The sequence below is a fragment of the Nonomuraea sp. NPDC050404 genome, assembly GCF_040655495.1.
In the GTDB taxonomy this organism is placed as follows: Bacteria; Actinomycetota; Actinomycetes; order Streptosporangiales; family Streptosporangiaceae; genus Nonomuraea.
In genome coordinates this window covers 1-57671 of record NZ_JBFAKB010000028.1, presented here as the reverse complement: position 1 = coordinate 57671, position 57671 = coordinate 1, and the positions used below count along the sequence as shown (strand labels likewise).

Below are 57671 nucleotides of genomic sequence, written 5' to 3'. Positions count from 1 at the left end.
GCCGGTGCGGTGCGTGGTCCTGGAGGACTCCCCGAACGGCGTGGCCGCCGCGACGGCGGCGGGCTGCGCCGTCGTGGCCGTGCCGAGCCTGCTGCCCATCGAGTCGGCCCCCGGCCGCCTGGTGGTCTCCTCGCTGACCGAGGTCGGTGTCGGGGATCTCAGGGATCTTTTGCGGTCCTGACGCGTTGTATCCCCTAAGGGAAATGTGGTTCTCGCGGAGGAGGCGGACAAGCCTCCGCGTGTCAGGATGGAGGGCACGAGCGATGATGAGGGGGCGGCGGAATGGGTGACTTCGGGGCCATAGCCTGGCTGCCACTGTGCGCCGGAGCGAGCATCGTCGGGTTGGTGCTGGCCTTCCTGGCGTTCAGGCGCAGGGGCGCGGCGGCCGGGATGCGGGTGACGGCGTGGGCGCTGCTGCCGATCGCGGCCTATCTGACCGGGGCGTTGCAGGCCCTGTGGAACATCGTCGGCACCGTGGTCGGTTTCGTGACCAGCCTGGTGTTCAACCCGATGGTGTGGGCCGGGGTGGCCGTGGCGGGGCTGTCGGTCGTGCTGTTCGTGGTGTCGGGCTTCATGCGCGGCAGGAAGTTGTCCGCGGGCCGGATCGGCAGGAAGAAGGGCGCGGCGCAGGAGCAGCAGCCGGTGCAGGGCGGGACGGGCAAGCCGGCCGTCGCGGGCAAGGCGGCGGGGCAGCCGCAGCCGGCGCCCGCCGAGCGGGGTCAGCAGGCGGCTCAGAAAGCGGCACCACCGCAGCCGGCCAGGAGCCAGAAGCCGGCCGCCAAGAGCGACGACGACTTCTCTGACATCGAGGAACTTCTCAAACGCCGCGGCATCAGCTGATGCCCGCCAATGTCACAGTTCCGAGACGCAACCGGGACGACTTGTAGACATTCGGTTCAAGATCGATACGAATGAGTTTCGCGTCAATCACAGTTGAGCCACAGGGAGCTGGAAAGAGCTTGTAATACCAGCTCAGCGCATACATCCTGCGTCCTGGGGCCGTGACATGCGGTCCCTTGAGCACGGGCGTCACACCCAGACCGGGCAGCCGTCCGGCTGGCAGACGTCGTCTGGAATCCAGGGGGCCTGGAAAGTATGCGCAGTACCTTGGTCGCGCGATCGCATGGGCTGATGCGGTCGTGGCGGGTGGCACGGGTGGAGGCGGTCGCGTGACCGCCCCGCTGGACGTTCCCGAGTCGGCCTCGACCGCGCCGTCGGACGGGGTGCTCGCGGGCGAGGACCGCAAGGCCATCGAGGGCCGCTCCCTCGGTCAGATCGCCTGGCGCAGGCTGAAGCGCGACAAGGTGGCGGTCGCCGGGGCCTGCGTGATCGTCTTCCTCATCCTCGTGGCCGTCTTCGCCCCGCTCATCGTCAGCTGGCTGGGCCACGACCCGCTGGAGTTCCACGAGGACCTGACCGACGGCCGGACGGGGGCGCCCACGTTGCCCTTCGGCGGGATCAGCTCCGAGTTCCTGTTCGGCGTCGAGCCGTCCAACGGCCGCGACATCTTCAGCCGGGTCGTCTACGGCGCCCGCGTGTCGCTGCTGATCGCCTTCCTCGCCACGCTGCTGTCGGTCGTGATCGGCACCATCCTCGGCGTGGTCGCCGGCTACTTCGGCGGCTGGGTCGACACGCTGATCGGCCGGACGATGGACGTCTTCCTCGCCTTCCCGATCCTGGTGTTCGCCATCGCGCTGGCCGGCGTCATCCCCGACGAGGCGTTCGGGCTGAAGGGCGACACGCTGAGAGTGGCCCTGCTGATCTTCATCATCGGGTTCTTCAACTGGCCCTATCTGGGCCGCATCATCCGAGGGCAGACGTTGTCGCTGCGCGAACGCGAGTTCGTCGACGCGGCCAGGAGCCTCGGCGCGCGCGGGCCGTACATCATCTTCCGCGAGCTGCTGCCCAACCTGATCGCGCCGATCCTGATCTACTCGACGCTGCTCATCCCCTCGAACATCCTGTTCGAGGCGGCGCTGTCGTTCCTCGGCGTGGGCGTGCGCCCGCCGACCCCCACGTGGGGCGGCATGCTCGCCGACGCCGCGCGGTTCTACACGATCCCGCACTTCATGATCTTCCCCGGTCTGGCCATCTTCATCACCGTGCTGGCCTTCAACCTCTTCGGAGACGGCCTGCGCGACGCGCTCGACCCGCGCGGCAAGCGCTGAGCGGTCCCCTTCTCCCTTTCTCGGCTTCCATACACAAAGGGGTGCGACACCTTGTTGAGAAGAAGACCCACCATCATCACCGCCGCCCTAGGAGCGGCGCTGGCTCTGGCCCTTTCCGCCTGTGGCGGCACGCCCACGCAGAGCCCCGGCCAGGGTGGCGCCTCGCAGAGCGCGGCCGGCGGCGCCCAGGACGTGGCCGACGGCGCGATCGGCAAGATCTTCAACCCTTCTGACAAGAAGGGCGGCACGCTGAAGATGGCGAACACGGCCGACTGGGACAGCCTCGACCCGGGCAACACCTACTACGGCTACGCGCTCAACTTCGCCCGCCTGTACGGCCGCGCCCTGCTGATGTTCAAGTCGGCCCCCGGCGCCGAGGGCAACACGCTGGTCCCCGACCTGGCCGAGAGCCTGGGCAAGTCCAGCGACGACCTCAAGACCTGGACCTACACGCTGCGCAAGGGCGTCAAGTTCGAGGACGGCACCCCGGTCACCTCCAAGGACGTCGCCTACGCCGTGGCGCGCTCCTACGACAAGGAGGTCTTCCCGAACGGGCCGACCTACCTGATGGCGCTGCTCAACTGGCCGAAGGACTACAAGGGCGCGCTGAAGGACAAGGACGCCGACATCTCCTCGGCGATCGAGACGCCCGACGACCAGACGATCGTCTTCAAGCTCAAGGAGCCGTTCGGCCTGTTCGACTACATCGTGCAGATGCCGATGACGATGCCGGTCCCGCAGGCCAAGGACACCGGTACGAAGTACCAGGAGCACGTCATCTCGACGGGGCCGTACAAGTTCGAGAAGAACGAGATCGGCAAGGGCTTCACCCTGGTCCGCAACGACCAGTGGGACCCGGCGACCGACCCCAACAGGCCGGCGCTGCCCGACCGCATCGAGGTGCAGACCAAGGTCAACGCCGACGACCTGGACAACCGCATCATCTCCGGTGACGTGCACGTCGCGGTGGACGGCCTCGGCGTCAGCGCCGCCGCGCTGCCCAAGATCCTCGGCGACCCGGCGCAGCAGGCCCGCACCGACAACCCGACGCAGCAGCGCACCTGGTACACCTCGGTCATCCCCGACGTGCCGCCGCTGGACAACATCGAGTGCCGTAAGGCCGTGCAGTTCGCCGCCGACCGCTCCAGCCTCCAGCGCGCCTGGGGCGGCGAGACCGGCGGCGTCGTCGCCACCGGCCTGATCCCGCCGAGCATGGCCGGCTACAAGGAGATCGCGACCTACAAGACGGACGGCGACAAGGGCGACGTCGAGAAGGCCAAGCAGGCCCTCGCCGCGTGCGGCCAGCCCAACGGCTTCGAGACCAACATCTCCTACCGCACCGAGCGCACCAAGGAGAAGGCCGCGGCCGAGTCGCTGCAGCAGTCGCTGGCCAGGGTCGGCATCAAGCTGACGCTCAAGCCGTACCCGCAGGACGACTACTTCGCGCTGTACGCGGGCAAGCCCGCCTACGTCAAGGAGAACAAGATCGGCCTGGCGGTCAACGGCTGGGGCGCCGACTACCCCGACACCTACGGCTTCCTGCAGGCCATCGTGGACAGCCGGGACATCCGCGCGGCGGGCAACTACAACCTGTCGGTCAAGATCCCCGAGGTCGACAAGATGATCGACCAGATCAAGGGCGAGGCCGACGCCACCAAGCGCGGCGAGATGTGGTCCCAGGTCGACCAGCGCGTCATGGAGGAGGCCGTCGTCCTGCCCAACGTGTACGCCAAGGCGCTGTTCCTGCGCGGCAAGGGCCTGACGAACGTGTTCGTCAGCGACTCCCAGGCGATGTACGACTACGTCGGCCTCGGCGTCCAGCAGTAGGCGAAACACAGCGAAGATTGGCAGGTGAAGGCAGCAGGCCGCCGGCCCGGTAGGGGCGAACCCCGTACCTGGCCGGCGGCCGGAGCCGGTCACAGTGGGCACATACATCATCAGGCGCGTGATCGGCGCCGTGGCGATGCTGGTGATCGTCAGCATCGTCACCTTCGCGATCTTCTTCCTGGTGCCGCGCCTGGCGGGCGCCACCCCGGAGGGGTTCGCGGCCCGGTACGTGGGCAGAACCGCCACCGACGAGACCATCAAGCTCGTCGCGCAGCGGCTCGGCTTCTACGACCCGATCGCCGTCCAGTACGGGCGTTTCGTCAAGGGCATCGTGGCCGGCACCGAGTACGACACCGGCACCACGGTCGAGCACTGCCCGGCCCCCTGCATGGGCTACTCCTTCATCACCCAGCAGCCCGTCTGGCCCAACCTGCTCGACCGCATGCGAATAACCCTCTCCCTCGGCATCGGGGCGGCGATCCTGTGGGCGCTGGGCGGCATGGCGACCGGCGTGTTGTCGGCGCTGAGACGCGGCAGTTTCTTCGACCGAACGGCCATGGGCGTGGCACTGGCCGGAGTGTCACTGCCCATCTTCTTCACCGGCATGATCGCGATGGCCTTCTTCAGCTACGGCCTGGGCTGGACCGCGCCCGGCGGCGCGTGGGTCGACATCACCATCGACCCCGTGATGTGGGCCTACAATCTCATCCTGCCCTGGATCACCCTCGCCCTGCTGTTCGCCGCCACCTACGCGCGGCTCACCAGAGCGGGCATGCTGGAGACCATGGGTGAGGACTACATCCGCACCGCCCGCGCCAAGGGCCTGGTCGAGCGCAAGGTGGTCGTCAAGCACGGCCTGCGCGCCGCGCTGACCCCCTTGCTCACCGTCTTCGGCCTGGACTTCGGCCTGCTCATGGGCGGCGCCGTGCTGACCGAGAAGACATTCTCGCTCAACGGCCTCGGCAAGTACGCGGTTGACGCGATCGAGAACAACGACCTGCCCGCGGTCATGGGCGTGACGCTGATGGCGGCCCTGTTCGTGGTCGTGGCCAGCCTGATCGTCGACCTCCTGTACGCCGTGGTCGACCCGAGGGTGAGGCTCTCATGAACGACTTCCTCGAGGTCAAGGACCTGCGCATCCACTTCCCGACCGAGGACGGCCTGGTCAGGTCCGTCGACGGGCTGTCGTTCGCGCTCCAGCGCGGCAAGACGCTCGGCATCGTCGGCGAGTCCGGCTCGGGCAAGAGCGTCACCAGCCTCGGCATCCTCGGCCTGCACAAGGGCAGCAGCGCCCGCATCTCGGGCGAGATCTGGCTCGACGGCACCGAACTGGTCGGCGCGACCCAGGAGCACGTACGGGGGCTGCGCGGCAAGAAGATGGCGATGATCTTCCAGGATCCGCTGTCGGCGATGCACCCGTACTACACGGTCGGCGACCAGATCATCGAGGCGTACCGGATCCACCACGACGTCACCAAGAAGGTCGCCCGCAAGCACGCGATCGAGATGCTGGGCCGCGTCGGCATCCCCGAGCCCGCCCGCCGGGTCGACGACTACCCGCACCAGTTCTCCGGCGGCATGCGGCAGCGCGCGATGATCGCCATGGCGCTGTCGAACGACCCCGAACTGCTCATCGCCGACGAGCCGACCACCGCGCTCGACGTGACCGTGCAGGCCCAGATCCTCGACCTCATGCGCGACCTGCAGCGCGAGTTCAACTCCGCGCTGATCATCATCACGCACGACCTGGGCGTGGTCGCCGAGCTGTCCGACGACATCCTGGTGATGTACGGCGGCAAGTGCATCGAGTACGGCACCAGCGACGACATCTTCTACCGCCCCGAGCACCCCTACACCTGGGGCCTGCTCGGCTCGATGCCCCGCCTCGACCGCGAGCGCACCGAGCGGCTCATGCCGATCAAGGGCTCGCCGCCGTCCCTGATCAACGTGCCGCCGGGCTGCGCCTTCCACCCCCGCTGCCCGTACGCCGAGCGCACGGCCGGCAAGGCCGACACCGAGGTGCCCGCCCTGGCCGAGACCGAGGGCGGCCACCTGGTGCGCTGCCACATGGACAAGACCGAGCGGCGCGACCTTTGGGACAACGAGATCAAGCCAGTGCTGGAGACCCAGTGACCACCGACAACGAGCCGCTCCTTTCCGTGCAGGGCATGGAGAAGCACTTCCCCGTGACCAAGGGCCTGCTCAAACGCCAGGTCGGCGCGGTGAAAGCGGTCGACGGCATCGACTTCGAGGTGTTCAAGGGCGAGACGCTCGGCCTGGTGGGGGAGTCCGGCTGCGGCAAGTCCACCACCGGGCGGCTGGTGACCAGGCTCCTGGAGCCCACCGCCGGCAAGATCGTCTTCGAGGGCCAGGACATCACGCACATGAAGCAGGGCAGGCTCCGGCCGCTCCGCCGCGACATGCAGATGATCTTCCAGGACCCGTACTCGTCGCTCAACCCCCGGCACACGGTCGGCGCGATCGTCGGCGCGCCCTTCCGCATCCAGGACGTCAAGACCGAGCACGGCATCAAGAAGGCCGTGCAGGAGATCCTGGAGCTGGTCGGGCTCAACCCCGAGCACTACAACCGCTACCCGCACGAGTTCTCCGGCGGGCAGCGGCAGCGCATCGGCATCGCCCGCACGCTCGCGCTCAAGCCCAAGCTGATCATCGCCGACGAGCCGGTCTCCGCGCTCGACGTCTCCATCCAGGCCCAGGTCGTCAACCTGCTCGAAGACCTGCAGAACGAGCTGGACCTGACCTACGTCGTCATCGCCCACGACCTGTCGGTGGTACGGCACATCAGCGACCGGGTCGCCGTCATGTACCTCGGCAAGATCGTCGAGATCGCCGACCGCAAGCGGCTGTACGCCTCGCCGATGCACCCCTACACCAACGCCCTGCTGTCGGCGGTGCCCGTACCGGACCCGAAGACCCGCAAGGACCGCGACCGCATCCGGCTGACCGGCGACGTGCCCAGCCCGCTCAACCCGCCGCCCGCCTGCCGCTTCCACACCCGCTGCTGGAAGGCGCAGGACATCTGCAAGAAGGTCGAGCCGCCGCTGGCGGAGCTGGCCAGCGGGCATCGGGTGGCCTGCCACTTCCCCGAGAACGCCCCGGAAACGGCCGCCAAGCCCACCGAACCCGCCGACGCCTGAAACGTTCTCCGCCCGCCCCGGTGAGGGCGGGCGGAGAACATCGGCTTCAGCGGGCGCAGGTCCTCAGCGGGCGGGTCCTCAGCGGGCGCAGGAGCCTCGGCGTTCGGGGGAGCCTCACGAGGTGGCGCCGGGCGTGATCAGCCCCGTCTCGTACGCCAGCACCACGGCCTGCACCCGATCCCGCAGCCCCAGCTTCGTCAGCACATTGCCGACATGCGTCTTGACCGTCGTCTCACTCACCACGAGCTTGGCCGCGATCTCCGCGTTCGACATGCCCTTGGCGATCAGCCGCAGCACCTCCAGCTCCCGCTCGGTCAGCCGGTCCAGCCGAGCCGGGGCCGCCTGCTCGTAGGCCGACGGCAGCCGGGTCGCGAACCTGTCCAGCAGCCGCCGCGTCACGCTCGGCGCCACGATCGCGTCGCCCGCCGCCACCACCCGGATCGCCTGCACCAGCTCATCCGGCGGCACGTCCTTCAGCAGGAACCCCGACGCTCCCGACCGCAGCGCCTCCACGATGTACTCGTCCAGGTCGAACGTGGTCAGCACCAGCACCTTCGGCACGTGCGCCGCCGGCGCGGCCTCCCGCACGATCCTGCGGGTCGCCTCGATGCCGTCGACCCCGGGCATCCGGATGTCCATCAGCACCACGTCGGGCAGCAGCGCCCTGGTCTGCTCCTGCGCGTCCTTGCCGTCGCCCGCCTGGCCCACCACCGTGATGTCGGGCTCGGCCTCGAGGATCAGGCGGAAACCGGTACGCAGCAGCGGCTGGTCGTCCACCAGCAGCACTCTGATCGTCATTGGCCGTCCTTCAACGGGAACCTCGCCCGCACTTCGAAACCGCCCCCGGGCAGCGGACCGATGCTCAGGATTCCACCATAGAGGGCAACACGCTCGCGAATGCCCACCAGACCGTGCCCAGGCGGCAGCTCACCGGCCCCGGCGTCCGCCACCACGGCCCGTACATCCGCCGGCACGCCCGCCGCGCCCCTGCCGTCGTCCTCCACCCGGACGTCCAGCTCGTGCGGGTCGTGCCGGACGGTCACCACCGCCTTGGCCCCGGCCCCCGCGTGCCGCAGGCTGTTGGTCAGCCCCTCCTGGATGAGCCGGTAGGCGGCCAGGTCCACGCCCGCGGGCAGCGGCTGCGCCCGGCCCTCCACCTGCAGCCGGGTCGGCAGGCCCGCCTCCTGCATCTGCTCCACCAGCGCGGGCAGGTCCCGCACGCCCGGCTGCGGCCCCAGCTCGGCCCGCGCGTCCGCCCTGGTGTCGGTGCGCAGCACGCCCACGATGTTGCGCATCTCGCTCATCGCCAGCCGGCCCGTGTGCTCGATCGCCGACAACGCCTCATGCGCCAGATCGGGGTCGGAGGCCAGCACCCGCCGCGCCGCCGCGGCCTGCACCGTCATCACGCTGACATGGTGGGCGACCACGTCGTGCAGCTCGCGGGCGATCCTGGAGCGCTCCTCGGCCTTGGCCGCCCGGGTGTCGGCGGCGTGCGCCCGCTCCAGCCTGGCCGCCCGGTCCTTCAGCTCCTCCAGGTACGCCCTGCGCAACCGCAGGCTGCGCCCCGCGCCCCACACCGCCACCAGGACCACGGCGACGACCACGTACTCGTTCCAGCCCGCCGCCCTGACCGGCCCCGCGATCACGCCCGTCGCGTACGTCACCAGCGACATGACCAGCGCCACCAGCGCCACCGCCAGCCCCCGGTAGGACGCCACCGAGAACAGCAGCACCATGCCCGACAGGGACGACAGGCCCGAGCCGTAGCCGAGCGCGTTGAGCAGCGTCTGCGGCGCCAGCCCCGCGGCCAGCGCCGCCAGCGGCCAGCGGCGTCGCACCGCGATCGGCGCGCACGCCGCCACCAGCAGCAACGCGCCGTACGCGTCCGGCGAACGCATGTCTGCGATCGTCACGCCCTCGGCCCGCAGATGGTCGGGCCCGTAGACGACGAACAGCGCCACGGAAGCCGCGGCCACCACCCCGGCGAGCACCGTGTCGTGGAGCCTGGTCCGATCTATGCGCACCGCTTCACTGTAAGACCAGGTGAGAGCCCGCAACCTCCTCCCTCGGGAGGATAAAGGCCACAGGACCGCCACCACTCGATCACCACCACGCCACCACGCAGTCACGCCGCACCGTCACGCCGCCAGACCGCCGCGCCGCCACATCGCCGCGTCGTCACGCCGCTGCGCTGCCACGCCGCCAGGTACGTACGGTGGCTCAGGTGCGCGTGGCGGCGCTGTCAGAGTTCGTCGGTGGCCGAGCGGCGGCTGCGCAGCGTGTCGCCCGGTTGCCGGTCCGGCAGCGGTGGTGGCGTGCCGCCGAACTCCGGGCACAACGCCTGATGGTCACACCAGTCGCACAGCCGGCTCTTGCGCGCCCGCCACTCGCCCGTCTCCAGCGACCGCTCGATCGCCGCCCACAACGCCATCACCTTGCGCTCGGTGGCCAGCAGGTCGGCCTCGTCGGGCGCGTACCGCAGCACCTCGCCCTGCCCGCCCAGATAGACCAGCTGCAGCAGCCGCGGCACCTGCCCGCGCAGCCGCCACAACACCAGCGCGTAGAACTTCATCTGGAACAGCGCCTTGGCCTCGAAGTCGGGCCCCGGCGCGCTGCCCGTCTTGTAGTCCACCACCCGGACCTCGCCGCTCGGCGCCACGTCCAGCCGATCGACGTAGCCCCGCAACATCAGCCCCTTGTCCAGCACCGCCTCCACGTAGAGCTCCCGCTCGGCCGGCTCAAGCCGCGTCGGGTCCTCCAAGGTGAAGTAACGCCGCAGCATCTCCTGCGCCTGCTCCAGCCACTGCGCCTGCTCGGCCTCGTCGGCGAACATCTGCGCGTACTGCGGATCGTCGGCCAGCAGCCGCTCCCACTGCGGCTCCAGCAACTCCAGCGCCGCCTGCACCGAGCGCTGCGGCGCCGGCAGGTCGTAGAGACGCTCCAGGACCGCGTGGACCACCGTGCCGCGCACCGCCGCCGCCGACGGCTTCTCCGGCAGATGATCGATCACCCGGAAGCGGTAGAGCAGCGGACACGTCATGAAATCGCCCGCCCGGGACGGGGAGAGAGCTCCGATGATCACCGGCTCGGTCAACGTCATGCACCGCACTCTAGGTCAAGACCCCGACAGAATAACGCCCGCGAGGACGAGGATCACGTGATCGGGCGCGTAGCATCAAGGCAGCAACAGACCGTTATGGACGTACAAGGAGTACGGTGAGCGAGCAGAACCCGCGGCAGGAGTTCTCCGGCATTCGGATGGGCAAGCCCTTCGGCATTCCGGTGTACGTCTCCTGGACGTGGTTCATCGTGGCGGCCTTCATCACCCTGATGTTCGGCCCCCGGGTGCGCCAGATGCTGCCCGAACTCGACAGCACCGTGGCCTACGCCGTGGCGTTCGTGTTCGCGGTGCTGCTGTACGTGTCAGTGCTGCTGCACGAGCTGGCGCACAGCGTTCTCGCCAAGTGGTACGGGCTGCCGGTCCGCCGGATCACCCTGTACCTGCTCGGCGGCGTCTCGGAGATCGAGAAGGAGCCGCCGACGCCCGGCAAGGAGTTCATGGTCGCCGCCGCGGGACCGGCGCTCTCGCTCGGGCTGGCCGGGATCGGCCTGGCCGCCGACTCCTACCTGATCAACGACGGCGGCATCCCCGAGGTGCTCATCTGGCAGCTCTGGGTGGCCAACCTCATCGTCGGCGTGTTCAACCTGCTGCCCGGCCTGCCGCTCGACGGCGGGCGGATGTTGCGCGCCGGCGTGTGGAAGCTGACCAAGAACCCCGGCTCCGGCACCATCGTGGCCGCGTGGGGCGGGCGCGTGCTGGCCGTGTTCCTGGTCGCCTTGCCCATCACGACCGCCTTCTCCAGCGGCCAGGAGCTGGAGATCGCCGACCTGATCTGGCCGCTGGTGCTGGCCTCCTTCATCTGGATCGGCGCCAGCCAGTCGCTGCGCGTGGCCAAGATCCGCGCCAGGATCCCGCAGGTCAACGCGCGCGCCCTGGCCCGCAGGGCGATCCCGGTGACGGCCGAGACGCCGCTGTCGGAGGCGCTGCGGCAGGCCACCGAGAGCCACGCGGGCGCCCTGGTCGTCGTCGGCCACGACGGCAAGCCCCTGGCCATCGTCAGCGAGGCCGCCGTCCAGGCCACCCCCGAGCACCGCCGCCCCTGGGTGAACGTCGGCTCCATGGCCAAGTCGCTGGAGTCCAACATGGTGCTCGAGGCCGACCTGGTGGGGGAGCCGCTCATCGAGGCCATGCGCGAGGCTCCCGGCAGTGAGTACCTGCTCGTCGAGAACGGCGGGGAGATCTACGGCGTGCTCGCCACTGTGGATGTGAACAGGGTTTTCACCGGCGTCTGATTTGTCCCACTCGTTTAAGCGGCGGCCCACGGATAGGGTCGTGTCCAGCAGTTTCGGGTGGCCGGAGCCGACCCCCACGTGCGATTTCTGCGATGCCACGACTGGCCGATAGTGTTCTGTTTGGCCAAACTTGCACAGTTAAGGGGTTTGTTGCGGTACACCCGGTCACCGAATCGAGACGAGGGGGCCCGCGACGCGGCCCCACCGTCTGGGTATGCGTATGGCTGGTGGCCAGCACGGCAGTGCGGGTGCCGTAACAACGCCGGCTTCCGGGGAGGAGAGTTGAGTGACCGAGCGCAGCGAGGGCACCAATGAGCGCAGCACGGTCGTCATCATGAGGGAGGACGCATGAGCGACCCAGGCTTCGGAGTGGTGCGTCCGCTTCCCGGAAACGGGCTCGTCGCCTACGTGGGAGGGCTCCTGCTGGTGTGCGACGCCGCGGAGTCGGCCGCCGACGACCTGCTCGAGGCACTGCGCGCGACGGCCGCCTCCGGCGGGGACGGCCGGGCCCTGGCCCGCCGCGCCGCCCAGGTGCTGGCCGCCAACATGGCGGGCGACCCGGTCGCCTGCGCGGTCGCCGGTCCCGTCGGCGGCGGTGTGGCCGTCCTGGTCAGTGGCTCGGCGGGGGCCGTCATCGCCACCTCGGGCGGCGAGACCCGGCTGGCCGGCAGCGACTCACTCACATGGGCCGACCGGCTCGTCAACGGCCCGATCGAACGCGTCGAGCTCAGCCTGCCGCACGCCGGCAGCCCGCACCCCGCGGTCCGCCTCGAAGGCGGCGTCGTGCACGGCGGCGGCCTCGTCGGCGACTTCACCGACCAGCCCGCGGCCCCCGCGCCCGTCGCCCCTTCCAGGCAGCTGACCGGCGACCTGCCCGCCACGGGCTTCCACCTTGAGCCCGACCTGGTTCAGCCGCAGGCGCAGCAGCCCGTCGAGCGTCCCCCGTACCCGATGCCCGACCAGCCGCCGCCCATCGCGCCGGGCCCTCCGTCGGGTCCGCAGCCCGCGCCGGTGGAGGCACCCGCCTACCACACGCCGCAGGACGCCCCTCCCTACCTCCCGCCGCAGCAGGACTCTCCCTACCAGGACTCCCCTTTCCAGGAGTCCCCCTACCAGCCCGCGCAGGAGCAGCAGCCGCCGCCGCTGCCCGAGCAGCAGTTCCCCTCCTACGACGAGCCGCCGCCCTCCGGCAACGGCGTCGGCGACCAGCAGGTCCCGCAGCACATGGGCCCGCCCGAGCACTACGACCAGGGCGCGCCGCCCGTGCTCGGCCAGCCCGACCAGTTCGACCACCCGGGCCCGCCGCAGCAGGAGCAGCAGCAGGCCGACCACGGCGACCGGCCGCTCGTCTACGGGGTCGACTGCAAGAACGACCACTTCAACGACCCCCGGGTGCCCTACTGCGCGGTCTGCGGCATCGCCCTGGTGCAGCGCACGCTCGTCCCCTACAAGGGCCCGCGCCCCTCGCTCGGCGTCCTCATCCTCGACGACGGCACCGCGCTGCCCCTGGAGAGCGACTACCTGCTGGGCCGCGACCCCGAGCGCGCGCCCGAGGTGGCCGGCGGCAACGCCAGGCCCGCCAAGGTGACCAGCCCCGACGGCTCGGTCTCGCGCCGGCACCTGCGGGTGGCGCTGGACGGGTGGGACGTCAACCTGGTGGACCTGGGCTCGGTGAACGGCACCCAGATCCAGCCGCCCGGCGACCCCAACTTCTACGACATCCCCCCGAACGAGCCCGTCACGATCGCCCCCGGCACCACGGTACGCGTGGGGGTGTCCCGGACCCTCCGCTTCGAGGCCCACCGGGGATAGACGTACAGCGGACGCCCGCGCCCCGGAGCCATCCGGGCCGCGGGCACCCACCCAACCTCGGCCTTCCCGCCTGAGCCCACCCGCCTGAGCCCACCCGCCTGGGCCCAGGCGGCTCGGCCTTCCCGCCTGGGCCTTCCCGTATCGGTCTCCCTGCCTCGGCTGGAGTCTGTAGCCGGGCTCAGCGATCGGTCCTGGAGGTTTCAGGAGTTGCGGGCGCGCTCAGAAACCGGCGCCGGGCGGTGACAGGAACTCGTGGGCGCCGCGGAGCCGGGTCCGCAGGCGGCGCTGCGTCGCCGAGCAGTCCAGCCGCACCTCCAGCGGCCCGGGCACCCCGGAGTCCGCCCGGCGTCCGGCGGGCAGGCGCGTCTCATCGAGGCCGTCCCTGCGAGCGATGAGCACACCCAGTTCGTATCGGCTCACCGCGTCCACGCCGGCCACATGCAGCACCCCGCCGTGCCCAGGCGTGTGCGCCACTTCGCCGGTCTGCCCGGCCGTGTGCGGCACTCCGCCAGCCGGCCCGGCCGCTTGAACCACGCCATCGTCCGTCCAGGCCGCCACCTCCAGCAGTGCCGCCGCCAGGTCGGAGACGTGGACGGGGCATCGCACGTCATCGGTGAACAGCACCCCGGGCCCGGATCCCGAGATCAGCGAGCGCACCCGCGCCTCGTGCACCGATTCGCCGTGCCCGATGATCAGCGACGTCCTGACGATCGCGGCGCCGGGCAGTACGGCCCGCACGGCTGTCTCGGCCGCCGCCTTGGCCGCGCCGTAGGCGTTGACCGGGTCGGGCGGGCACGTCTCGTCGTACAGAGCCTTGGCGCCGGAGAAGACGGCGTCGGTGGAGACGTGTACGAGCCGCCCGCCCTGCCGCCTGCCCAACCGCGCCACGGCCACGGCCACGTGCGCGGCGCCGTCCGCCGTGCTCGCCCAGTCGGACTGACGGTAGGCGGCGTTGATCGTCACCTCCGGCCGGAACGCGTCGAGCACGGCGGCCACGTCGTCCCGCCTGCGCACGTCCAACCGCAGCCACCGGGCCTGCGCGGCCTCGCCGGGCCTGGTCAGGTACGTGGCCCCGGCCTCGTGGCCCGCCGCCGCGCACTGCCGTACGAGCTCGCCACCCAGAAACCCGCTCCCACCCACGATCAGCACCTTCACGACCGGCCACGCTACCGGAGCCGTCCCCGTCGCCCGGGCCTTCGAGCCGTCCCGTCCACGTTGACAGCCCATTGAGGCGAAAAGGCGACATATCGGTCAGGCGGTTTGACAACGCGCCTTGACCGAACCCGCCACCTCCGCCGGGCAGAGACGCCGCGGAGGGGACGTGTCAGGGCCCGGTCGGTGGGGCAGGCCGAGGGTGCGGGCGGCGGGGGAGCGGGGGTGGTGCAGGTTGTATTCCGCTTACTCGGGAAATAACAGAAATATCTCGCCTAATCCGGCAGGTGGTGAAGTTCTTTCGGGTTGGAACGGCGAAAAGCGTGGTCGCAAAGAGTGGCGGAACGGTGAATCCGCCCCGGGAACCGGCTGTCCCATTCGCGGGATCCGGTCTGCCTCGAAGGCCCAGGATCACGGCGAAGCCGGTCGGAAAGCCCGTACGCCACGTAACAGACGCACCGCCGACTCCAGCCCGCTCGCCGCCTCCAGAGCCCGCCCCGACGCCGTGGCGAACCGGCCCAGCAGATGTTCGTCCCCGTCGCAGAACCCCCGCCCCGCGACCCACACGAACGTGTGGTCGCGGGCCGCCAGCGGCACGGGCGCGGCCAGGAACCCCGGCTCGCCCATCGACGCGTCGTACGACATCCGCATCGTCGCCGATGACGCGGCCAGTTCCTTCAGCACCCCGGATTCGGCCAGCCACCGGCGCACCCGCAGCGGGTCGCCGGGCGGCGCGTGCACGTGGACAGGGAAGGCCTCCAGGCGCAGCTGGTCCACGCGGACGAAACCCGAGTAGGAGGTGCCCGCGACGGCGGCGGCGGTACGCGCCAGCCGGTCGATCAGGCTTATCGGCTCCAGGCAGGAGAAGGAGGAGAGCAGTTCACGCATGGCGGCATCGACACGGTTGTACGGCATCGCGAAAATCCCCTCGGAGCGGAGGGGGCGAGATCGCGCAGCCCGATCGCGCGAAGCTCGCCTGCGGGTGCCCTGACTATCGCCCCCGACGCCGCCCTTGACTAGCCCTCAACAGGAAATCGGGATTTTTGCCAGTTTCGGTCCGGCGCTGGGTCCCCGCCGCAACACCGCCGTGATCTCCGGCGCCGCCACCAGGCCCCCACGACGGCCACCGCACCCCACGAACGGCCCGCCCCCGCCCCGGTCACGCCGGACGCAGCAGCACCCAGTGCACGTCGTCGGCCCGCGTGCCGTCACGCCTGGGGAACAACTCCCGCTGCACCGACTCCCTGCGGAACCCGGCACGTTCCAGCACCGCGTGCGAGGCGGCGTTGGCCACGTCCGTGCCGGCCACGATCCGGTGCAGCGCCGTGTGCGCGAACGCCCACTCCACCAGCAGCCGCACGGCCCGCGTCATGTACCCCCTGCCGCGGAAGGACGGCACCAGCGAGTAGCCGATCATCGCCTGCCCCAGCACCGGCACCACCTGCATGAGCTGCAGATGCCCCGCGAACGCGCCCGTGGCCGCGTCCCTGATGGCCAGCTCCGCCCGCTGCCCCGACACCCACCAGTAGCCGGTGTAGCGGCAGCGCCGCTCGTCGTCCTGCGTCGTGCTCGGCGGCCCCAGCGAGTACTGCGCCACGCTCGGCTCGGCCATCATCCGGCTGAAGTCCGCCGCGTCCCCCGGCCCCATCTGCGTCAGCCGCACCACCCCGTCGCTCAGCTGCCCGCCCTCGAAGAACGGCAGGTACGGCTCCACCGGCTCCACCGCCTCCTCCCGCAATCTGGCGAACATCACGAAATCGGCCCAGCGCCCGTCACGGAGCCGCTTGGCCTCCCGCCGCAGCCCCTCCTCGCGGAAACCCGCCCGGTAGGCCACCCGCAGGCTCGCCACGTTCTCCACCTCGGCCTGCAACTCGACCCTGCGCACCCCGTGGTCGAACAACCAGTCCGTCACCGCCCGCGCCGCCGTCGCCGCCACACCCCTGCCCCGCGCCCACGGCGCCACCAGGTAGCCGAGCTGCGCCACCCCCCAGCGGTCGGGCGGCCCCGCCGAGATCGAGCCGGCGAACCGCCCGCCCTCCGTGATCGTGTACTCCGCCCCGCCGGATTCCCACTTCCCCGGCGCGTCGCGCACGTGGTCAAGGGCGTGACGCAGCTCGTACGGCTGCGGCAGCAGCGGCATGAACCTGGCCGTCACCGGGTCGTCGCACAACTTCACCAGCCCGTCGGCGTCCTCCCGCACCGGGGGGCGCAGGATCAGGGAACCGGTGGAGATCACATCACGCGGAAACATCCACCCTTCTTATCGCGCGTCCGGACGCGCTCAAAAGCCCTATAACCTTGCCGCCATGGGTTTCCGCAGGCATGGGCCTTTCCAGGCAGGGGATCAGGTGCAGCTCACCGACCCCAAGAACAAGCGCCACACGATCACGCTCAAGCAGGACGGCGTCTTCCACACCCACAAGGGCGCCATCCCGCACAGCGACCTGATCGGGCAGCCTGAAGGCTCCGTCGTGCGCTCCTCCGGCGGCACCCAGTACCTCGCCTTCCGCCACCTCCTGCAGGACTACACGCTCGCGATGCCGCGCGGCGCGGCCGTCATCTACCCCAAGGACGCCTCGATGATCGTCGGCATGGCCGACATCTTCCCCGGCGCCCGCGTCATCGAGGCCGGCGTCGGCTCCGGCGCGCTGACCTGCTTCCTGCTGCGCGCCGTCGGCCCCGAGGGGCACGTGACCTCCTACGAGCGGCGTCAGGACTTCGCCGACGTGGCGCGCGGGAACGTGCGGAAGTTCTACGGCGATCCCATGGAGGACAACTGGCGGCTGGTCGTCGGCGACCTGGTCGCCTCCATCGACGAGGTCGACGTGGACCGTGTCATCCTCGACATGCTCGCTCCCTGGGAGTGCGTCGACGCCGCCGCCAAGGCGCTCACGCCGGGCGGTGTGATCTGCTGTTACGTGGCCACGACCACCCAGATGTCCAAGACCGTGGAGGCCATTCGCGATCACGGGTGTTTCACCGAGCCGCAGGCGTGGGAGACCCTGGTTCGCGACTGGCATGTCGAAGGACTCGCCGTACGGCCCGATCACCGGATGATCGGTCATACCGGGTTCCTCGTCTCCGCCCGTCGCATGGCCGACGGCGTGACACCGCCGCCGCGCCGTCGACGACCGAAGGGGACCACTGAAGAACTATGACAATTTGGCCACGAGGGTGCGTTGGTGCGTGACACGGGAACAGATCGCCGTGTTCATATGCTGGGAGTATTAAACGCACTATTGGGGATTATTCAACGAATACTGAATGTCACTCGACGAACACTGCCCGGCCAGGTTACGGAGGGGCCCGAGATAGGTAAGGTCCTTAGTAGTCGCCCTCGACTGGGAAGGAGGTGACGGGGCGTGGCAGCTCGCGATGATGCTGAGGCTCGAGCCGCGCAGCGCGAACGGGAGGTCGCTGATCTTTCAACACAGGTCTCCTTCCTCCAGGAGGAGATCACCGCGCTGAGGCGGAAGCTGGCCGAGTCACCCCGTCAGGCCAGGGTCCTCGAAGAACGGCTTCATGAGGCACAGGCGAATCTCGCGGCCGTAACCGGCCAGAACGAGCGCCTTGTGGCAACACTCAAGGAGGCCAGGGACCAGATCGTCGCTCTCAAGGAGGAGGTCGACCGGCTGGCGCAGCCGCCATCCGGATTCGGCACCTTCCTGGAGGCCAGAGAAGACGGCACGATCGAGGTGTTCACCGGAGGGCGCAAGCTCCGCGTGAACGTCAGCCCCGCCGTCGACGTCGACTCGCTGAGCCGTGGCCAGGAGGTCATGCTCAACGAGGCGCTCAACGTGGTCGAAGCACTCGGCTACGAAGAGGTCGGCGAGATCGTGATGCTCAAAGAACTGCTCGACGAGGGCAAGCGAGCCCTGGTCATCTCGCACGCCGACGAGGAGCGCGTCGTGCGGCTGGCCGAGTCGCTGGTCGGCCAGCCCATCAGGGCGGGCGACTCGCTGCTGCTCGAACCTCGTTCCGGCTACGTCTACGAGCGCATACCCAAGTCCGAAGTCGAAGAGCTGGTGCTCGAAGAGGTCCCCGACATCTCCTACGAGGAGATCGGCGGCCTCATGCGGCAGATCGAGCAGATCAGGGACGCCATCGAGCTGCCCTACCTGCACGCCGACCTGTTCCGCGAGCACAAACTCCGTCCCCCCAAGGGCGTGCTGCTGTACGGGCCGCCCGGCTGTGGCAAGACGCTCATCGCCAAGGCCGTCGCCAACTCCCTGGCCAAGCAGGTCGCGGAGAAGACCGGCCAGTCCGGCAAGAGCTTCTTCCTCAACATCAAGGGCCCGGAGCTGCTCAACAAGTACGTCGGCGAGACCGAGCGGCACATCCGCCTGGTCTTCCAGCGGGCCCGCGAGAAGGCCTCAGAGGGCACCCCGGTGATCGTGTTCTTCGACGAGATGGACTCGATCTTCCGCACCCGAGGCTCCGGCGTGTCCTCCGACGTCGAGAACACCATCGTTCCTCAGCTGCTGTCGGAGATCGACGGCGTCGAGGGCCTGGAGAACGTCATCGTCATCGGCGCCTCCAACCGCGAGGACATGATCGACCCGGCGATCCTGCGGCCCGGCCGCCTGGACGTCAAGATCAAGATCGAGCGGCCGGACGCCGAGGCGGCGAAGGACATCTTCTCCAAGTACCTCGTCTCCGAACTGCCCCTGCACCCCGATGACCTGGCCGAGCACTCCGACTCCCGCGCGGCCACCATCCAGGGCATGATCCAGAGCGTCGTCGAGCGCATGTACACCGAGAGCGAAGAGAACCGCTTCCTCGAGGTGACCTACGCCAACGGCGACAAGGAAGTCCTCTACTTCAAGGACTTCAACTCCGGCGCGATGATCCAGAACATCGTCGACCGGGGCAAGAAGATGGCCATCAAGCAGTTCCTGGAGAGCGGCCAGAAGGGCCTGCGGGTGCAGCACCTGCTCACGGCCTGCGTGGATGAGTTCTCCGAGAACGAGGACCTGCCCAACACCACCAACCCCGACGACTGGGCCCGCATCTCCGGCAAGAAGGGCGAGCGGATCGTCTACATCCGCACGCTCGTCTCCGGCAAGCAGGGCGCCGAAGCCGGCCGGTCCATCGACACCGTCGCCAACACCGGTCAATACCTGTAAGACGCCGACACGGCAGCAGGGCCGCGCGGGGCACACCCGCCGGCCCTGCCGCCGTTCCCGGCACAGTTCCGGCCGCGCCCCATCACCCGCTTGCAGGGCAAAAGCGCCCAAGCTCCCCACACAACCCCCGGCGACACGGCCGATACGCATGCACGCCACCCCGATCAGGCGCACACTGGCCCTGTGACCACGCTCAAACGAGTAGACGTGCACATCGAAGGCATCGTCCAAGGGGTCGGGTTCCGCCCCTTCGTCTACTCCCTCGCCAGCCGGCTGGGCCTGGCCGGGCGGGTGCACAACGACGTCTACGGCGTGCACATCGAGGTCGAGGGAGCCCTCGCCGGCGTCGAGGAGTTCCTGACCGCCCTCGAACGCGACGCGCCCGCCCTATCCGAGATCGAACGCGTCACCGTCGTCAGCGCCGCGCCCGCCGGCCACAGCGGCTTCACCATCGCCGCCAGCGACCTCGCCGGCCCCCGCCGCGCCCTCGTCTCCGCCGACGGCGCCACCTGCGAGGACTGCCTGCGCGAACTGGCCGACCCCGCCGACCGCCGGCACCGCTACCCGTTCATCAACTGCACCAACTGCGGCCCACGCTTCACCATCGTCCGCGGCGTCCCCTACGACCGGCCGTTCACCACCATGGCCACCTTCGGCATGTGCGAGGACTGCGCCCGCGAATACCACGACCCCGGCGACCGCCGCTTCCACGCCCAGCCCGCCTGCTGCCCCGCCTGCGGACCCCGGCTGCGGCTGCTCGACGCCCGCGGCACCGAACTGTGCGGCGACCCCATCGCCTGCGCCGCCACCCTGCTGCGCGCCGGGCGCGTCGTCGCCGTCAAGGGCCTGGGCGGCTACCACCTCGCCGTCGCCGCCCACGACGAGCAGGCCGCCGCCGCCCTGCGCGGACGCAAACACCGCGAGGACAAGCCGTTCGCCGTCATGGCCGCCGACCTCGCCCAGGCCCGCCTGCTGTGCGAGATCGACGACGCGGCCGCCGCGCTGCTCACCAGCCGCGCCCGGCCCATCGTGCTGCTGCCCCGCCACGCGGGAGCACCCGTCGCCACCGCCGTCGCACCCGGCAACCGCAGCCTCGGCCTCATGCTGCCCTACACGCCCCTGCACCACCTCCTGCTGGCCGAACTCGCCCAGCCCATGGTCCTGACCAGCGGCAACGTCAGCGACGAACCCATCGCCTACGAAGACGCCGACGCCCTGACCCGCCTCGGCGGCATCGCCGACGCCTTCCTCACCCACGACCGCCCCATCCACACCCGCACCGACGACTCCGTCGTACGGCCCATGGCCGGCGAGGTCACCGTGCTGCGCCGGGCCCGCGGCTACGCCCCCGAACCGCTCACCCTGCGCGCCACCGCGCCCAGAGCCGTGCTCGCCTGCGGCGCCGAACTGAAGAGCACCTTCTGCCTGGCGCGCGGGCGGCGCGCCTTCGTCTCCCCGCACATCGGCGACCTGGAGAACCACGACACGCTGCGCTCCTACGTCGAAGGCATCGACCACTACTGCGGCCTGTTCGACCTGCGCCCCGAGATCGTCGCCCACGACCTGCACCCCGGATACCTCTCCACCAGGCACGCCCTGGAGATCCACGGCGTCGAACACATCGCCGTCCAGCACCACCACGCCCACATCGCCTCCTGCCTGGCCGACAACGGCGACCCAGGACCCGTGATCGGCGTCGCCTTCGACGGGCTCGGCCACGGCACCGACGGCACCCTGTGGGGCGGCGAGTTCCTCCGCGCCGACCTGGCCTCCTACGAACGCCTCGGCCACCTCGCCCAGGTCCCCATGCCCGGCGGCGCCGCCGCGATCAGGCAGCCGTGGCGCATGGCCGCCGCCTACCTGGGCGACGACCACCCCGGCCTGGCCGTGGCGGCGCGCAACGCCGGACGCTGGGACGAGGTGCTCAAGCTCGCCTCCGGCGACCCGGGATCGCCCCTCACCTCCAGCGCAGGACGCCTGTTCGACGCGGTCTCGTCGCTGCTCGGCATACGCGACAAGATCACGTACGAGGGGCAGGCGGCCATCGAGCTCGAACAACACGCCGACCCCGCCGAGACCGGCTGCTACCCCGCCGCCATCACCATCCCCGGACCCCTCGTCCTGCACGGCGGCGACCTGGTCCGGGCCGCCGCCGACGACCTGGCCGCCGGCGTGCCCACCGGCGTCATCGCCGGCCGCTTCCACAACGGCGTCGCCGCCGCCATCACCCGCGCCTGCGTCGCGCTCAGGCAGGACACCGGGCTGAGCGCCGTGGCCCTGTCGGGCGGGGTCTTTCAGAACGTGCTGCTGCTCGAACGCACCGTGCGGCGGCTGCGCGCGGCCGGGTTCCGGGTGCTGCGGCACGTACGGGTGCCGCCCAACGACGGCGGCATCAGCCTGGGCCAGGCCGCCGTCGCCGCCGCCCGCGACCGCGCGTAGATCCCGCGGGACCCGGCAGATCCTGCCTAGCATGGCGATCATGGAGTACCTCAATCCGGCCAGGGCCCCGTACACCGCGCGGGACCGCGCGCTCATCGGGGTCGAACACGCCCTTCAGGCCCGCGCCCGCTTCGCCCGGCATCCCCGCTACCGGCCCACGCCCGTGCACGTCGTCGAAGGACTGGGCGGGGCCGGGGCGGCGTACATCAAGGACGAGAGCGGGCGCATGGGTCTGGGGAGCTTCAAGGCGCTCGGCGGCGCGTACGCCGTGCACCTGCTCGCCGAACGCGACGGCGGGTATGCGTCTGGCGGGGAGGGGCACGGTGGGGAGGGGCACGCCGGCGCGCCCTTCGTCTGTGCCAGCGCCGGCAACCACGGCATCTCCGTCGCCGCCGGCGCGGCCGAGGTCGGCGCGCCCTGCGTCGTCTACCTCAGCCGGACCGTCCCCGAGGCGTTCGCGCAGCGGCTGCGCGACCTCGGCGCCGAGGTGCGGCGCAGCGGGCAGGACTACGAGGAGAGCATGGCGGCCGCCCTGGCCGCCTCCCAGCGGCACGGCTGGCGGCTCGTGGCCGACAGCTCATGGGACGGCTACACCGACGTCCCCCTGGACGTCATGCGCGGCTACGGCGTCCTGCTCGACGAACTCGCCGACCCCGGCGCGCCACCGCCCCCAGAGCACCCCACAGGCCCGCCGAAGCCTCCCCACGGCGGCCCGCCCGACCCGCCCGGCACTTCCGGAGCCGCTCCTGGAGGTGCTCCCGGAGGGGAGTCGCCGGGCGGAGCAGAGGGCCGGACAGAGGGAGGTGCGGGAGGCGTGTTCGGGAGGGTGGGGCCCACGCACGTGTTCGTCCAGGCGGGCGTCGGCGGGCTGGCCGCCGCGGCCGCCGGGTACGTGCGCGACCGCTGGGGCGAGCAACCCAAGATCGTCGTCGTCGAGCCGGAAGGCGCGCCCTGCCTCCTCGAGAGCGCCCGCGCCGGCCGGCCCGTTCGCGTCGACCGCGGCAGCACCACCCTCGGCCGCCTCGACTGCCGCGAACCCTCACTCCTGGCCCACCGCCTCCTGCACCACCTCGCCGACCTCTACCTCACCATCACCGACGAGCAGGCCGCCGGCGCCGCCCGCCTGCTCGCCACCCACGGCGTGAACCTCTCCGACTGCGGAGCCGCCGGAGCCGCCGGGCTGCTCGCCCTCGACGACCCGGGCCGAGCCGCGCTCACCCTCGACGACGCCTCACGCGTGTTGCTCGTGGGAACAGAGGGAACAGTGGAACCAAAGTGATCACTGTGACGTCAAAGATGGCGTGCAACGACCGAACCGGCCCAGACACGCCCGAGGAGACGGCCGGTTGGCCGAACTCGACCTGCTGCGCTTCCTCGCCGCCTTAGCCGTCGTCGCCTTCCACTACCTGGTGGCCTACGCCTCCGTGTGGGGCGAGCGGCCAGCCGAGCTGTTCCCGGCGCTGGCGCCCATCGCGGGGCTCGGCATCTTGGGCGTCGAGCTGTTCTTCATCATCAGCGGCTTCGTCATCCTGATGACCGTGTGGGGCCGCGGGCTCGGCGCCTTCGCACGATCCCGGCTGGTCCGGCTCTATCCCGCGTACTGGCTCAGCCTCGCCGCCGTCGCCGCCCTCTACGGCCTCACCGGCGCCAAAGCCCTCAACCCAAAACTTTCCCCAGGCGACTACCTGCTGAACGCCACCATGTTCCAGCGGCTGTTCAAGGTCACCGACGCCAGCGGCGTCTACTGGTCACTCTGGGCAGAACTCCGCTTCTACCTGCTGATCGCCATCCTCGTCATCGTGGGCGTCACCCACGGGCGCGTCCTGGCCTTCTGCGGCATCTGGCTGGCCGCCGCCCTCGGCGTCAAACTGCTCGAAGGGTACGAGGTCTTCGAGAGCGAACTCCTGCGCGAGATCGTCATGCCCGACTACGCCCCCTACTTCGTCGCGGGCATGGCCCTCTACCTCGTGCACAAACACGGCGGCCACTGGCTGCCCTGGCTCTACGTCGCCGCCTCCTACGGGCTTTCCCTCGACTCCGCCCTCTCCCGCGTGGCCCGGCGCGTGGACGCGGCAGGGTTCAAGAACATGCCCGTCACCGACCTCGGCGTGATCATCGCCCTCACGCTGATCTTCGTCCTGATGGCCCTGGTCGCACTCGGCGCCCTGCGGCTCAAACCCTCCAGGACGCTCACGGCCCTCGGCGGCACCACATACCCGCTTTACCTCTTCCATAGCGTCATCGCGGTGGCCCTCATCCCGCTGCTCACCGGCGCCCTGCCCGCCTGGGCCGTCGCCACCGTCACGACACTGGTGGCGATTCTCGTGTCGTATCTCGTCTACTCCTTTGCCGAACGTCCCATCCAGCGGCTACTCAAGCCCCGCAGAGGCACACAAACCCCAACAACTCCCGCCGTACAGATGGAAAAGACGTCGGTGCCATAACTCTGTGGCCCTGGGGCACTGTGAAGGGCATAGGCTCGGGCATATAAACGGCGGATAGACAGACCCGGACGAACAGAGGGTGTTGCATGACGGTGCGTCGGGTGATGGGCATCGAGACCGAGTACGGCATCTCCGTACCCGGCCAGCCAGGCGCCAACGCGATGGTGACCTCCTCACAGGTCGTGAACGCCTACCTGGCCGCCTCGGCGGCCCGCGCGCGCAGAGCACGATGGGACTTCGAGGAGGAGAACCCGCTCCGCGACGCGCGCGGCTTCGACCTGGCCAGAGAGGTGGCCGACCCCAGCCAGCTCACCGATGAGGACCTCGGCCTCGCCAACGTCATCCTCACCAACGGAGCCAGGCTCTACGTCGACCACGCCCACCCCGAATACAGCTCGCCCGAATGCACCAACCCCCGGGCGGCCGTCATCTGGGACAAAGCCGGCGAGAGGGTGATGTACGACGCCGCCACCCGCGCGTCCGCCATCCCCTCCAACGCCCCCATCCAGCTCTACAAGAACAACACCGACGCCAAGGGCGCCTCCTACGGCTGCCACGAGAACTACCTGATGCGGCGCGCCACCCCCTTCGCCGACATCGTCAGGCACCTGACCCCCTTCTTCGTCTCCCGTCAGGTCGTCACCGGCGCCGGCAAGGTCGGCATCGGCCAGGACTCCCGCGGCGAAGGCTTCCAGATCAGCCAGCGCGCCGACTTCTTCGAAGTCGAGGTCGGGCTCGAGACCACACTCAAGCGGCCCATCATCAACACGCGCGACGAGCCGCACGCCGACCCGGAGAAATACCGGCGCCTGCACGTGATCATCGGCGACGCCAACATGTCCGAGATCTCCACCTACCTGAAGCTCGGCTCCACGGCGCTCGTGCTCGCCATGATCGAAGAGGGCTTCCTCAGCCGCGACCTCGCCGTCGAGAACCCCGTACAGGCGCTCAGGGCCGTCTCCCACGACCCCAGCTGCCGCTACGAGATCCCCATGCGCGACGGCCGCAAGCTCACCGCCATCCAGCTCCAGATGGAATACCTCGAACAGGCCCGCAAATACGTCGAAGAACGCGGCACCGCCCAGGACGAGATGAACAAGGACATCCTCGACCGCTGGGAATCCGTGCTCACCCGCCTCGCCGAAGACCCCATGCAGCTCTCCCGCGAACTCGACTGGGTCGCCAAACTCGAACTCCTCGAGGGCTACCGCAGCCGCGACGGCCTCGCCTGGTCCCACCCCCGGCTCCAGCTCGTCGACCTGCAATACTCCGACATCCGCCCCGACCGCGGCCTCTACAACCGCCTCGTCGCCCGCGGACGCATGCAACGGCTCGTCACCGAGGAAGACGTCCAGCGCGCCGTCGAACACCCGCCCACCGACACCCGCGCCTACTTCCGCGGCCGATGCCTGCGCCAATACAGCGAATCCGTCGCCGCCGCCTCCTGGGACTCCGTCATCTTCGACATCCCCGGCCGCGAATCACTCCAGCGGGTACCCACCCTCGAACCACTGCGCGGCACCAAGGCCCACGTCGGAGAGCTCTTCGACCGCTGCCACACCGCCGCCGACCTCGTCGCGGCCCTCACCGGCGGCGACTAGCGCCACCCCTTTCCGGGGATCGGCCCGCCATCACAGCAGGCCGATCCCCAGCGTCAGCGTGCCCACCGCCAACGACGCGCCGCCCGCCACCGTGAGCCAGATCAGCCTGCTCGGCCTGGTGTCGCCCGGGCGCACCACCGACAGGAAGAAACCCAGCGGCATCAGGATCGGGGCCGCGACTATCAGGGTCCTCGACAGGGCCTTCAGCGTGTCCGGCAGCGACGACTGGTCGATGTACAACATCGCGACCAGAGCGAACAGCACCAGGACGCCTGCGTGGGCGTGGCCCGCGCGCCACAGGGCGCGGCGGGTCGGGTTGTCCAGGTAGCCCGGGACGTTCTTCATCAGGAACGAGAGCAGCGACACGCCGCCGAACGCCACCAGCGGGACTGTGATGAGGAGCACACCTGCCGTGCTCAGGGACGAAGGGGACATCTCAACCTCCTGTGGGTACGGGGGTTCAGTATTGGATAGGAGCGTTATCTAGTCAACCCGGCAAGATCGCTATGCGTTCGGCGCGAAATGTCGGCTCGTTCGGGGAAGATATGCCTAGAGGCAGTCCCCCAAGCGGAGGTAGGACATGGCTACGAAGGACACCGGCGGGCAGAAGCAGGCCGGGCGGCGCGAGAACGAGGTCGAGGAGACCGAGGCTTCGGCGGCGCCGGACGTGCAGGAGCGGCAGGAGAAGCTCACTGACGATGTCGACGCAATCCTGGACGAAATCGACGAAGTTCTCGAAGAGAACGCAGAGGAATTCGTGAGGTCATACGTCCAGAAAGGCGGAGAATGAGGGGCGAATCGGACATCTGAAGGAGAGGTCGGGTGGATTCGTTGGATGGGGTTAAGCGCTGTCCGGACTGCGGCGATCTTAAGGTGGTTGCTGAGTTTGGGCTTAATAAGCGCATGCCCGATGGGCGGGCGCGGTATTGCAAGGCCTGCTTTCGTCTGCGGTCCACTCAGAGTTACCGCAAGCGGATGGCTGGGCAAGGGAAAAGCGTTCGTGAAGTGGTTCCCGTCCCAGAAGGGGCTAAATACTGTCCTCGCTGTAAGGAGGTAAAGTCGGTCGAGGAGTTCGGGAGTAATCGATCGAACAAGTCTGGGCTGACTGCTTACTGTAAGGCGTGTCACATTGTCGTGACGCGGGAGAACAAGATCAAGAATTTCGGTACTGAGCGGAACTACATGCTTCAGTACCGGTATGGCATCACCGAGGAGGACTTTGCGCGCATGCTCGCCCAGCAGGGCGGGCTCTGCGCCATCTGCCAGGTCGTTCCGGGGACGTTCGTCGATCACTGTCACCGGAGCGGGCAGGTTCGGGGGATTCTCTGTTTCAACTGCAACAACGGGCTCGGGCATTTCGGTGACAACACGGTGTTGCTGGAGCTGGCCGCGCTTTATCTGGGTGGTGATGTGCTCTGGCCGGAGTTCGTGGTGCTGCCGGAGGCGCGTGGTGAGTCGGCGGTTGCGCCTACGCGGAATTATCACCTGGCGCAGCGTTATCGCGTCCGCCATGAGGATGTCGAGCGAATGATCTTGGCCCAGCACGGTTTGTGCGTGGTGTGCTGGGATCGGCCGCCCGAGCATGTGGACCACTGCCACCAGAGCGGAGATGTGCGGTTCGCGTTGTGTTTGCCGTGCAATTCCGGGATCGGGCAGTTCCGGGATGACGCCGGGGTGGTGTGGCGGGCGTTTCAGTACATAGAGGCGAGCCTCAAGGAGGAGTACGAGGAGTCTCTGGTTTCGGATGCGGAGCTGGAGGAGTTGGTGCGGGCCGAGGAGGAGCTTCGTTCGGAGTTCTATCGGAGCGTGTCCCGGGTCGGCTGAGGGTGGTTCTACTTCTTGGGCATGGTGTATTCGATGGCCACGCCCAGGAGGCGGATCGGGTGGGTGAGGTCGTGGCGGGCGAGGATGGCCAGGGCCGTGCGGGTGATGGTGGCGGGGTCCGTGGTGGGTGTGTCGAGTTTCTGCTGCTTGGTGCGGGTCAGGAATGGTGTGGTGCGGACCTTGACGGAGACGCGGGTGATGTCGCGGCCGGCTTCGATGGCGTCCTGGGTGAGGTGTTCGGCCAGGGCGGTGATGTGGGGGATGGCGTCGGCGGGGTCGGTGAGGTCGTGGGTGAAGGTGGTTTCGCGGCTGTGGCCGCGGGCGATCCATGGGGTGGTGACGACTTCGGCTTCGCCTTTGCCGTGGGCGAGGTAGCGGTACCAGGGGCCGTTGGTGGGGCCGAAGTGGCGGGCGAGTTCCGCGGGGTCGGCGGCGGCGAGCTGGGCGACGGTGTGCAGGCCGAGGGCGGCGAGTTTCGCTGAGATTCTGGCGCCGATGCCCCAGAGGGCGTCGGTGGGGCGTTCGTTCATGGTCTCGGCCCAGTTGGCGCTGGTGAGGCGGTGGATTCCGGCGGGTTTGGCGAAGCCGGAGGCGAGTTTGGCCTGGTGTTTGTTGTCGCCGATGCCGATGGAGCAGTCGAGGTGGGTGCGTTCGCGTACGGCGTGCTGGAGTTCTGTGGCGAGGGTTTCGGGGTCGTCGGTGGTGGCGCCGAGGAAGGCTTCGTCCCAGCCCCAGATCTCGAGGCGGACGGGGAATTCGCGCAGGACGGCCATGACGCGTTCCGAGGCGGCCTCGTAGGCGGGCGGGTCGCTGGGCAGGAAGACGGCGTCGGGGCAGCGTCGCAGGGCGGTGCGCAGCGGCATGCCGGAGTGGATGCCGTGGGCGCGGGCCTCGTAGGTGGCGGTGGCGGCGACGGTGCGCGGCTGGGTGGGGTCGCCTGAGCCGCCGACGACGACGGGTCTGCCGCGCAGTTCGGGGTGGCGCAGGAGTTCGACGGCGGCGATGAACTGGTCGAGGTCCAGGTGGAGGATCCAGTCCCTGGTGGGTGCGTTCGCGGACGTGGGCTCCATGGTGACCAGTATGGCGGGAGGTCCTGTTCAGAGGGTGGTGAGCAGCGTGTCGCCGTGGTAGAGGAGGGCGCGGCGGGGGACGGCCCAGGCGGGGGTGCCGAGGGGTGGTTCGTCGCCTTCGGGGACGACGAGCTGGATGAGGGCGCGGGGGGTTTCGAGGGTGACGAGGGTGTGGGTGCCGAGGTTCTCCATGACGGAGATGGTGCCGGGGAAGGCGTCGGGGCGTTCGGTGGCGGACAGGTCCATGTATTCGGGGCGTACGCCGTAGGTGAGGTCGCCGGGGGTGTCGAGGGCGGCGAGGGGCGGTGGGAGGGGGAGGGTGGCGCCGGCGACGTGCAGGGCGGTGGGGGTGTGGCGGGCGGGCAGGAGGTTCATGGGGGTGGAGCCGATGAAGGCGGCGACGAACGTGGTGGCGGGGCGGTGGAAGATGTCGGCGGGGGTGCCGATCTGGATCATGCGGCCGGCGGACATGACGGCGATGCGGTCGGCGAGTGCGAGGGCTTCCGCCTGGTCGTGGGTGACGAAGACGGTGGTGACGGCGAGTTCGCGCTGCAGGCGTTTGAGGAAGGTACGGGCTTCGAGGCGCAGGCGGGCGTCCAGGTTGGACAGGGGTTCGTCGAAGAGGAAGGCGGTGGGGTGGCAGGCGATGGCGCGGGCGAGGGCGACGCGTTGTTGCTGGCCGCCGGAGAGTTCGGCGGGGCGGCGGCGCAGGAGTTCGGTGAGGCTGAGGCGGGCGGCGACGTCGGCGGCCTTGGCGGCGCGTTCGCGGCGGGGGACCTTCCTGATGCGCAGGGGGTAGGCGATGTTGGCGGTGACGTCCATGTGGGGGAAGATCGCGTAGTCCTGGAAGACCATGGCGAGGTCGCGTTGTCCCGGTGGGAGGGTGGTGACGTCGGCGTCGTCGATGTGGACGCGGCCGGCGGTGGGGGTTTCGAGGCCGGCGATGGTGCGCAGGAGGGTGGTCTTGCCGCAGCCGGAGGGGCCGAGCAGGGCGAAGAACTCGCCGTCGGCGATGGTGAGGCGGATGTCGTCGAGGGCGTGGACTCCGCCGGGGAACACCTTGGTGAGGCCGTGCAGGGAGATCACGTGGCCTCCTTCGCCGGCCACGTGATCAGGATGGTGCCCTCGGCGGGCTCGGTCATGCCTTGATCCCTCCGTGGAAGCGGAAGCCGTAGCGGTGGGAGACGAACAGGTACATGGCGACGACGGGCAGGGAGTACAGCAGGGAGAAGGTGGAGATGAGGTCGAGCTTGGGCGCGCCGCCTTCGGTGTAGAGGGTGTAGAGGATGACGGAGCCGGGGGCCTTGGCGGGGTCTCTGAGCAGGATGAACTGGAACAGGAAGCCGCCCCAGACGCTGGCCATGGCCCAGACGGCGATGGTGGCCAGGCCGGGGCGGACGAGGGGGACGACGATGTGGCGCAGGATCTGCAGGGGGGTGGCGCCGAAGACGCGGGCGGACTCCTCGTAGGAGGTGGGGGTCTCGTCCATGAAGTCTTTGAGTATGAAGATGGCGGCGGGCAGGAGGCCGCCGGAGACGACGAGGATGACGCCGAGGTGGGTGTCGATGAGGTCGAGCCGGGTGGCGAGTTCGAAGATGGGCACCATGGCGGCGGTGCCGGTGACGACGGAGGACATCAGCAGGAGCAGGTAGAGCAGGGCGTCGCGGCCGGGTACGCGCACGCGTGACAGGGCGTAGGCGGCGAGCGCGGCCAGGACGACGACGAGGGCGGCGGCGCCTCCGCCCTGGATGAGGGAGTTGCGGATGGAGCCGAGCGCGTAGGGGTTGTCGAGGATGGCGGCGAAGTTGCGCAGCGTGAAGTCGGGGATGGAGGTGGTGATGGCGGGGGTGTCGTCGAAGGGGGCGCTGGCCAGCCAGAGCATGGGCAGGGTGAAGAAGGCCAGGACGACGGCGATGAAGAGGGTGGCGGTGAGCCTGCCGATGGTGTGCCGGATCATGCGGGGGTTCCTCCGGCCGCCGCGGTGTCCCGGTAGCGGCTCCGGCCGCGCAGCAGCCGCAGGTACGCCAGCGCGACGATGAGGTTGATCAGCAGGATGAGGAAGGAGATGGCGGCTCCGACGCCGAGCTGGCCGTCTCTGAGCGCGACGCGGTAGACGTACACGGGCAGGATTTCCGAGCGGCCTTCGGGGCCGCCGCCGGTGAGGACGAACGGCGTGAAGTCGTTGAACGTCCACATGCTGATGAGCAGCAGGTTCGTCAGGATGTGGCGGCGGATACGGGGCAGGACGACGTCGCGCAGCTGCCGGGGGACGCTGGCGCCGGCCAGGCGGGCGGTTTCGAGGTGGGAGGGCGGGACGTTCTCCAGTGCGGCGCCGTAGAGCATCATGGAGAACGCGGTGCCGCGCCAGACGTTGAACACGATGATCGACAGCAGCGGGTGGTCGAGGAGCCAGGCGAAGCCGGGGGTGTTCAGCAGCGCGTTGAGGGTGCCGTCGTCGCGGTCGAGCAGGGCGTACCAGAGGAATCCGACGACGGTGCCGGGCAGGATCCAGGACAGCAGGACGACGCCTTCGACGGCGCGGCGCACGGGGCCGGCGCGGGTGCGCAGGATCCAGGCGAGGGCGAAGCCGAGTCCGGCCTGGCCGATGATGGCCGAGCCGCCGACGTAGGCGATGGTCAGCCACAGGGAGTACTGGAAGCGGGGGTCGGTCAGGGCGCCGGCGTAGTTGTCGGCGCCGACGATCCGCGGGTTGGCGGCGGCCAGGCCGGTGAGGCGGTAGTCGGTGAGGCCGAGGTAGATGGTCCACAGGGCGGGGAAGATGAGGAAGACGGCGATGAGGGTGACGGCGGGCAGGACGAACGCGACGGCCCTGCCCTTGCCGAGCCCGGCGGCGTCAGCCGGCGATGTTGGCCGCGCCACCGACGAGTCCCTCCAGCTTGCCGCGGTAGGCGGCGGCGGCCTCGGCGGGGCTCTTGCCGCTGACGACGGCGGCGGTGGCCTCCTGCAGCGCGGTGGACACCTGCGGGTAGACGGCCAGGCCGGGGCGGTAGGCGGTGATGGGGAGCACTTCGTCGGCGACGTACTTGAGCATGGGATCGACGGTGAGCACCTGGTCGTTGACGTCGCTGCGGGCGCTGATGCGGGCCTGGCCCGCGAGTTGTGACTTGGTGGCCTCGGGGGAGTGCATGAAGGCGAGCAGGTCCCAGGCGAGCTTGGGGTTCTTGGAGAAGGGGTTGAGCACGCGTACGGCGCCGCCTGACATGCTGACGTAATCCTGGCCGCGGATGCCGGCGCCGGGTTGCCTGGCGGGGATCCTGGCGTAGCCGACGGCTTCGTTGCGGTCCCGCATGGGGGCGACGCCGGTGCGGGGTTCGACGACGGCGCGCCAGAAGTAGTCGCTCTCCGCGAGGATGCCGATCTTCCCGTCGGCGAACTGGGCGAAGGACTTGTCGCGGCCCTTGGCCTCCTGCTGGAGTTTGGGGTCGCCGAGGCCGCTGCCGCCGTAGATCTGCCGGTAGAGGCCGAGTACGTCCTTCATGGCCTGGGAGTCGCCGGTCCATTTGCCGCCGGCGTAGATCTCGGCTCCTGCGCCGGCGAGCAGGGGCAGGACGCCCTGCATGGTGGTGGCCTCGCCCATGGCGGTGCCGGCGTTGAGCTGGATGGGGGTGGGCACGCCGGCGGCCTTGAGCTTGGTGCCGGCGTCGATGATGGCCTGCCAGCTGGTGGGCTGCCAGTTGTCGGGCAGGCCGGCCTTTCTGAACAGGGTCTTGTTGTAGAACAGGACGCGGCCGTCGGTGCCCTGGGGCAGGCCGTACTTCTTGCCGTCGAAGATGCCCAGCCCCTGTACGGCCTGCGGGATCCTGGCCCAGCCCTCCCACTGCTCGACGGCGGCGCCGCCGATCTCGGTGAGCGGTTTGAGGTAGCCGGCCTGGGCGAACTCGCCGACCCAGATGCCATCGGCGTCGATGACGTCGGCGCCGGTCCTGGACTTGAGGTCGAGCGCGATCTTGGTCTTGTACTGCTCGTCGTCGACGCCGCTGGGCTGGAACTGCACGGTGACGTCGGGGTGGGTCTTCTCGAACTCGGGGATCACCCACTGCTTGATCCATTGGGCGGTCTCGGCGTTCTTGCCGCCTTCGATGGAGTTCGCCGCGATGGTGAGGGTGATGCCGTCCTGCGGGGTGTTCCCGCCGCTGCCGCAGGAGGTGAGGGCGAGCACGGCGATGGCCGCCGTCACCGCGGGTCCTCTGTGCCGTACGGGACGTCGCCAGGGGTGCCGCGTGGGGAGTCGCATGGCCGGCCCCTCCCGTTCGGGACGTGCGGACACCTTGACGATGGCATGGGCGGTGGCGGGCGTAAAGAATCCATCTGGACACGGACCTTCCACACCTTCGGCGCCTTTCCGGCGACCCAGATGAGGTGGTTCGCCGTGAGCTGATCGTGGGAAGTGCAGACAGCAACGCAACATGAGTAGGGTCGCCCTAGGAACACTGAACGTTTGGAGGGAGTCGCGTGGCATCGCACAGGGATCTGCCCGCCGGCTTGGTGAACCAGATTTTCCGCAACACCGGAAATTCCTCGTTCACGGAGTTCGTCAGCTCGTATGCGCCGGAATTGTTGCCGCGGCGGGATGAGGTGCTGGCCACCCCGATCGGCGACCAGGTTCCGCACGCGACCACGATCGTGGCCGCCACCTTCGCCGGCGGTGTGATCATGGCGGGCGACCGCCGGGCGACGTCGGGCAACATCATCTCGCAGCGTGACGTGGAGAAGGTGTTCCGCGCCGACGACTATTCGTGCATGGGCATCGCGGGCACGGCCAGCACGGGCCTGGAGTTCGCCCGTCTCTACCGGGTGGAGCTGGAGCACTACGAGAAGGTCGAGGGCCGGCAGATGTCGGTCCAGGGCAAGGCCAACCGGCTGGCCAACATGATCAGGGGCAACCTGGCCATGGCGATGCAGGGGCTGGTGGTGGTGCCCATGTTCGCCGCCTACGACCCGGACAAGGACGAGGGCCGCATCTTCAGCTACGACGTGGCGGGCGGGCCGTACGAGCGGGACAGGTACGACGCGATCGGCTCCGGCTCGATCTTCGCGCGCGGGTCGCTCAAGAAGCTCTACCGCGACGGTTCGTCGGCCGACGACATGGCGATGACGCTGATCCAGGCCCTGTACGACGCCGCCGACGACGACTCGGCGACCGGCGGGCCCGATGTGACCAGGAAGATCTGGCCCATCGTGTCGGTGATCGACGCCGACGGCTTCCGCCGGCTGGGTGAGGAGCAGGTCTCCGGTTACGTGGAGCAGATGCTCGAGGCCCGCATGATCTCGCCCGACGGCCCCATCGCCCCGCTGCGCTAGAAAGGACCACCACACGTGTCCATGCCTTTTGGATATGCCTCCCCCGAGCAGATCATGCGGGACAAGGCCGACTACGCGCGCAAGGGCATCGCGCGGGGGCGCTCCGTCGTCGTGCTGCAGTACGTGGACGGCATCCTGTTCGTGGCGCCCAACCCGTCGCGGGCGCTGCACAAGATCAGTGAGATCTACGACCGGATCGGGTTCGCGGCGGTGGGCCGCTACAACGAGTTCGAGGAGCTGCGGCTCGGCGGCATCCGCTACGCCGACGTCAACGGCTACACCTACGACCGCTCCGACGTGACCGGCCGCGGCCTGGCCAACCTGTACGCCTCCAACCTGGGCCGCATCTTCACCGAGTCGATCAAGTCGCTGGAGGTGGAGGTCGTCGTCGCCGAGGTGGGCGAGAACAAGGACGGCGACGCGATCTACCGGCTGACGTTCGACGGGTCGGTCTTCGACGAGCACGGCTTCGCGGCCATGGGCGGCCAGGCCGAGGCGGTGGCGACGCGGCTGAAGGAGCGCTACCGCGAGTCGATGTCCCTGGCCGACGCGCTGGAGGTGGCGCTGGTGGCGCTGACTGAGCCCGGCGGGGAGCGGCCGCCGGTGGGGCAGTTGGAGGTTGCGGTGCTCGACCGCAACCGCGAGCACCGCAAGTTCCTGCGGTTGACGGGGGCGAGGCTGGAGCGCCTGCTCGGCCAGACCACCACCCAGCCCGCCGTCACCACGACCCCGCCGCCGCCCGGGGAGTCCGGGCTCGGCGGTGACACGCCGCCGCCCACGGGACCGCCCACCGGCCCGCCCACGGGGCCCGACGGGGACGTGGACGACGGGACGTCGCCGCCGCTGTAAGGGCGTGCACGAGGAGTTTCCGGCGGGGACGGCCACTGGGGCCGGCTCCCGCCGTCGCGGGGGCCGCCACGGCGGTCCCCGCCGCTGTTCACCCCCCGCTGACGGGTCCGGGACCGCGGCGCCCGACCGACCGCTCAGGGGATCGGGTGCGCCGCCGGTGTGGGCTCAGCGGTCGAGAGCTGTCAGTGGCTGCAGGAGCTCGGGCAGCTCGCAGGAGGGTGGCGGGCCCTGAGGCGGTGGGGCGGCTCAGATGGCAGGCCGGTGGCGGTGCCCTGAGGCGGTGCGGGCGGGCTCAGATGGCAGGCGGGCAGTTCCGGCGTGCGAGGCGGGCGCGGCGTCGGAGGCGGGTGGTTGTGGGGCGGTCCCGTGGGATTGTGGAGTGGGAGGGCGGTTTCGGGTTGGGGGTTATTGCCGTGGGATGTGACCTGTATCACTCCGGCTCGCCCGAACCCCTCAGGGTGATCGAGGATCTTAGAAACCGTGAACACTTCCTTGCGCGGCCTCATCGCGGCGGGTGCCGCGGCGGCCGTGATGCTCAGTTCGGGTATGGCCGCCGAAGCGGCCACGACGTTCCCCAAGTACAAGGCCCCGAAGGTCTTCGGCACCACGTTCCAGCCCGACCCCGGGCACGACTTCACCAAGGGCATCCACTCCCGCCGTAACGGCATCCTGCGCGGCCAGATCACCTACGTGCGCGGCGGCGTCGCCGAGTACGAGCCGATCAGGTGGAAGAAGGGCAAGTACACCGAGGGTCAGTTCGAGGGCCCGCCGGAGGGCCAGGTCATGGCCTACGCCTCGCCCATCGCCAAGAACGTGATCTTCCTGTCCGCGTACGGGTGCAAGTCCGCCGGCGGGGACCTCACCGTCGGCCGCACGTCGGGCCTCGGCGCCAAGCGGTGCTCCAAGGCGACGCTGATCAAGCGGCACGGCCGCGTGGGGCACCCCGCGCTCATCACCGTCCACAAGGGGCAGATCGTTCAGGTCCAGGAGATCTACACCCCTTGACATGCTCTGCGGCACCCGCGCCTCGCAGGGGCGGGCGCGGGGGCGAAGCGGCGCATGACAATGCGGGCATACAGGGCCCGGTGGGAAAACACCCGGGAAGATCTCTCCCGCTCGCCGATCCGTGGGCATAGTGTGAGGTGATGGATCGTCGCATCTTCGGGCTGGAGAACGAGTACGGCGTGACCTGCACGTTCAGGGGCCAGCGCAGGCTGTCCCCCGATGAGGTCGCGCGCTACCTGTTCCGGCGGGTCGTGTCCTGGGGCCGATCGAGCAACGTCTTCCTCCGCAACGGCGCACGTCTCTATCTCGACGTGGGCAGCCATCCTGAATACGCAACACCCGAGTGTGACAACGTCATCGAGCTCGTCACCCACGACAAGGCGGGCGAGCGCATCCTTGAGGGCCTGCTCGTGGACGCCGAGAAACGGCTGCGCGAAGAGGGCATCGCGGGTGACATCTACCTGTTCAAGAACAACACCGACTCGGCCGGCAACTCCTACGGCTGCCACGAGAACTACCTGGTCGGCCGGCATGGCGAGTTCGGGCGGCTGGCGGACGTGCTGATCCCGTTCCTGGTGACGCGGCAGATCGTGTGCGGGGCGGGCAAGGTGCTGCAGACGCCGCGCGGCGCGGTCTACTGCGTCTCGCAGCGGGCCGAGCACATCTGGGAGGGCGTCTCCAGCGCCACCACCCGTTCCCGGCCGATCATCAATACCAGGGACGAGCCGCACGCCGACGCGGAGCGCTTCCGGCGCCTGCACGTCATCGTGGGCGACTCCAACATGAGCGAGACCACCATGCTGCTCAAGGTCGGCGCCACCGACCTGGTGCTGCGCATGATCGAGTCGGGCACCGTGATGCGCGACCTGTCGCTGGAGAACCCGATCAGGGCCATCCGCGAGGTCTCGCACGACATGACCGGCCGGCGCAGGGTGCGCCTGGCCAACGGGCGCGAGGCCTCCAGCCTGGAGATCCAGCAGGAATATTTGTCCAAGGCGAAGGACTTCGTCGACCGCCGCGGCGGCGACGCCATCGCCCACCGGGTGCTGGAGCTGTGGGAGCGCACGCTGAACGCGGTCGACACCGGCAACCTCGACCTGGTCTCGCGGGAGATCGACTGGGTGACCAAGTACCAGCTCATCGAGCGGTACAGGAAGAAGTACGACCTGCCGCTGTCCTCGCCCCGGGTGGCCCAGCTCGACCTGGCCTACCACGACGTGCACCGCAAGCGCGGTCTGTACTACCTGCTGCAGAAGCGCGGCTCGGTGGAGCGGGTGGCGTCCGACCTGAAGATCTTCGAGGCCAAGTCGGTGCCGCCGCAGACGACCAGGGCGCGGTTGCGCGGCGAGTTCATCCGCAAGGCGCAGGAGAAGCGGCGCGACTTCACCGTGGACTGGGTGCATCTCAAGCTCAACGACCAGGCGCAGCGCACTGTGCTGTGCAAGGACCCGTTCCGCAGCGTGGACGAGAGGGTGGACAAGCTCATCGCGGGCATGTGAGTACGGGCGGGCGAACGGGCCTGTCCGCGGGCAGGGGGGCGGGCCCACATCGGCCAGGCGGATGGGCCGTCGGTGCGAAATAACGGTCAGGCGGGCGGGTCGTCGGCGCGGAACGTGGTGTTCCGTTTACCTCGGCCCTACCGGGGAGTCGGGTAGGGTGACGCGAATCTGACGTCTGTCCCGAGGGAACCCCATGCGACGCGCTCTGGCCGTACTGGCCGCCGTGCCAATGCTCTTGTTCGCCGCCGCGTGCGGCTCCGACGACGGCGCGAGCACGGCCTCCCCGGCTTCGGGCGGGTCGTCCGGGGCCGGGGTCAAGGTCACCGGGGACGTGGGCGCCAAGCCCACGGTGACCTTCCCCTCCGGCTCGCCCGCGACGAAGTCGTCCTACCAGGTGATCCAGCCGGGCACCGGCAACGACGTCAAGGCCGGCGACCGGGTGGTCGTCAACCTGACCGTCTACAACTGGGACGGCAAGGGCAACGCCGCCCAGGGCTCCTCCTACGACACCAAGCTGCCGGAGACCATCTCGGTCAACCAGCAGATCCCGCAGGTGCTGCAGGAGGGCTTCACCAAGGTCAAGCACGGCGGCCGGCTGCTGGCGGTGCTGGCCAACGACTCCATCCCCCCGCAGCAGCAGCCGTCGGCCTCGCCCTCCACGGCGGCCGAGCCGACCAAGGTGTTCGTGTTCGACGTGGTCGGCACGCAGCCGAAGGCCGCCTCCGGCGAGGCGACCGACGAGGCGATCAAGGGCGTCAAGGTGGACAACCCGGGCGGCGAGAAGGCGCCCACGCTGACCACCAAGACCGAGGAGAAGGCGCCCAAGGACCTCGTCGTCAAGACCGTCATCAAGGGCTCCGGCGCCAAGGTGGCGGCCAACCAGACGCTCACCGTGCACTACACCGGCAAGATCTGGGGCAGCGACAAGCAGTTCGACTCCAGCTGGGAGCGGGGCGAGCCGGCCGAGTTCCCGCTCGCGCAGGTGATCCAGGGCTGGCAGAAGGGGCTGGCCGGGGTGCCGGTCGGCAGCCGCGTGGTGATGAGCATCCCGCCGGACCTCGGCTACGGCAAGGACGAGCAGCAGGGCATCCCCGGCAACAGCACGCTGGTGTTCGTGGTGGACGTCCTGGCCGCCCGCTGACGCGCGCTCTCCCAGAAGAGCCTGCTGACGCGGGCTCTCTCCGAGGAGCCTGCTGACGCGGGCTCTCCCATGGCGGTAGCATCGCCAGGCCCGGTGGCGTGACGCCGCCGGGCCGCTCCGCGTTGGGAGGACCGATGCGCCGCCACGCCGCCGCACTGCTGCTGCTCGCGCCCCTGCTGCTGGCGGGCTGTACGGAGGGCGAGACCGCGCAAGAACTGGACCTGGAGGTCGGGGGCTCGTTCGGAGCCCGGCCGACGATCGTCTTCCCCGACGGCGAACCGGCCGCCGGGCTGCAGGTGGACGAGCTGACCGCGGGCAAGGGCGAGCCGCTGGACACCGGCGACGTGGCGATCGTCCAGTACACGGCGCACGTCTGGGACGGCGGCGGCAACCGCCTGGTCGACTCCAGCTTCAACCGGGGCACCCCGGCCGCGTTCCCGCTGGAAGGGCTGCTGCCGGGGCTGGAACGGGCGCTGAAGGGCCGCAGGGTGGGCAGCAGGGTCATCGCCGCCATCCCGCCCTCCGACGGCTTCGGCGCCAATCCGCCGCAGGGCATCGGCGCCGGCGAGGAGCTGTTCTACGTCGTCGACATCCTCGGCGCGCACCCCAAGGGCGCCTCGGTCGATTCGGGCGCGGGCGCGCTGGCCGGGGTCAGGGTCGGCGGCGGCGCCAGGCCCGCGCTGGCCGTGCCCGCCGGCGCGCCGCCCGCCGCCTTCACGGCGAAGGTGCTGACCAGGGGCGAAGGGCGCAGGACGCGGTCGGGGCAGCTCGTCGTCGCCCAGTACGAGGCCGCGATCTGGCGCCACCGCCGCGTCTTCGAGGCGACCTGGAAGAGCGGTGGCCCCAGGGCGTTCAAGCTCGGCGACGGCACCATGATCAAGGCGTGGGACAGGGCGCTGGCCGGCGTGCCCGCGGGCAGCCGCGTCCTGATGATTGTCCCGCCCGCCTACGGGTACGGCGACGCCGGCCACTCCGCGTACGGCATCAAGGGCTCCGACACGCTCGTCTTCGTCGTGGACGTCATCGCCGCGTACTGACCGTGCGGGCCGCGTGCGGGCTGACCGTGCGTGCTGACCGTGCGGGCCGAGCGTGCGGGCTGGCCGTACGGGCACGTGAGGGCGGGAGCTTTTCGTAGACTCCGGCTGTGAGTAGCGACGACCTCGGGGCGCTGGCCCTGTTGCACGACCCCGTCCGCCGCAGCCTGTACGACGTCGTCGCCTCCCGGGGCGGAGACGTCGGCCGCGGCGAGGCCGCCGAGGCCGCGGGCGTGTCCAGGACGCTGGCCGGACACCACCTGGACAAGCTGGTCGAGGCGGGCCTGCTGGAGAGCGGTTTCCGGCGGCAGGACAAGAAGGGCCCCGGCAGCGGCCGGCCGGCCAAGGTGTACCGCAGGGCCAGGGCCGAGCGGTCGGTGAGCCTGCCGCCGCGCGACTACGCCGCCCTCGCCTCCGTCCTGGCCGACGTGGTGGACGCGCTCGGCGCCGAGGAGCAGGCGGAGCGGGCGGCGCGGACCGCGGGCGCGCGGCTGGCCGGGCGGCGCCCGGGTGAGCCGGTCGAGCGGGTGCTGGGCGAGCGCGGCTACGAGCCGTACAACGAGGGCGGGCGGCTGCGGCTGCGCAACTGCCCCTTCCACGCGCTGGCCGAGGAGCAGCCGCTGCTGGTGTGCTCGATGAACCTGGCCCTGTGCCAGGGGCTGCTGGAGGCGCTCGGCGACGATCCCGGGCGGGCGGTGCTGGACCCGCGGCCGGGGGAGTGCTGCGTCTCTCTAAAACAAACAGACGTTGACATAGAAGGCGGGTGATGGTGTGCTGGCTCCCATGCATCTGGCCCAGCTCAACATCGCCCATCTGCGCGCGCCCATCGACAGCGCCGAGCTCGCCGAGTTCGTCGCCCTGCTCGAACCGATCAACGACATCGCCGACGAGGCCCCCGGGTTCGTGTGGCGGCTGAAGGAGAGCGAGAGCGACCCCACCGCGACCGTGATCCACGACTACGGCGACCACCTGCTGGTCAACTTCTCGGTGTGGGAGTCGCTGGAGACGTTGTGGAACTACGCCTACCGCAGCGCCCACCTGGGCGTGCTGCGGCGGCGCAGGGAGTGGTTCCTGCGCATGGCGGAGCCGTACATGGTGATGTGGTGGGTGCCGGAGGGGGTCATCCCCACCCTGGCGGAGGGGATGGCGCGGCTGGAGCGCCTCAGGGCCGAAGGGCCGAGCCCGGAGGCGTTCACGTTCAAGGACTCCTACGACAGCAGCGAGGCGGTCAGCCTGCCCGCCGCCGCCGCGGCCAGGAAGTAGGGCAGGTCCTCATCCAGTTTCCTGCCCATCGTGGACAGCCTGACCGGTGATCTACGCAGCTCCTCGTGCAGGCCGTCCACGGGGACGGAGACCAGCCGGTGCCGTACGGCCAGCAGTTCGGCCTGGTCCCTGACCCGCTCCCCGAACTCGCCCGGCAACTCCGGCACCGGCACCTGGGCGGGCGAGAGCGCCACCCGGCCGTAGGCGGTCAGCGAGTGGTGTGAGACGCCGTAGTGGCGCTCGCGTTTGTCGCCGTCGCTGACCCGCAGCGCCGCCACGGGACGCCCCAGCAGCACGCCCGCCGCGTTGACCGCCTCGCCCGCCGCGACGCCCGAGAAGCCCCAGCGGGTGCCGGTGCCGAGGTTGCCGGGGCCCTGCGCGACGATCGCGACCTCGGCCTCCATCACGTGCCTGGCCGCCAGCAGCCCGGTGTGCACCGTGACCGCCTCCAGGTCGCCGCCGAACGACTGGCCCACCGTGATCACGCCGGCCAGCCAGCCGGTCTCCCGCAACTTCGCCGCCGCCATCGAGAACCAGACCGGCAGCGCGCCGCCGTCCTGCATCACGTACGCGACCCGCACCCCGGGCCTGGAGGCGTACAGGCCGCACAGGATCGGCGCCAGCGCCGAGTGCAGATCGGCCACGATCACCGGCATGCCGTCCAGCGAGTCCGCCTCCCGCAACCTGGCGTGATGCGGGGAATCCTGCTCGTCCGCGCCCTGCACCGTGGCCTGCAGCGGCGTGTACCTGGCCTTCACCAGGTGCCCGGGACCCCGCGGATCTTCCGGCAAACGGTTCGGGACGGCCACCACCATGGCGTAACCTCCCGTACCGAGACCCATCGCGAGCGCGGTCGTGTTGAGCAGCACTTCGTCGCCGGGTTCCGGGCGGCCCACCAACGGTGGATACGCCAGTGCCCGGCACTCCCCTTCGGGGACGGTGACGTCCAGTTCCACCGCTCCCGGCCACTCGCGTCGGATCCGTACGACCTCGCCCTTGCGCCATCTGATCACGGGGGCAGGGTAGCGTCGATGAAGGAGGAGTGAGGCAGATGTCGCGCCGGAAGACAGAACGGTTGCTCAATCTGGTGATCTGCCTGCTCGCCACCAGGCGGCCCCTTTCGGCCGAGCAGATCCGCCAGGCCGTGCCCGGTTACGACCGCGATGGCGACGAGGCGTTCCAGCGCATGTTCGAGCGTGACAAGAACGAGCTGCGCGAGATCGGCATCCCCATCGACGTCGTGCGCGACCCCTGGGAGGACGAGCCGGGCTACCGGATCGAGCGGGAGTCCTACGAGCTGCCCGAGATCACCCTCGAACCCGACGAGGCCGCCGTGCTGGGCCTGGCCGCCCAGGTCTGGCAGCGCGCCAGCCTGGCCGAGGCCGCCTCCGGGGCGCTGCTGAAGCTGCGGGCCGGCGGCGTGGCGACCGACCAGCCCGTCGGCACCGGGGCGCTGGAGCTGCGCGTGGACACCCGCGACCCGGCCTTCCCCGCGCTGTGGGACGCCGTGCGCGACCGGCGCGTGGTGCGCTTCGACTACCGCGCCTCCGGCAGCGAGACCGTGCGCGGCCGCACCGTCGAGCCGTGGGGCGTGGTCAGCCGGCGCGGCCGCTGGTATCTGGCGGGGTTCGACCGGGACAGAAAGGCCCCGCGCGTCTTCCGGCTCAGCCGCATCTCCGGCCAGGTCGCCGCGGCGGGCCGGGCGGGCGTGGTCGAGGTGCCCGAGGGCGTCGATCTGAAGGCCATGGTGGGCTTCCCCGACGAGCCGCTGGAGGAGCGGGTCGCCGTCGTACGCGTACGCCAGGGGGCGTGCGAGGGCGTGCGGCAGCTGGCCAGGGCCGTGCATCCCGGCACCGGCGGGTGGGACGAGGCGGAGCTGGCCTTCACCGACCCCGACCGGCTGGCCGGCTGGATGGCCAGCCTCGGCGCCGACGTCGAGGTCGTCGGGCCGCCGGACGCCCGCGAGGCGGTCATCAGCAGACTCAAGGGGGCGATGGTGTGAGCGGGGCGATCACCGGGCCGGTGGAGGAGGGCGAATGAGCGGGTCGGCCGATCGGCTGCCGAGGCTGCTGGCGCTGGTGCCGTACCTGATGTCCCATCCCGGGGCGCAGGTCGGCGAGGTGGCCGGGGTGTTCGGGCTGAGCGAGAAGCAGCTCATCGACGACCTGCAGCTCGTGTGGATGTGCGGGCTGCCGGGCCACACCCCCGGCGACCTCATCGACGTCTCCTGGGACGGCGGCGAGATCATCATCGACAACGCCGACACCATCGGCAGGCCGCTGCGGCTCGGCATCGACGAGGCCAGCGCGCTGCTGGTGGCGCTGCGCATGCTGGCCGCCACCCCCGAGCTCGCCGAGGTTCCCGGTGACGCGCTGCCGCGCGTCATGGCCAAGCTGGAGCGGGCCGCGGGGGAGGGCGCCGCCACCGTCAGCAGCCAGGTCGCCGTGGACGTGGACGCCGCCCCCGACGCGCTGCCCCGGGTACGTGAGGGGCTGACCAAGGGGCGCAGGCTGTCGCTGCGTTACTACGTGCAGGGCCGCGACGAGGTGACGCCGCGCGAGGTGGACCCCATGCGGGTCGTGGTCGTGGACGGCCGCGCCTACCTGGAGGGCTGGTGCTACCGGGCCGAGGCCATGCGGCTGTTCCGCCTGGACCGGGTGCTCGGCGTGGACGTGCTCGACGTGCCCGCCGACCCGCCCGCCGGGGCCGAGCCCAGGGACGTGGCCGCCGGGGTCTTCCGGCCCTCGCCGACCGACGAGCTGGTCGAGCTGGAGCTGAGCGCGGCCGGGCGCTGGGTGGCCGAGTACTACCCGTGCGAGCAGGTCACCGAGCTGGGGGAGGGGCGGCTGCGGGTGGCGCTGCGGGCCCGCGACGAGGACTGGATACTCAAGCTGGCGCTGCGCCTGGGCGACACGGGCCGGGTCGTCTCGCCGCCCGACATGGCCGAGACCGTACGCCGGGAGGCCGGCCGGGCCCTGGCCCTGTACGCTCACCACTCATGACGTGGATCTATCTGTCGGCGGGGCTGGGCGTGGCCGGGCTGGTCGTGCTCGGCGTCGCGGGTGCCCGCGTCGTCGCCGCTGCACGTATCCTGAATAGGGAAATCGCCACGGCGAAAGCCCAGCTTGAGCCGGGGCGGGCCAGATTGACGAACCGGGGGGATGAGACCACGCCCCGGGCAGCGTACGATCGTGGCTGAAACAGGCACTCGTTACCAAAGGACGTTTCATGCCGAACCTCGGAGTTCCTGAACTTCTGCTCATCCTCCTGGCACTCATCCTGCTGTTCGGTGCGAAGAAGCTGCCCGACATGGCGCGGGGCGTCGGCCGGTCGCTGCGCATCTTCAAGTCCGAGACCGCCAAGCTGCGCGACGATGACGACGACGACACCCAGCACCACGTCCAGGCCCAGACGCAGGCCCCGGCCCAGCCGCAGCCCGCGCCCGTGCAGCCGCAGCCGATCCAGGCCGCCCCCGCCGCGCCCGCCCCGGCTCCGGCCCCGGCGCTCTCGGCCGAGGAGCAGGCCCGCCAGCTTGAGGAGCAGGCCGCCAAGCTGCGCGCCAGTGCCGGCACGCAGGGCGACAAGCGCGCCTGACCCCCATCCCTCCTCATCCCCAGGACGCTTAGATGGCGCTGCTCAAACGGTCTAGAAGTCAGCCGTCGCCCGATCCAGAGGGCCGCATGCCCCTCATGGAGCATCTGCGCGAGCTGCGCAACCGGCTGCTGATCGCGCTCGGCGCGCTCGTCGTCGGCGTCATCATCGGCTGGTTCCTCTTCGATCCGACCTGGGCGATGATCAAGGCGCCTTACTGCGAGACCGATGCGTCCCGCCAGCTCACCGGGGGTGAGTGTGCGCTCACCTATAGTGGCATCTTCCAGTCCTTCTTCATCACGCTGAAGGTCTCGCTGATGATCGGGCTGGTGGTCTCCTCACCGGTCTGGCTGTATCAGATCTGGGCGTTCGTGACGCCCGCGCTCTACCGCAACGAGAAGCGGTACTCGATCACGTTCATGGGGCTGGCCGTCCCGCTGTTCGTGCTCGGCGCCGCGCTGGCCTACTTCATCATGGACACCAGCCTCGGCATCCTGCTGAGCTTCTCGCTCGACGGCACCGTCGCCACGATCGGCATCGACGACTACCTCGACTACGTGCTGATCATGATCCTGATCTTCGGGATCTCCTTCGAGCTGCCGCTGCTCCTGGTGTTCCTCAACATCATCGGGGTGCTCTCGCACGCGACCGTGAAGAAGCACCGCCGCATGGTCGTCTTCGCGATGTTCGTCTTCGGCGCCGTGGTCACGCCCGGCGGCGAGCCGCTCACGATGATGGCGCTGGCCGCGCCGATGATCGGCCTGTACTTCGTGGCCGAGCTGTTCATGTACCTGCGCGAGAAGCGCCACCCGGCCGAGGAGTTCGCCGGCCTGTCGGACGACGAGGCCTCCCCGCTGGCCGAGGACGACTCCTCCTACGACGACCCGACGCCGCTGGACGACGACCCGCCCGCGGTGGACAAGCGGTAAGGGCATTCCGGTTCCGCCCGGCAGACGGTAGGTTCCGGGCGTGTCCCCACAACTCGCTCTGCTCGTCAACCCCGCCGCACGCGGCGGGCGTACGCTGCGCCTGCTCGAGCCCGTGGCGCGCCGCCTGCGCGCCGGAGGGGCCGAACTGTCGGTGATCGTCGGCGACGACGCCACCGACGCGCTGGAACGCGCCTGCACCGCCGTGTCCGAGCGTCCCGACGCGCTCGTGGCCTTCGGCGGCGACGGCCTGGTCCACCTGGCCGTGCAGGCCGTGGCCGGCACCGACGTGCCGCTCGGCATCATCCCGGTGGGAACCGGCAACGACATCGCCTCCGCGCTCGGGTTGCCCCTCGGGGACCCCGTCGCGGCGGCCAGGACCGTGCTGCGCATGAGGCCGCGCACGGTGGACGCCGCCCGTGTCCGCGCGGGGGCCGGCGAGGAGTTGTTCGCCGGGGTGGTGTGCTGCGGGTTCGACTCCCGCGTCAACGAGCGGGCCAACCGGCTCACCTGGCCCGCCGGGATGTCCAAATACGTGCTGGCGATGGCACAGGAGCTGCGCTTGTTCCGGCCGATCCCGTTCCGGATCACGCTCGACGAGGCGGAGGTGATCGAGCGGGAGGCCATGCTGGTGGCGGTGGCCAACACGCGTTCGTACGGCGCCGGGATGCGGGTCTGCCCGGACGCCAGGCCCGACGACGGGCTGCTGGACGTGATGATCCTGGGGGCGGTGTCCAAGGGCGAGTTCCTGCGGGTGTTCCCCAGCGTCTACCGGGGCACGCACGTCGGGCACCGGGCCGTGTCGGTGCGGCGGGTGCGCAGCGTGCGGGTGGAGGCCGCCGGTCCGGCGGCCCCCGCGAAGGCGATGGGAAGCGCGGTCGCCTACGCCGATGGCGAACGGGTGGGCGAGGTCCCGCTGCACTGCGAGGTCCGACCAGGCGCGCTGCGCGTCATCGTTTGAAATCTACAATGTAAAGGCGCCGGCCGGGCCCGATCCGGCCCGGCGGCCGGAATAGGCGGGACGGACCGGAATGGCGATTTCGGTAGGCTGGCGGGTATGACAACGCCAGCGGAACGTTACGCGGCCTTCCGTCAGAAACACGGTGACGAGGGGGCCGCGCTCAGATCGTTCCGGAGTCTGTACGACTTCGAGCTGGACGACTTCCAGCTCGACGCCTGCCGGGCCCTGGAGGCCGGTGACGGGGTGCTGGTGGCGGCGCCCACGGGGTCGGGCAAGACGGTCGTCGGCGAGTTCGCCGTGCACCTGGCCCTGGAGCAGGGCCGCAAGTGCTTCTACACCACCCCGATCAAGGCGCTGTCCAACCAGAAGTACAACGACCTGGTCAAACGCTACGGCACCGCCAAGGTCGGCCTGCTGACGGGCGACAACAGCGTCAACGGCGAGGCGCCGATCGTGGTCATGACGACCGAGGTGCTGCGCAACATGCTCTACGCCGGCTCCGCCACGCTGGCGGGGCTCGGGTTCGCGGTGATGGACGAGGTGCACTACCTGGCCGACCGCTTCCGTGGCGCGGTGTGGGAAGAGGTCATCATCCATCTGCCCGACTCGGTCAGGCTGGTGGCGCTGTCGGCGACGGTGAGCAACGCCGAGGAGTTCGGCGAGTGGATGGGCGAGGTGCGCGGCGACACGACGGTGATCGTCGATGAGCATCGGCCGGTGCCGCTGTGGCAGCACATGATGGTCGGCAACCGCATCTACGACCTGTTCATGACCGACGACCTGACGCCGCGCATCAATCCGACGCTGATGCGGGTGACGCGGGACGCCGAGCGGCTGACGTCCGGGCGGGGGCGGCGCGGGTACGGCAGGCCGCAGCGTTCGCGTCCGCCGGACCGGGTGCAGGTGATCGAGAAGCTGGACGCCGAGGGGTTGCTGCCGGCGATCACGTTCATCTTCTCGCGCGCGGGTTGCGGCGCGGCGGTGCAGCAGTGCCTGCATGCGGGGATCCGGCTGACCAGCGACCGTGAGCGGCACGAGATCAGGCAGCTGGTGGACGAGCGCACGGCGCACCTGCCGGACGAGGACCTGGCGGTGCTGGGTTACCTGGAGTGGCGCGACTGCCTGGAGCGGGGGCTGGCCGCGCATCACGCGGGCATGTTGCCGGCCTTCAAGGAAGTCGTGGAGGAGCTGTTCACGCGCGGGCTGGTCAAGGCGGTGTTCGCGACCGAGACGCTGGCGCTGGGCATCAACATGCCGGCTCGCAGCGTGGTGATCGAGAAGCTGGACAAGTGGAACGGCGAGACGCACGCCGATCTGACGCCGGGGGAGTACACCCAGCTGACCGGGCGGGCGGGGCGGCGCGGGATCGACGTCGAGGGTCACGCGGTGGTGTTGTGGCAGCAGGGCATGGATCCGCTGTCGGTGGCGGGGCTGGCGGGCACGCGTACGTATCCGCTGCGGTCGAGTTTCCAGCCGTCGTACAACATGGCGGTCAACCTGGTGGGCCAGTTCGGCAGGGAGCGCGCCAGGACGCTGCTGGAGGAGTCGTTCGCGCAGTTCCAGGCGGACCGGGCGGTCGTGGGGCTGGCCAAGCAGCTGCGTAAGCAGGAGGAGGCCCTGGAGGGCTACCAGGAGGCCATGACGTGCCATCTGGGTGATTTCCCCGAGTACGCGGCGTTGCGACGGCGGTTGTCGGACCGGGAGGCGGAGCTGTCGCGTCAGCGGGGCGCGGCGCGCCGGGCGGCGGCGGTGAAGTCCTTGGAGGCGCTGCAGCCGGGTGATGTGATCCGGGTGCCCGGCGGGCGGCGGGCGGGGCTGGCGATCGTGCTGGACCCGGGCCGCAATCCGCGCGGCACGGGGCCGAGCCCGCTGGTGCTGACGATCGGCAAGCAGGTCAAGAAGCTGGATCCGGCGGACTTCCCGGTGCCGGTGGAGCCGCTGGAGAAGTTGCGCATCCCGAAGAACTTCAACGGCCGCTCGCCGAAGGAACGCGCCAACCTGGTCTCCACGTTGCTGGCCAAGATGGGTGATCGTGATCTGGGCAAGCCGGCCAGGGCGCGTGATCACGCGGTGGAGGACGACGAGGTCAACGAGTTGCGGCGGAGCATCCGGCAGCATGGGTGCCACGGTTGTGACGAGCGGGAGGATCATGCCCGCTGGGCGGAGCGGTACTACAAGCTGCTGCGCGAGACCGAGGGGTTGCGCCGCCGGGTGGAGGGGCGTTCGCACGTCATCTCCCGTACGTTCGACCGGATCTGCTCGGTGCTGGAGCAGCTCGGCTACCTCGACGGGGAGGCGGTCACCGACGAGGGCCGCAGGCTGGGCCGGCTGTACACGGAGCTGGACCTGCTGACGGCAGAGTGCCTGCGGGGCGGGTTGTGGGAGGAGCTGGAGCCGGCGGAGCTGGCGGCGTGCGTGTCGGCGCTGGTGTTCGAGTCGCGGGCGTCCGACGACGCCCGCAGGCCGAAGATCCCGGCCGGGCGGGCGCAGGACGCGTTGTCGGCGATGATCCGGTTGTGGGGTGAGCTGGAGGGCATCGAGTCCGATCATGGGCTGTCGACGATCAGGGAGCCCGATCTGGGGTTCGCGTGGGCGGCGTTCCGCTGGACGAAGGGGCACAGCCTGGACGCGGTGCTCATGGAGGGCATCAACGGCAACGAGCTGGCGGCGGGCGACTTTGTGCGGTGGGTCAAGCAGCTGATGGACCTGCTGGGCCAGCTCGGCAACGCGGCGCCGCCCGGCAGCAAGATCAAGCAGACGGCGGGCAAGGCGGTGGACGCGATGCGGCGTGGCGTGGTGGCGTACTCGTCGCTCACCTGACGTTTCTTGGGAGCTGCCCCTGAGAGCCGGTTCTCAGGGGCAGCTTTTGCTTTCGCCTTGCCGCGCCTTGTGCTTTTACGCTTTCGTCGGCGACTTTACGCGCCGGTCGGGTTCGCCTTTCCGGCCTGATTTTACCAGTCAAGTCTCTCTGAAATCGCAGATTATCTGCTGATTTATCGCAGTTACAGTGCTAGCGTCCGTTTTGTCAGTGTTCCGCCAACGGGGGAGGAATCATGGCGAACACGAATCTCACTCAGGTCGGATACCGGCAAGGATGGGGTTGCCGTCGCCGGCGTCGCTGCTACCGCAGGTACAGCTGCTGTGGCCGCCGCCGGTGGTGGGGGTGCTAGACCCCGAAGTTGAGAGCCGGCGGCTGCGCCGCCGGCTCTCCTTGAACGTCTCCGGCCGTGAACTCGCACCGGCGGTTTCCATTCGCCGCACCTTTCGCGAGTTCTGGCCGGACACTCGCGGATTGCGGCGGCTGTTCGCGGCCGGGGTGGTCTTCGCCATTCTGGCCGCGCTCTGCGAAGTCGCCGCGATCCGCCTGTTCGGGCACATCACCGATGAGGTGCTGACGACCCGGAACCTGGGGGCCTTCTGGATCCCCGCACTCTGCTGGCTCGGGCTCGCGGCCCTGGCCGGGGTGGCGTCCTTCGCCGGCGCGTACGCCACCGCGCTGGGCGCCGAACGTTTCCTGCTGGCCCTGCGCGACCGCGTGTACGCGCACCTGCAGACGCTCGCCCCCGACTTCTCCGAGAAGCGGCGGCTGGGCGACCTGATGGCGCGCATGACCGACGACATCGAGGCCATCGAGGAACTCGTCGGGTCCGGGCTGGTCAGGGCGATCACCACGGCCGCCAGCGTCGTCTTCTTCGCGGGGGCGGCGTTCTTCATCCGCTGGGACCTGGCGCTGCTGACCATGGCGCTGATCCCGCTGTTCCTGGTGGTCTCGAAGATGTTCGCGGGCCGGTTCAGGTCGGCGGCGGCGCGCGAGCGGGCCAGCAACGGCGCGATGAACAGCGTCCTGGAGGAGGGGCTGGCCAACCAGCCGCTCGTACAGGCCTACAACCGGCAGGGCGCGGAGTCCAGGCGGCTGCACGGCGAGGGCAGGGGCTGGCTGCGCGCCAACATGGCCCAGGCCTGGCTGGCCGGGCTCTACAGCCCGGTGGTCCAGGTCATCGAGACCGTCTGCCTGATCGTCATCCTCGGGTTCGGCGCGTGGGAGATCGCGGCGGGCCGGTTGACGCTCGGCGGGCTGCTGTCCTTCGCGGCCTACCTGGCGCTGCTCTACCCGGCCGTCCAGGGCCTGGGCGAGTTGGCCATGACCGTCGCGGAGGCGGCGGCCGGTTCCGACCGGGTCATCGAGATCCTGCGCACCGCTCCGACCGTCACCGACGCCGACGGCGCCGTGGCGGCGGGCAGGGGCGGCGGCCGGATCGCCTTCGAACGGGTCGGCTTCGCCTACCCGGGCAGGGGGCGGCCGGTGTTGCGTGAGGTGACGTTCACCGCCGAGCCGGGCGAGATCGTGGTCGTGTCGGGGCCGAGCGGGGCGGGCAAGTCCACGCTGGCCAAGCTGCTGCTGCGCTTCTACGATCCCGACAGCGGGCGCGTCCTGCTGGACGGCGCCGACGTACGGGGCCTGACCAGGCAGTCGCTGCGGGAGAACATCACGGTCCTGCACCAGGAGACGCTGCTGTTCTCCGGTTCGGTACGCGACAACATCGCCTACGGCCGGCCGGGCGCCTCGCTCGATGAGGTGATCAGGGCGGCGGAGGCGTCCGGCGTGCACGCCTTCGTCAAGCTGCTGCCCCAGGGGTATGACACGCCGGTGGGGCAGCGGGGGCGCCTGCTGTCCGGCGGGCAGCGGCAGCGGATCGCGATCGCCAGGGCCATCCTGCGCGACAGCCCGGTACTGGTGCTCGACGAGCCGCTGAACGGGCTGGACGAGGCCACGGCCGCCCAGGTGATGAAACCGCTGCGGCGGCTCATGGCCGGGCGGACCACGCTGCTCATCACGCACGACCTGCGGCAGGTGCCGGAAGGGGCGCGCGTGGTGGAACTGGAGCCGGTGCCCAGACAGGAGCGGATCCGGCTCAAGCGCGTCGGCGTGGCGGCCCGCTCGACCCCTCCGGACGGCTCGGCCCGCCCGAACGGGTCGAACGGCTCGGCTGGCTCGAACGGCTCGAACGGCTCGAACGGCACGACCGACTCGGCTGGCTCGCACGGCTCGGTCGACTCGGCGCTGCCGACCGCGCCTTCGTGAACCGGCATCCCGGTGGCACCCGTCCCGCGTCTTCGTGGGGCGGGTGTTGCCATTTCGGCGGGCTTTCTGGGTGGTATGTCCGGGAATTGCCTCGGTAGAATCGGAGAGCTCTCTCCGTTTGTCCGAAAGGTCGAGGTCATGGGCGACGACCACAGCGCCGCCAGGCCGCTGCGCGCCGACGCCCGGCGCAACCGCGAGCGGGTCCTGCAGATCGCCCAGGAGGCCCTGGCCAGCGACGGCCTGACCATCTCCTTCGACGAGATCGCCCGGCGGGCCGGGTTCGGGGTCGGCACCGTCTACCGGCACTTCCCGACCAAAGAGGCGTTGTTCGAGGCGGTGCTGCTGGGGCGGATCGAGCGGTTCGTGGCCGACGCCCGCGCGCTGGCCACGGCCGAGGACGCGGGCAGGGCGTTCTTCGGCTGGTTCGCACGGGTGGTGGAGCAGGCGGCGGCCAATCAGGCGTTGTGCGACATGCTGGACGGCGGTTCGCAGGCCGGTCCGCAGGTCGGGCTGCGGCCCGGCTCCACCCTGGCCGACGACTTCGGCGCGGCGCTGGGCCGGCTGCTGGCCAGGGCGCAGCGGGCCGGCGCGGTGCGCGCCGATCTGACGGGGCGGGACGTGCACGATCTGCTGCGCGGGTGCCTGACCGCCGAGCGGCGCTCGCTGGCCAGGGGTGGGGCGGTGCGGATGGCGGAGGTGTTCTGTGACGGGATGCGCGCCAGGACATACTGACCGGTTGGACAACATAGTGTCATCAATTGCATACTCAGCGTAACCATAGCGCCAGTTTTCTCCCCTATGGGCAGGGAAACTCCCATGTCAGAGACATATGACGCCCGGACGACAGACGGTCGCCACAAGGTGCCGGGGTTCGGGTGCACGTTCGGAGGTTGCCCATGTTCGCCCTCATCGCAGCGCTGTTCTTCGTCCTCGCACTCCTGTTCGACGTGGCCGGGGTCGCCGCAGGTGACGTGCTGACCGCCGGGGTGCTCAGCACCGCCGGGCTGCTCTGCCTCGCGCTCCACCTCATGGGCGTGGGCGCCGGCTGGAGCCCGCTGAAGAAGCAATAACCGTCAGGTGGCGAGCGTGAAGCGGACCTCGCGGGTGGCCGGGTCGGCCCTGGCCAGCCGTACGGTGACCTGCTCGCCCAGGGGGAGGGCCCCGTCGCAACGGGCGATCACGGCGGGGTCCACGAGCTGGACCTGTCCGCCCCCGCGCCGCTCGTCCACGTCGATCACCACCGCCTCGAACGCCTGCCCGATCCGGTCCCGCAGCAGGAACGCCTCCACCAGGTCCACGCAGGCCCGGTCCACCGCGCCCGCGCGCCGCCCGGAGGCGGTCATGAGTTCCGGCAGCAGCGGCAGCGCCGCCCGCACGTCGGACGGGACCGGCTCGCCGGCCGCGATCGCCAGGCACACCTCGGTCGCGTAGCGGTCGGCCAGTCGCCGCAGCGGGGCCGTGACGTGCGCGTACGGGGCCGCCACCGCCGCATGCTCGGCCTGTCGCGGCGGCGCCCCGTCGAAGGCGGCGTAGCCGGCGCCGCGCAGCAGCACCTTCGACTCGTGCAGGAACGCCGCGTGCCGGCCCTCCTTCGGGTCCAGGCCGTGCACCACCGCCCCGTACCCGGCCCCCTCTGGCCACGGCACGTCCAGGGCGCGCGCCACCCGGCGCACCTTGTCCAGGTCGCCGGGCCGTGGCGGGGGCAGCACGCGCAGGATGCCGATCTCGGCGTCGAGCATCATGGTGGCGGCGGCCATGCCGGTCAGCAACGAGATCTGCGCGTTCCACGCCTCGGCGGGCAGCGGCAGCCGGAACTCCAGGCGGTAACCACCGTCGCCGTGCATCACCTCCTGGTCGGGGGTGGGCAGGGTGACGCCGCCGCGCTCGCGTTCCAGGGCCAGCCTGAGCTCGCCGATCTCGGCCAGCAGTGCCAGGACGCCGTCGGCGTCTCCGGCCCCCGTCCCGGTGTCGTGCACGACCTGCACGTAGTCGTAGTCGTAGCGCTCCCGGCTGCGTACGAGGGCGCGCAGCACGTCGGCGCCGATCATGCGCCCTTCCGCGTCGAGGTCGATGCGCCACACCACGGCGGGGCGCAGCGCGCCGGGCAGCAGGCTGGCGGCGTCCTCCGACAACACGGGGGGATGCAGCGGCACCCGGCCCGCCGGCAGGTAGACGGTCGCGCCGCGCGTGCGGGCCTCGGTGTCGATGACGCTGCCGGGGCGTACGAACGCGCCGACGTCGGCGATGGCGTACCAGACGCGGTAGCCGTCGCGCAGCCGCTCCAGGTGCAGGGCCTGGTCGAGGTCCATCGAGCCGGGCGGGTCGATGGTCACGAACGGGATGTCCGTCATGTCCTGGGCGTCCAGCCTCGGGACCTGGGCCACCCACGAGGCCTCGTCGATCACGGCACTGGGAAAGCCGGCGGGCAGCTTCAGCTCCCGCCTGATCCGTTCGAACCCGTCGTCCAGCTTGAGAGGCAGCTCATCGGGGACCGCAATGGTTGGCACGCGTGTCAACCTACCGGCGGCCATCCGGGCGCGGGCGATCAGGTCAGGTGCTCGTCCAGACCGGTGATGCGGAGAAGGCGCAACATGGACGGCGGCACGCCCGAGATGTGCAGCGGGGTGTGCTGGTTGAGTGCCGCGTTCTGGACGGAGACGAGGATGCCGAGCCCGGCGGCGTCGATGAACGACAATCGGCTCACCTCGACGATCAGCTCCGCCCCCGGCCGGGGGGAGTGGCCGGCCTCCTGCAGCAGCGCGAGCAGGTGGCTGCGCAGCAGCTCGGTGGTGGCTATGTCAAGCTCCCCGGACACCGCGAGGGTCAGGGTCCCGTTGTGGCGGCTGGTGGTCAGGTGTAGTGGATCCATGTCCGGCTCCGCGCTCTCTCAGGGCCGGGAACATCCTGTCGGTAGCGCGGACCCGCCCTTATGCCGTGTGCACCAGATGTCATACATGCGTTACATTGAGCGACTGTGTGCTTCCGGAATGGAGTGTACATGCCTGTCCGCGCACGTCGAGAGGGCCGCTCTGATTCGGGTGGACAAGAGAATTCCTCAGGAAAACATTTCTGATTCCGGGGTGGAAGAATCTTCAACCGTCAGCGCGGTTTCAGGCCCAGGAGGATGAGGTCGCACACGGCGGTGAAGTCGTCCTCGATTTCCGGGCGGCTCCAGGTCGCGCAGTGGGCGGGGTTGTGGAAGACGCTCGTGGCGTGCAGGACCGCGCGGGCCGTCGCCGCCGGGTCGGCGGCGACCATCTCGCCCCGGGCGACCCCGGCGGCGATGATCTGCCCGAGATCCTCGATCAGGCTCGCGACGTGCCGGTCGACGACCTCGCTCGCCTCGTTGACCAGGGTGACGTACGTGGCGAACAGCTCGGGGTCCTTCAGCGCCTTGGCGCGCTTGTTGCCGAACAGCGCCGCCAGCCAGGACCGCAGCCGTACGTCGGCGGGGACGTCGCTGGCCATGGCGGCGGCCAGTTCGGCGTGCGTCTCGTCGAGCCAGCGCTGGGTGACGGCCTCACGAAGGGCGGCCTTGCTGGGGAAATGGCGGTAGACGCTGCCGTGGCTGACGCCGAGGGCGCGCGCCACGTCCACCACCGTCGCCTTGGCCGGGCCGTAGCGGCGCAGGACGTCTTGTGCCGCCGTGAGGATTTGGTCGGCCGTCAGGATGCCATCGGTCACCTTTCCAATTCTGTCAGCCGCCGGTGACTGCCCCGTCGGCGGAGGGCGAGCAGATGATATTTCGGGAAATTTCCGGTTTTTGTCAGGGGCGGTCACTACGCTGCTAGCGCTGTCAGAGGTACGAGGGGAAAGCGGACCAACAATCGTGTTAATCGCAGTCGCAGTGCTGGCCGCCGCCGTGGTCGGCACGGTGGCCTGGTGGCTCCGCCGGAGCCCGGCGGGTGGCGACGCCTCCGGGGCGCCGGGGGCGGACGATTTCGAGGCGGAGCCGGCGCGGGGCTGGGAGCTGCCGCTGACGCCGGAGGGGCGGGCGGCGTTCATGGAGGGTCTGCGGGCCTACCACGAGGCCGGCGACGCCGTGCGGGTCGATGAGGAGCACGGGGTGCTCACGACGTACGAACCGCCTCGGCTGATCTCCCTGCACCTGCTCGCCGACGCCTTCGCGGCGCGGGGGGACGCGGCGCTGCACGACCCGCAGGGGACGGTGGCGACGCTGATGGAACGGCTCGCGGCGGCCGAGCGGCCCGGCGTGCTGCACCTGCGGGCGCGCTGGCTGGAGGGGGAGGTGGACGGCCTGGACGCCGCCCGCTTCGCCAAGACGGTGGGCGACGCGGTACGGTCCGGCGGCTGGACGACCGAGGCACACCTCGGCGCGCTACAGGTGGCCGTCCCCGGCACAGGCCCCAGTGAGGAGCCCCGCACGGCGTCCACGAACAACTCCGGCGAGGAGCCCGGCGCGGCGCTCGTGGCGGAGTCCGGCGATGAGGGGCGGGGGACGGGTCTCACGCACGTCAACGGCACGCCCATCAAGGCGCTGGCCCGTGGCGGTGACGAGGGCGACGCCGCCGAGCGGGTGGTCGTCGTCGGGGGCACCGCCGACAAGGACACCGCCCCGGGTGAGGGCGCCGCCGATAAGGGCACTGCCCTGGGTGGGGACACCGCTGGCGGAGTCACCGCCACCGCAGATGCCACCGCAGATGCCGCCGGAGACGCCGCCGTCGAGGACGCCACGGCGCGGAAGCCGGTGGCGGGAGAATCGGCGGTGGGGGAGTCGGCGGTGGGGGAGTCGAGGGCCGGTGAGATCAACACGATGATGGTGGATCTCGGACGGGTGCTCGACCTCTATCGGGTGGCGCGCGAGGAGCGGCCGGACGACGATGCCGAGACGCTGCTGCGGCAGGTCGTGCCCCGGTTCATCGCCGCCGGCGGCCCCGGCCTGACCTGGACGAAGCCGCCGACGCCGCAGGAACTGCGCACCGTGCTGGGGGACTCGCTCGAACTGCTCTGAAGGGCATGGGGAAGCTCGCCGCCCGAACTGCTCTGAGGTTCAAGCGGCCGAGCGTTCCGTGATTACTCGTTCTGCTCGGAGCGGCCCTCGCGCCAGTAACCCATGAACGCCACCGACCGGCGGTCCAGGCCGCGTTCGGCCACCAGCCTCGATTCTTCAGTGGGCTGGATTGTGTGAGCAGCTCCGCGGTTCGCCCGTATTGTCCCCGGTACGGTTGGGGCGGGCCATCGCATGACGCTGCGGAGACGCCGGGTTCCACGGGCCCGGAGGAGGCTCCTTCCTCGATCGTCGCGGTTGGATCCGGCTCTCAGGCGAGAGCGGGCAGGTCGGTGAGTCGCTGCCAGGCCAGGACGAATGCCCGAGCCCAGGGCCAGGTCCGCTCGATGCGCAGATGTCGGCGGCGAGCGTGGGCGGCCAGCCGGGCGGGCAGGTGGTAGAGGCGGGAGCGCATGGTGTCCGGCTCCGCACGGTCCAGGCCATCTTGGTCGTGCAGGGTGAGCAGGCGCAGCCAGCAGTCCAGATCGTGGCCGAGGTTGGCGGCCAGCATCCAGCCGGAATTGACGGTCCAATCCTTGCTCGGCAGGTTGGCAAGGCCCATCGCCTTGCCGGCACGCACCCGGTCCTCGACCACGGCGTGTGCGCGGGCCAGGGCATCGAGCCATTGCGGGTGGTGGGAGCCGGCGATGCCCCACATGCGGCCGATGTTGGTGACGACGATGGAGTACCTCCAGCCGGTCCGCAGTTCGAAGGCGGTGAGGTTCTTGCGGTGCCGAGCCGAGGGACGGACCCGGCGTACCAGCAACCGCATGCCCTGCGGCCAGCCCTGGCGCTGGTTGAGGCCGGTCAGCTCGGCCACGTGGTAGCCCGGTTGGAGGTCACCGTCCTGGGTGATGGACTCTTGCCAGGCGGTGGCGGGCAGCCGTCCGATCGCCTGTTCGTCGAGGTCGGTGATGGTCCAGCCGACCAGGTAGCGCACCGTGCGGCGGGTGGTGTTCAGCGCTTCAAGGTGGGTGAGCAGGTCGTGGGTGGCGCCCGCGCCGTCCACCCGCAC

At 70.1% G+C, this 57671-nt stretch carries 53 protein-coding genes (1 of these 53 running past the window's edge); 36 read left to right on the top strand and 17 right to left on the bottom strand.

The window, feature by feature from the left end:
* The 7 genes from AB0I81_RS49825 to AB0I81_RS49795 all read left to right on the top strand — a co-directional run.
* On the top strand, positions 1-181 hold the final stretch of the coding sequence (locus AB0I81_RS49825) for an HAD family phosphatase (protein ID WP_360673943.1). 464 nt of this gene lie to the left of the window's left edge; 181 of the gene's 645 nt are visible here — the last part of the coding sequence; the start codon falls outside the window, past its left edge; the stop codon is at positions 179-181.
* 101 nt (positions 182-282) lie between these two features.
* Positions 283-840 (top strand): cellulose synthase, encoded by a 558-nt coding sequence (locus AB0I81_RS49820; RefSeq protein ID WP_360673940.1) that lies wholly within the window; start codon positions 283-285, stop codon positions 838-840.
* A 329-nt stretch (positions 841-1169) separates the two neighbouring features.
* Positions 1170-2168, top strand: coding sequence for an ABC transporter permease (locus AB0I81_RS49815; protein ID WP_360673937.1), 999 nt, complete (start codon positions 1170-1172; stop codon positions 2166-2168).
* Between the two features lie 51 nt (positions 2169-2219).
* Entirely contained in the window at positions 2220-3995 is a 1776-nt protein-coding gene (locus tag AB0I81_RS49810; RefSeq protein ID WP_360673934.1) for an ABC transporter substrate-binding protein, read from the top strand.
* A 94-nt stretch (positions 3996-4089) separates the two neighbouring features.
* The gene (locus tag AB0I81_RS49805; RefSeq protein WP_360673931.1) at positions 4090-5103 is read left to right on the top strand and encodes an ABC transporter permease; all 1014 of its coding nucleotides are present in this window, start codon (positions 4090-4092) and stop codon (positions 5101-5103) included.
* Positions 5100-6128, top strand: a complete 1029-nt coding sequence (locus AB0I81_RS49800; protein ID WP_360673928.1) for an ABC transporter ATP-binding protein — start codon at positions 5100-5102, stop codon at positions 6126-6128. The genes AB0I81_RS49805 and AB0I81_RS49800 overlap by 4 nt, the downstream gene beginning before the upstream one ends.
* Positions 6129-6163: 35 nt before the next feature.
* Entirely contained in the window at positions 6164-7153 is a 990-nt protein-coding gene (locus AB0I81_RS49795; protein ID WP_360674223.1) for a dipeptide ABC transporter ATP-binding protein, read from the top strand.
* A gap of 114 nt (positions 7154-7267) precedes the next feature.
* On the opposite strand, the gene AB0I81_RS49790 is transcribed toward AB0I81_RS49795, so the two are convergent.
* From AB0I81_RS49790 to AB0I81_RS49780, 3 genes are all read right to left on the bottom strand, one after another.
* Positions 7268-7951 carry a response regulator transcription factor gene (locus tag AB0I81_RS49790; RefSeq protein WP_360673926.1) on the bottom strand — a complete coding sequence of 228 codons (684 nt, stop codon included), beginning with the start codon at positions 7949-7951 and terminating at the stop codon, positions 7268-7270.
* Positions 7948-9177, bottom strand: a complete 1230-nt coding sequence (locus tag AB0I81_RS49785) for a sensor histidine kinase (protein WP_360673923.1) — start codon at positions 9175-9177, stop codon at positions 7948-7950. Before AB0I81_RS49785 ends, AB0I81_RS49790 begins: the two co-directional genes overlap by 4 nt.
* A 218-nt stretch (positions 9178-9395) precedes the next feature.
* Positions 9396-10253: a RecB family exonuclease gene (locus tag AB0I81_RS49780; protein ID WP_360673920.1), complete on the bottom strand. Its 858-nt coding sequence runs from the start codon at positions 10251-10253 to the stop codon at positions 9396-9398.
* Between the two features lie 116 nt (positions 10254-10369).
* Here AB0I81_RS49780 and AB0I81_RS49775 point away from each other — a divergent pair, with 116 nt between their 5' ends.
* Together AB0I81_RS49775 and AB0I81_RS49770 are read left to right on the top strand one after the other, a co-directional pair.
* Entirely contained in the window at positions 10370-11506 is a 1137-nt protein-coding gene (locus tag AB0I81_RS49775) for a site-2 protease family protein (protein ID WP_360673917.1), read from the top strand.
* Between the two features lie 348 nt (positions 11507-11854).
* Complete coding sequence (locus AB0I81_RS49770; protein WP_360673914.1) at positions 11855-13318, top strand: FHA domain-containing protein; 1464 nt, start codon at positions 11855-11857, stop codon at positions 13316-13318.
* A 219-nt stretch (positions 13319-13537) separates the two neighbouring features.
* Here the strand turns inward: AB0I81_RS49770 and AB0I81_RS49765 are convergent, their stop codons facing one another.
* The 3 genes from AB0I81_RS49765 to AB0I81_RS49755 all read right to left on the bottom strand — a co-directional run bounded on the left by AB0I81_RS49765 (position 13538) and on the right by AB0I81_RS49755 (position 16721).
* Positions 13538-14473, bottom strand: coding sequence for a sugar nucleotide-binding protein (locus tag AB0I81_RS49765; protein WP_360673911.1), 936 nt, complete (start codon positions 14471-14473; stop codon positions 13538-13540).
* Positions 14474-14881: 408 nt separating this feature from the next.
* Positions 14882-15385 carry a hypothetical protein gene (locus AB0I81_RS49760; protein WP_360673908.1) on the bottom strand — a complete coding sequence of 168 codons (504 nt, stop codon included), beginning with the start codon at positions 15383-15385 and terminating at the stop codon, positions 14882-14884.
* A gap of 244 nt (positions 15386-15629) precedes the next feature.
* Positions 15630-16721: a GNAT family protein gene (locus AB0I81_RS49755; protein ID WP_360673905.1), complete on the bottom strand. Its 1092-nt coding sequence runs from the start codon at positions 16719-16721 to the stop codon at positions 15630-15632.
* 55 nt (positions 16722-16776) lie between these two features.
* Between AB0I81_RS49755 and AB0I81_RS49750 the strand changes: the two genes are divergently transcribed.
* From AB0I81_RS49750 to dop, 6 genes are all read left to right on the top strand, one after another.
* Positions 16777-17628, top strand: a complete 852-nt coding sequence (locus AB0I81_RS49750; protein ID WP_360673902.1) for a tRNA (adenine-N1)-methyltransferase — start codon at positions 16777-16779, stop codon at positions 17626-17628.
* Between the two features lie 204 nt (positions 17629-17832).
* Positions 17833-19596, top strand: coding sequence for a proteasome ATPase (gene arc / locus AB0I81_RS49745; RefSeq protein WP_360673900.1), 1764 nt, complete (start codon positions 17833-17835; stop codon positions 19594-19596).
* Positions 19597-19779: 183 nt separating this feature from the next.
* Positions 19780-22035, top strand: coding sequence for a carbamoyltransferase HypF (hypF, locus tag AB0I81_RS49740; protein ID WP_360673897.1), 2256 nt, complete (start codon positions 19780-19782; stop codon positions 22033-22035).
* A 31-nt stretch (positions 22036-22066) separates the two neighbouring features.
* On the top strand, positions 22067-23314 hold the full coding sequence (locus tag AB0I81_RS49735) for a pyridoxal-phosphate dependent enzyme (protein WP_360673895.1): 1248 nt from the start codon (positions 22067-22069) through the stop codon (positions 23312-23314).
* Positions 23315-23381: 67 nt separating this feature from the next.
* On the top strand, positions 23382-24479 hold the full coding sequence (locus AB0I81_RS49730; RefSeq protein ID WP_360673892.1) for an acyltransferase: 1098 nt from the start codon (positions 23382-23384) through the stop codon (positions 24477-24479).
* Between the two features lie 86 nt (positions 24480-24565).
* Positions 24566-26080 (top strand): depupylase/deamidase Dop, encoded by a 1515-nt coding sequence (gene dop / locus AB0I81_RS49725; protein WP_360673889.1) that lies wholly within the window; start codon positions 24566-24568, stop codon positions 26078-26080.
* Positions 26081-26110: 30 nt separating this feature from the next.
* Here the strand turns inward: dop and AB0I81_RS49720 are convergent, their stop codons facing one another.
* Entirely contained in the window at positions 26111-26515 is a 405-nt protein-coding gene (locus AB0I81_RS49720) for a hypothetical protein (RefSeq protein ID WP_360673886.1), read from the bottom strand.
* 145 nt (positions 26516-26660) lie between these two features.
* Here AB0I81_RS49720 and AB0I81_RS49715 point away from each other — a divergent pair, with 145 nt between their 5' ends.
* A complete protein-coding gene (locus AB0I81_RS49715) occupies positions 26661-26870 on the top strand; it encodes a ubiquitin-like protein Pup (RefSeq protein ID WP_360673883.1) in 210 nt (69 codons plus the stop codon).
* A 344-nt stretch (positions 26871-27214) separates the two neighbouring features.
* Positions 27215-27904, top strand: coding sequence for an endonuclease domain-containing protein (locus AB0I81_RS49710; RefSeq protein ID WP_360673880.1), 690 nt, complete (start codon positions 27215-27217; stop codon positions 27902-27904).
* Between the two features lie 8 nt (positions 27905-27912).
* Here the strand turns inward: AB0I81_RS49710 and AB0I81_RS49705 are convergent, their stop codons facing one another.
* From AB0I81_RS49705 to AB0I81_RS49685, 5 genes are read right to left on the bottom strand one after another with little or no spacing between them, the layout of a single operon-like run.
* Positions 27913-28974 (bottom strand): DNA polymerase IV, encoded by a 1062-nt coding sequence (locus AB0I81_RS49705; protein ID WP_360673877.1) that lies wholly within the window; start codon positions 28972-28974, stop codon positions 27913-27915.
* 27 nt (positions 28975-29001) lie between these two features.
* Entirely contained in the window at positions 29002-30060 is a 1059-nt protein-coding gene (locus tag AB0I81_RS49700) for an ABC transporter ATP-binding protein (RefSeq protein ID WP_360673874.1), read from the bottom strand.
* A gap of 52 nt (positions 30061-30112) precedes the next feature.
* Positions 30113-30931, bottom strand: coding sequence for an ABC transporter permease subunit (locus AB0I81_RS49695; RefSeq protein WP_360673871.1), 819 nt, complete (start codon positions 30929-30931; stop codon positions 30113-30115).
* Complete coding sequence (locus AB0I81_RS49690; protein WP_360673868.1) at positions 30928-31854, bottom strand: sugar ABC transporter permease; 927 nt, start codon at positions 31852-31854, stop codon at positions 30928-30930. The genes AB0I81_RS49695 and AB0I81_RS49690 overlap by 4 nt, the downstream gene beginning before the upstream one ends.
* The gene (locus tag AB0I81_RS49685; protein ID WP_360673865.1) at positions 31829-33229 is read right to left on the bottom strand and encodes an extracellular solute-binding protein; all 1401 of its coding nucleotides are present in this window, start codon (positions 33227-33229) and stop codon (positions 31829-31831) included. The genes AB0I81_RS49690 and AB0I81_RS49685 overlap by 26 nt, the downstream gene beginning before the upstream one ends.
* Before the next feature lie 218 nt (positions 33230-33447).
* Here AB0I81_RS49685 and prcB point away from each other — a divergent pair, with 218 nt between their 5' ends.
* The 8 genes from prcB (at position 33448) to AB0I81_RS49645 (ending at position 41087) form a co-directional block, all read left to right on the top strand.
* Positions 33448-34296, top strand: a complete 849-nt coding sequence (prcB, locus tag AB0I81_RS49680; RefSeq protein WP_360673863.1) for a proteasome subunit beta — start codon at positions 33448-33450, stop codon at positions 34294-34296.
* 21 nt (positions 34297-34317) lie between these two features.
* Positions 34318-35145 (top strand): proteasome subunit alpha, encoded by an 828-nt coding sequence (gene prcA / locus AB0I81_RS49675; RefSeq protein ID WP_360674220.1) that lies wholly within the window; start codon positions 34318-34320, stop codon positions 35143-35145.
* A gap of 480 nt (positions 35146-35625) precedes the next feature.
* Positions 35626-36150: a hypothetical protein gene (locus tag AB0I81_RS49670; protein WP_360673860.1), complete on the top strand. Its 525-nt coding sequence runs from the start codon at positions 35626-35628 to the stop codon at positions 36148-36150.
* Positions 36151-36290: 140 nt separating this feature from the next.
* A complete protein-coding gene (gene pafA, locus AB0I81_RS49665; RefSeq protein WP_344995632.1) occupies positions 36291-37649 on the top strand; it encodes a Pup--protein ligase in 1359 nt (452 codons plus the stop codon).
* Between the two features lie 193 nt (positions 37650-37842).
* Positions 37843-38790, top strand: coding sequence for an FKBP-type peptidyl-prolyl cis-trans isomerase (locus AB0I81_RS49660; protein WP_360673857.1), 948 nt, complete (start codon positions 37843-37845; stop codon positions 38788-38790).
* A gap of 134 nt (positions 38791-38924) precedes the next feature.
* Positions 38925-39827, top strand: coding sequence for an FKBP-type peptidyl-prolyl cis-trans isomerase (locus AB0I81_RS49655; protein WP_360673854.1), 903 nt, complete (start codon positions 38925-38927; stop codon positions 39825-39827).
* Positions 39828-39934: 107 nt separating this feature from the next.
* The gene (locus AB0I81_RS49650; RefSeq protein WP_360673851.1) at positions 39935-40591 is read left to right on the top strand and encodes a helix-turn-helix domain-containing protein; all 657 of its coding nucleotides are present in this window, start codon (positions 39935-39937) and stop codon (positions 40589-40591) included.
* Positions 40592-40598: 7 nt separating this feature from the next.
* Positions 40599-41087 carry a DUF3291 domain-containing protein gene (locus AB0I81_RS49645; protein ID WP_360674217.1) on the top strand — a complete coding sequence of 163 codons (489 nt, stop codon included), beginning with the start codon at positions 40599-40601 and terminating at the stop codon, positions 41085-41087.
* Here the strand turns inward: AB0I81_RS49645 and AB0I81_RS49640 are convergent.
* Positions 41033-42100 carry a DUF3866 family protein gene (locus tag AB0I81_RS49640; protein ID WP_360673848.1) on the bottom strand — a complete coding sequence of 356 codons (1068 nt, stop codon included), beginning with the start codon at positions 42098-42100 and terminating at the stop codon, positions 41033-41035. The two genes, AB0I81_RS49645 and AB0I81_RS49640, sit on opposite strands and share 55 nt — an antisense overlap.
* 38 nt (positions 42101-42138) lie before the next feature.
* Between AB0I81_RS49640 and AB0I81_RS49635 the strand changes: the two genes are divergently transcribed.
* The 10 genes from AB0I81_RS49635 to AB0I81_RS49590 all read left to right on the top strand — a co-directional run bounded on the left by AB0I81_RS49635 (position 42139) and on the right by AB0I81_RS49590 (position 52718).
* On the top strand, positions 42139-43089 hold the full coding sequence (locus tag AB0I81_RS49635) for a WYL domain-containing protein (RefSeq protein ID WP_360673845.1): 951 nt from the start codon (positions 42139-42141) through the stop codon (positions 43087-43089).
* A 34-nt stretch (positions 43090-43123) separates the two neighbouring features.
* Positions 43124-44089, top strand: a complete 966-nt coding sequence (locus tag AB0I81_RS49630; protein ID WP_360673842.1) for a WYL domain-containing protein — start codon at positions 43124-43126, stop codon at positions 44087-44089.
* Positions 44086-44286, top strand: coding sequence for a hypothetical protein (locus AB0I81_RS49625; RefSeq protein WP_360673839.1), 201 nt, complete (start codon positions 44086-44088; stop codon positions 44284-44286). The genes AB0I81_RS49630 and AB0I81_RS49625 overlap by 4 nt, the downstream gene beginning before the upstream one ends.
* 29 nt (positions 44287-44315) lie before the next feature.
* Entirely contained in the window at positions 44316-44681 is a 366-nt protein-coding gene (gene tatA / locus AB0I81_RS49620; protein ID WP_360673836.1) for a Sec-independent protein translocase subunit TatA, read from the top strand.
* Positions 44682-44776: 95 nt separating this feature from the next.
* Positions 44777-45607, top strand: a complete 831-nt coding sequence (gene tatC / locus AB0I81_RS49615) for a twin-arginine translocase subunit TatC (RefSeq protein WP_360673833.1) — start codon at positions 44777-44779, stop codon at positions 45605-45607.
* Positions 45608-45647: 40 nt separating this feature from the next.
* A complete protein-coding gene (locus AB0I81_RS49610; RefSeq protein WP_360673830.1) occupies positions 45648-46565 on the top strand; it encodes a YegS/Rv2252/BmrU family lipid kinase in 918 nt (305 codons plus the stop codon).
* A 96-nt stretch (positions 46566-46661) separates the two neighbouring features.
* Positions 46662-49385 (top strand): DEAD/DEAH box helicase, encoded by a 2724-nt coding sequence (locus AB0I81_RS49605; RefSeq protein WP_360673827.1) that lies wholly within the window; start codon positions 46662-46664, stop codon positions 49383-49385.
* 472 nt (positions 49386-49857) lie between these two features.
* Entirely contained in the window at positions 49858-51648 is a 1791-nt protein-coding gene (locus AB0I81_RS49600) for an ABC transporter ATP-binding protein (protein WP_360673824.1), read from the top strand.
* A 138-nt stretch (positions 51649-51786) separates the two neighbouring features.
* Complete coding sequence (locus AB0I81_RS49595) at positions 51787-52380, top strand: helix-turn-helix domain-containing protein (protein ID WP_360673821.1); 594 nt, start codon at positions 51787-51789, stop codon at positions 52378-52380.
* 164 nt (positions 52381-52544) lie between these two features.
* Positions 52545-52718 carry a hypothetical protein gene (locus tag AB0I81_RS49590; protein WP_360673819.1) on the top strand — a complete coding sequence of 58 codons (174 nt, stop codon included), beginning with the start codon at positions 52545-52547 and terminating at the stop codon, positions 52716-52718.
* A gap of 3 nt (positions 52719-52721) precedes the next feature.
* On the opposite strand, the gene AB0I81_RS49585 is transcribed toward AB0I81_RS49590, so the two are convergent.
* From AB0I81_RS49585 to AB0I81_RS49575, 3 genes are all read right to left on the bottom strand, one after another.
* Entirely contained in the window at positions 52722-54155 is a 1434-nt protein-coding gene (locus tag AB0I81_RS49585; RefSeq protein WP_360673816.1) for an RNB domain-containing ribonuclease, read from the bottom strand.
* A 38-nt stretch (positions 54156-54193) separates the two neighbouring features.
* A complete protein-coding gene (locus tag AB0I81_RS49580; RefSeq protein ID WP_360673813.1) occupies positions 54194-54517 on the bottom strand; it encodes an STAS domain-containing protein in 324 nt (107 codons plus the stop codon).
* Between the two features lie 230 nt (positions 54518-54747).
* A complete protein-coding gene (locus AB0I81_RS49575) occupies positions 54748-55332 on the bottom strand; it encodes a TetR family transcriptional regulator (protein WP_360673810.1) in 585 nt (194 codons plus the stop codon).
* Between the two features lie 145 nt (positions 55333-55477).
* On the opposite strand from AB0I81_RS49575, the gene AB0I81_RS49570 reads away from it, so the two are divergent.
* A complete protein-coding gene (locus AB0I81_RS49570; RefSeq protein ID WP_360673807.1) occupies positions 55478-56620 on the top strand; it encodes a hypothetical protein in 1143 nt (380 codons plus the stop codon).
* Between the two features lie 307 nt (positions 56621-56927).
* Here AB0I81_RS49570 and AB0I81_RS49565 read toward each other — a convergent pair.
* Positions 56928-57671, bottom strand: a 744-nt coding sequence (locus tag AB0I81_RS49565; protein ID WP_360673804.1) for a transposase, incomplete at its 5' end; no start/stop codon positions are given.

Coding starts and splice junctions, on each gene's coding strand:
- AB0I81_RS49790 (WP_360673926.1), bottom strand. CDS start 7,951: ATGACGATCAGAGTGCTGCTGGTGGACGACCAGCCGCTGCTGCGTACC.
- dop (WP_360673889.1), top strand. CDS start 24,566: ATGACGGTGCGTCGGGTGATGGGCATCGAGACCGAGTACGGCATCTCC.
- tatC (WP_360673833.1), top strand. CDS start 44,777: ATGGAGCATCTGCGCGAGCTGCGCAACCGGCTGCTGATCGCGCTCGGC.
- AB0I81_RS49735 (WP_360673895.1), top strand. CDS start 22,067: ATGGCGATCATGGAGTACCTCAATCCGGCCAGGGCCCCGTACACCGCG.
- AB0I81_RS49685 (WP_360673865.1), bottom strand. CDS start 33,229: ATGCGACTCCCCACGCGGCACCCCTGGCGACGTCCCGTACGGCACAGA.
- tatA (WP_360673836.1), top strand. CDS start 44,316: ATGCCGAACCTCGGAGTTCCTGAACTTCTGCTCATCCTCCTGGCACTC.
- AB0I81_RS49820 (WP_360673940.1), top strand. CDS start 283: ATGGGTGACTTCGGGGCCATAGCCTGGCTGCCACTGTGCGCCGGAGCG.
- AB0I81_RS49695 (WP_360673871.1), bottom strand. CDS start 30,931: ATGATCCGGCACACCATCGGCAGGCTCACCGCCACCCTCTTCATCGCC.
- AB0I81_RS49625 (WP_360673839.1), top strand. CDS start 44,086: ATGACGTGGATCTATCTGTCGGCGGGGCTGGGCGTGGCCGGGCTGGTC.
- AB0I81_RS49760 (WP_360673908.1), bottom strand. CDS start 15,385: ATGCCGTACAACCGTGTCGATGCCGCCATGCGTGAACTGCTCTCCTCC.
- AB0I81_RS49590 (WP_360673819.1), top strand. CDS start 52,545: ATGTTCGCCCTCATCGCAGCGCTGTTCTTCGTCCTCGCACTCCTGTTC.
- AB0I81_RS49750 (WP_360673902.1), top strand. CDS start 16,777: ATGGGTTTCCGCAGGCATGGGCCTTTCCAGGCAGGGGATCAGGTGCAG.
- AB0I81_RS49780 (WP_360673920.1), bottom strand. CDS start 10,253: ATGACGTTGACCGAGCCGGTGATCATCGGAGCTCTCTCCCCGTCCCGG.
- AB0I81_RS49705 (WP_360673877.1), bottom strand. CDS start 28,974: ATGGAGCCCACGTCCGCGAACGCACCCACCAGGGACTGGATCCTCCAC.
- prcA (WP_360674220.1), top strand. CDS start 34,318: ATGCCTTTTGGATATGCCTCCCCCGAGCAGATCATGCGGGACAAGGCC.
- AB0I81_RS49795 (WP_360674223.1), top strand. CDS start 6,164: ATGGAGAAGCACTTCCCCGTGACCAAGGGCCTGCTCAAACGCCAGGTC.
- AB0I81_RS49720 (WP_360673886.1), bottom strand. CDS start 26,515: ATGTCCCCTTCGTCCCTGAGCACGGCAGGTGTGCTCCTCATCACAGTC.
- AB0I81_RS49580 (WP_360673813.1), bottom strand. CDS start 54,517: ATGGATCCACTACACCTGACCACCAGCCGCCACAACGGGACCCTGACC.
- AB0I81_RS49800 (WP_360673928.1), top strand. CDS start 5,100: ATGAACGACTTCCTCGAGGTCAAGGACCTGCGCATCCACTTCCCGACC.
- AB0I81_RS49630 (WP_360673842.1), top strand. CDS start 43,124: ATGAGCGGGTCGGCCGATCGGCTGCCGAGGCTGCTGGCGCTGGTGCCG.
- AB0I81_RS49605 (WP_360673827.1), top strand. CDS start 46,662: ATGACAACGCCAGCGGAACGTTACGCGGCCTTCCGTCAGAAACACGGT.
- AB0I81_RS49715 (WP_360673883.1), top strand. CDS start 26,661: ATGGCTACGAAGGACACCGGCGGGCAGAAGCAGGCCGGGCGGCGCGAG.
- AB0I81_RS49595 (WP_360673821.1), top strand. CDS start 51,787: ATGGGCGACGACCACAGCGCCGCCAGGCCGCTGCGCGCCGACGCCCGG.
- AB0I81_RS49770 (WP_360673914.1), top strand. CDS start 11,855: ATGAGCGACCCAGGCTTCGGAGTGGTGCGTCCGCTTCCCGGAAACGGG.
- AB0I81_RS49635 (WP_360673845.1), top strand. CDS start 42,139: ATGTCGCGCCGGAAGACAGAACGGTTGCTCAATCTGGTGATCTGCCTG.
- AB0I81_RS49655 (WP_360673854.1), top strand. CDS start 38,925: ATGCGCCGCCACGCCGCCGCACTGCTGCTGCTCGCGCCCCTGCTGCTG.
- AB0I81_RS49755 (WP_360673905.1), bottom strand. CDS start 16,721: ATGTTTCCGCGTGATGTGATCTCCACCGGTTCCCTGATCCTGCGCCCC.
- pafA (WP_344995632.1), top strand. CDS start 36,291: ATGGATCGTCGCATCTTCGGGCTGGAGAACGAGTACGGCGTGACCTGC.
- AB0I81_RS49660 (WP_360673857.1), top strand. CDS start 37,843: ATGCGACGCGCTCTGGCCGTACTGGCCGCCGTGCCAATGCTCTTGTTC.